This is a genomic window from Hymenobacter terrigena (assembly GCF_054776515.1).
The window spans coordinates 575,700-633,370 of record NZ_BAAHBU010000003.1; the positions used below are offsets into that span (position 1 = coordinate 575,700).

The 57,671-nt window shown below is 61.8% G+C and carries 48 protein-coding genes and 1 tRNA gene (2 of these 49 cut by a window edge); 30 read left to right on the top strand and 19 right to left on the bottom strand.

The window, feature by feature from the left end:
- A protein-coding gene (locus ACYU7Q_RS15545; RefSeq protein ID WP_460610356.1) for an RtcB family protein crosses the window boundary here: on the top strand, positions 1-405 show its 3' end. The gene continues 996 nt to the left of window position 1, outside the view; 405 of the gene's 1,401 nt are visible here — the last part of the coding sequence; the start codon falls outside the window, past its left edge; its stop codon occupies positions 403-405.
- A 149-nt stretch (positions 406-554) separates the two neighbouring features.
- On the opposite strand, the gene ACYU7Q_RS15550 is transcribed toward ACYU7Q_RS15545, so the two are convergent.
- The 4 genes from ACYU7Q_RS15550 to ACYU7Q_RS15565 form a co-directional block, all read right to left on the bottom strand.
- Positions 555-1,601: an LLM class flavin-dependent oxidoreductase gene (locus ACYU7Q_RS15550; protein WP_460610357.1), complete on the bottom strand. Its 1,047-nt coding sequence runs from the start codon at positions 1,599-1,601 to the stop codon at positions 555-557.
- Positions 1,602-2,221: 620 nt separating this feature from the next.
- Positions 2,222-6,430 carry a DUF4394 domain-containing protein gene (locus tag ACYU7Q_RS15555; RefSeq protein ID WP_460610358.1) on the bottom strand — a complete coding sequence of 1,403 codons (4,209 nt, stop codon included), beginning with the start codon at positions 6,428-6,430 and terminating at the stop codon, positions 2,222-2,224.
- Positions 6,431-6,604: 174 nt separating this feature from the next.
- Entirely contained in the window at positions 6,605-7,120 is a 516-nt protein-coding gene (locus ACYU7Q_RS15560; protein ID WP_460610359.1) for an MOSC domain-containing protein, read from the bottom strand.
- 45 nt (positions 7,121-7,165) lie between these two features.
- Positions 7,166-7,630: a hypothetical protein gene (locus tag ACYU7Q_RS15565; protein ID WP_460610360.1), complete on the bottom strand. Its 465-nt coding sequence runs from the start codon at positions 7,628-7,630 to the stop codon at positions 7,166-7,168.
- A 376-nt stretch (positions 7,631-8,006) separates the two neighbouring features.
- Between ACYU7Q_RS15565 and ACYU7Q_RS15570 the strand changes: the two genes are divergently transcribed.
- From ACYU7Q_RS15570 to mutM, 3 genes are all read left to right on the top strand, one after another.
- Entirely contained in the window at positions 8,007-8,972 is a 966-nt protein-coding gene (locus ACYU7Q_RS15570) for a M48 family metalloprotease (protein WP_460610361.1), read from the top strand.
- Between the two features lie 130 nt (positions 8,973-9,102).
- On the top strand, positions 9,103-10,017 hold the full coding sequence (locus ACYU7Q_RS15575) for a PhzF family phenazine biosynthesis protein (protein WP_460610362.1): 915 nt from the start codon (positions 9,103-9,105) through the stop codon (positions 10,015-10,017).
- A gap of 180 nt (positions 10,018-10,197) precedes the next feature.
- The gene (mutM, locus tag ACYU7Q_RS15580) at positions 10,198-11,064 is read left to right on the top strand and encodes an Fpg/Nei family DNA glycosylase (protein ID WP_460610363.1); all 867 of its coding nucleotides are present in this window, start codon (positions 10,198-10,200) and stop codon (positions 11,062-11,064) included.
- Between the two features lie 133 nt (positions 11,065-11,197).
- Here mutM and ACYU7Q_RS15585 read toward each other — a convergent pair whose 3' ends face one another.
- The gene (locus tag ACYU7Q_RS15585) at positions 11,198-12,241 is read right to left on the bottom strand and encodes an SDR family NAD(P)-dependent oxidoreductase (protein WP_460610364.1); all 1,044 of its coding nucleotides are present in this window, start codon (positions 12,239-12,241) and stop codon (positions 11,198-11,200) included.
- Positions 12,242-12,430: 189 nt separating this feature from the next.
- Here ACYU7Q_RS15585 and ACYU7Q_RS15590 point away from each other — a divergent pair, with 189 nt between their 5' ends.
- Both ACYU7Q_RS15590 and ACYU7Q_RS15595 read left to right on the top strand, forming a co-directional pair.
- A complete protein-coding gene (locus ACYU7Q_RS15590) occupies positions 12,431-12,934 on the top strand; it encodes a hypothetical protein (protein WP_460610365.1) in 504 nt (167 codons plus the stop codon).
- A gap of 134 nt (positions 12,935-13,068) precedes the next feature.
- The gene (locus ACYU7Q_RS15595; protein ID WP_460610366.1) at positions 13,069-14,106 is read left to right on the top strand and encodes a bile acid:sodium symporter family protein; all 1,038 of its coding nucleotides are present in this window, start codon (positions 13,069-13,071) and stop codon (positions 14,104-14,106) included.
- Positions 14,107-14,191: 85 nt separating this feature from the next.
- Here the strand turns inward: ACYU7Q_RS15595 and ACYU7Q_RS15600 are convergent, their stop codons facing one another.
- Positions 14,192-14,902 (bottom strand): dienelactone hydrolase family protein, encoded by a 711-nt coding sequence (locus ACYU7Q_RS15600; protein WP_460610367.1) that lies wholly within the window; start codon positions 14,900-14,902, stop codon positions 14,192-14,194.
- A 134-nt stretch (positions 14,903-15,036) separates the two neighbouring features.
- On the opposite strand from ACYU7Q_RS15600, the gene ACYU7Q_RS15605 reads away from it, so the two are divergent.
- From ACYU7Q_RS15605 to ACYU7Q_RS15615, 3 genes are all read left to right on the top strand, one after another.
- The gene (locus ACYU7Q_RS15605) at positions 15,037-16,089 is read left to right on the top strand and encodes an LLM class flavin-dependent oxidoreductase (RefSeq protein WP_460610368.1); all 1,053 of its coding nucleotides are present in this window, start codon (positions 15,037-15,039) and stop codon (positions 16,087-16,089) included.
- Positions 16,090-16,381: 292 nt separating this feature from the next.
- Complete coding sequence (locus tag ACYU7Q_RS15610) at positions 16,382-18,841, top strand: TonB-dependent siderophore receptor (RefSeq protein WP_460610369.1); 2,460 nt, start codon at positions 16,382-16,384, stop codon at positions 18,839-18,841.
- 59 nt (positions 18,842-18,900) lie between these two features.
- Positions 18,901-20,160: a PepSY-associated TM helix domain-containing protein gene (locus tag ACYU7Q_RS15615; RefSeq protein WP_460610370.1), complete on the top strand. Its 1,260-nt coding sequence runs from the start codon at positions 18,901-18,903 to the stop codon at positions 20,158-20,160.
- 102 nt (positions 20,161-20,262) lie between these two features.
- On the opposite strand, the gene ACYU7Q_RS15620 is transcribed toward ACYU7Q_RS15615, so the two are convergent.
- Together ACYU7Q_RS15620 and dnaB are read right to left on the bottom strand one after the other, a co-directional pair.
- The gene (locus ACYU7Q_RS15620) at positions 20,263-21,033 is read right to left on the bottom strand and encodes a sulfite exporter TauE/SafE family protein (protein WP_460610371.1); all 771 of its coding nucleotides are present in this window, start codon (positions 21,031-21,033) and stop codon (positions 20,263-20,265) included.
- A gap of 81 nt (positions 21,034-21,114) precedes the next feature.
- Positions 21,115-22,650 (bottom strand): replicative DNA helicase, encoded by a 1,536-nt coding sequence (gene dnaB / locus ACYU7Q_RS15625; RefSeq protein ID WP_460610565.1) that lies wholly within the window; start codon positions 22,648-22,650, stop codon positions 21,115-21,117.
- Between the two features lie 396 nt (positions 22,651-23,046).
- Between dnaB and ACYU7Q_RS15630 the strand changes: the two genes are divergently transcribed.
- Positions 23,047-24,438 carry a UDP-N-acetylmuramate--L-alanine ligase gene (locus ACYU7Q_RS15630; RefSeq protein ID WP_460610372.1) on the top strand — a complete coding sequence of 464 codons (1,392 nt, stop codon included), beginning with the start codon at positions 23,047-23,049 and terminating at the stop codon, positions 24,436-24,438.
- Between the two features lie 222 nt (positions 24,439-24,660).
- On the opposite strand, the gene ACYU7Q_RS15635 is transcribed toward ACYU7Q_RS15630, so the two are convergent.
- Together ACYU7Q_RS15635 and ACYU7Q_RS15640 are read right to left on the bottom strand one after the other, a co-directional pair.
- Entirely contained in the window at positions 24,661-25,251 is a 591-nt protein-coding gene (locus ACYU7Q_RS15635) for a hypothetical protein (RefSeq protein ID WP_460610373.1), read from the bottom strand.
- Positions 25,252-25,334: 83 nt separating this feature from the next.
- Entirely contained in the window at positions 25,335-26,129 is a 795-nt protein-coding gene (locus ACYU7Q_RS15640; protein ID WP_460610374.1) for a M48 family metallopeptidase, read from the bottom strand.
- A 212-nt stretch (positions 26,130-26,341) separates the two neighbouring features.
- Between ACYU7Q_RS15640 and ACYU7Q_RS15645 the strand changes: the two genes are divergently transcribed.
- The 12 genes from ACYU7Q_RS15645 (at position 26,342) to ACYU7Q_RS15700 (ending at position 37,615) form a co-directional block, all read left to right on the top strand.
- Positions 26,342-26,956, top strand: a complete 615-nt coding sequence (locus tag ACYU7Q_RS15645) for a fumarylacetoacetate hydrolase family protein (RefSeq protein WP_460610375.1) — start codon at positions 26,342-26,344, stop codon at positions 26,954-26,956.
- 169 nt (positions 26,957-27,125) lie between these two features.
- A complete protein-coding gene (locus ACYU7Q_RS15650; protein WP_460610376.1) occupies positions 27,126-29,108 on the top strand; it encodes a M23 family metallopeptidase in 1,983 nt (660 codons plus the stop codon).
- Positions 29,109-29,523: 415 nt separating this feature from the next.
- Positions 29,524-29,973: a peroxiredoxin gene (gene bcp / locus ACYU7Q_RS15655; protein ID WP_460610377.1), complete on the top strand. Its 450-nt coding sequence runs from the start codon at positions 29,524-29,526 to the stop codon at positions 29,971-29,973.
- A 108-nt stretch (positions 29,974-30,081) separates the two neighbouring features.
- Positions 30,082-30,966, top strand: coding sequence for a transketolase (locus ACYU7Q_RS15660; protein WP_460610378.1), 885 nt, complete (start codon positions 30,082-30,084; stop codon positions 30,964-30,966).
- A gap of 16 nt (positions 30,967-30,982) precedes the next feature.
- Entirely contained in the window at positions 30,983-32,392 is a 1,410-nt protein-coding gene (locus ACYU7Q_RS15665; protein ID WP_460610379.1) for a vWA domain-containing protein, read from the top strand.
- A gap of 112 nt (positions 32,393-32,504) precedes the next feature.
- A complete protein-coding gene (locus ACYU7Q_RS15670) occupies positions 32,505-32,867 on the top strand; it encodes an endonuclease domain-containing protein (RefSeq protein ID WP_460610380.1) in 363 nt (120 codons plus the stop codon).
- 105 nt (positions 32,868-32,972) lie between these two features.
- Complete coding sequence (locus ACYU7Q_RS15675; RefSeq protein WP_460610381.1) at positions 32,973-33,929, top strand: transketolase family protein; 957 nt, start codon at positions 32,973-32,975, stop codon at positions 33,927-33,929.
- Between the two features lie 36 nt (positions 33,930-33,965).
- Entirely contained in the window at positions 33,966-34,466 is a 501-nt protein-coding gene (locus tag ACYU7Q_RS15680) for a hypothetical protein (protein ID WP_460610382.1), read from the top strand.
- Between the two features lie 167 nt (positions 34,467-34,633).
- A complete protein-coding gene (locus ACYU7Q_RS15685) occupies positions 34,634-35,182 on the top strand; it encodes an RNA polymerase sigma factor (RefSeq protein ID WP_460610383.1) in 549 nt (182 codons plus the stop codon).
- A 64-nt stretch (positions 35,183-35,246) separates the two neighbouring features.
- Positions 35,247-35,714: a hypothetical protein gene (locus tag ACYU7Q_RS15690; protein WP_460610384.1), complete on the top strand. Its 468-nt coding sequence runs from the start codon at positions 35,247-35,249 to the stop codon at positions 35,712-35,714.
- Between the two features lie 24 nt (positions 35,715-35,738).
- Entirely contained in the window at positions 35,739-36,230 is a 492-nt protein-coding gene (locus ACYU7Q_RS15695; protein WP_460610385.1) for a hypothetical protein, read from the top strand.
- A gap of 149 nt (positions 36,231-36,379) precedes the next feature.
- The gene (locus ACYU7Q_RS15700; RefSeq protein ID WP_460610386.1) at positions 36,380-37,615 is read left to right on the top strand and encodes an aspartate aminotransferase family protein; all 1,236 of its coding nucleotides are present in this window, start codon (positions 36,380-36,382) and stop codon (positions 37,613-37,615) included.
- 105 nt (positions 37,616-37,720) lie between these two features.
- Here the strand turns inward: ACYU7Q_RS15700 and ACYU7Q_RS15705 are convergent, their stop codons facing one another.
- Positions 37,721-38,179, bottom strand: coding sequence for a tellurite resistance TerB family protein (locus ACYU7Q_RS15705; protein ID WP_460610387.1), 459 nt, complete (start codon positions 38,177-38,179; stop codon positions 37,721-37,723).
- Between the two features lie 232 nt (positions 38,180-38,411).
- On the opposite strand from ACYU7Q_RS15705, the gene pfkA reads away from it, so the two are divergent.
- Entirely contained in the window at positions 38,412-39,383 is a 972-nt protein-coding gene (gene pfkA / locus ACYU7Q_RS15710; protein WP_460610388.1) for an ATP-dependent 6-phosphofructokinase, read from the top strand.
- Positions 39,384-39,426: 43 nt separating this feature from the next.
- Here pfkA and miaA read toward each other — a convergent pair whose 3' ends face one another.
- From miaA to ACYU7Q_RS15730, 4 genes are all read right to left on the bottom strand, one after another.
- The gene (gene miaA, locus ACYU7Q_RS15715; RefSeq protein ID WP_460610389.1) at positions 39,427-40,344 is read right to left on the bottom strand and encodes a tRNA (adenosine(37)-N6)-dimethylallyltransferase; all 918 of its coding nucleotides are present in this window, start codon (positions 40,342-40,344) and stop codon (positions 39,427-39,429) included.
- Positions 40,345-40,404: 60 nt separating this feature from the next.
- On the bottom strand, positions 40,405-42,375 hold the full coding sequence (locus ACYU7Q_RS15720) for an OmpA family protein (protein WP_460610390.1): 1,971 nt from the start codon (positions 42,373-42,375) through the stop codon (positions 40,405-40,407).
- Between the two features lie 146 nt (positions 42,376-42,521).
- Positions 42,522-44,201, bottom strand: a complete 1,680-nt coding sequence (locus ACYU7Q_RS15725; protein WP_460610391.1) for an amidase — start codon at positions 44,199-44,201, stop codon at positions 42,522-42,524.
- Between the two features lie 12 nt (positions 44,202-44,213).
- Positions 44,214-45,341: a glycosyltransferase family protein gene (locus ACYU7Q_RS15730; RefSeq protein WP_460610392.1), complete on the bottom strand. Its 1,128-nt coding sequence runs from the start codon at positions 45,339-45,341 to the stop codon at positions 44,214-44,216.
- 131 nt (positions 45,342-45,472) lie between these two features.
- Between ACYU7Q_RS15730 and ACYU7Q_RS15735 the strand changes: the two genes are divergently transcribed.
- The 4 genes from ACYU7Q_RS15735 (at position 45,473) to ACYU7Q_RS15750 (ending at position 52,079) form a co-directional block, all read left to right on the top strand.
- Complete coding sequence (locus ACYU7Q_RS15735) at positions 45,473-49,117, top strand: PAS domain S-box protein (protein ID WP_460610393.1); 3,645 nt, start codon at positions 45,473-45,475, stop codon at positions 49,115-49,117.
- Between the two features lie 29 nt (positions 49,118-49,146).
- Positions 49,147-49,560: a response regulator gene (locus ACYU7Q_RS15740; protein ID WP_460610394.1), complete on the top strand. Its 414-nt coding sequence runs from the start codon at positions 49,147-49,149 to the stop codon at positions 49,558-49,560.
- 116 nt (positions 49,561-49,676) lie between these two features.
- On the top strand, positions 49,677-50,444 hold the full coding sequence (locus ACYU7Q_RS15745; protein ID WP_460610395.1) for an MBL fold metallo-hydrolase: 768 nt from the start codon (positions 49,677-49,679) through the stop codon (positions 50,442-50,444).
- Positions 50,445-50,522: 78 nt separating this feature from the next.
- A complete protein-coding gene (locus tag ACYU7Q_RS15750) occupies positions 50,523-52,079 on the top strand; it encodes an NFACT RNA binding domain-containing protein (RefSeq protein WP_460610396.1) in 1,557 nt (518 codons plus the stop codon).
- 111 nt (positions 52,080-52,190) lie between these two features.
- Here ACYU7Q_RS15750 and ACYU7Q_RS15755 read toward each other — a convergent pair.
- Positions 52,191-52,272 (bottom strand) — tRNA-Leu (locus tag ACYU7Q_RS15755).
- A 198-nt stretch (positions 52,273-52,470) separates the two neighbouring features.
- Here ACYU7Q_RS15755 and ACYU7Q_RS15760 point away from each other — a divergent pair.
- Positions 52,471-52,935 carry a low affinity iron permease family protein gene (locus tag ACYU7Q_RS15760; RefSeq protein WP_460610397.1) on the top strand — a complete coding sequence of 155 codons (465 nt, stop codon included), beginning with the start codon at positions 52,471-52,473 and terminating at the stop codon, positions 52,933-52,935.
- A 74-nt stretch (positions 52,936-53,009) separates the two neighbouring features.
- On the opposite strand, the gene ACYU7Q_RS15765 is transcribed toward ACYU7Q_RS15760, so the two are convergent.
- A complete protein-coding gene (locus ACYU7Q_RS15765; protein ID WP_460610398.1) occupies positions 53,010-53,711 on the bottom strand; it encodes a Dps family protein in 702 nt (233 codons plus the stop codon).
- Positions 53,712-53,828: 117 nt separating this feature from the next.
- Between ACYU7Q_RS15765 and ACYU7Q_RS15770 the strand changes: the two genes are divergently transcribed.
- Together ACYU7Q_RS15770 and ACYU7Q_RS15775 are read left to right on the top strand one after the other, a co-directional pair.
- Complete coding sequence (locus ACYU7Q_RS15770; RefSeq protein ID WP_460610399.1) at positions 53,829-54,557, top strand: VIT1/CCC1 transporter family protein; 729 nt, start codon at positions 53,829-53,831, stop codon at positions 54,555-54,557.
- A gap of 22 nt (positions 54,558-54,579) precedes the next feature.
- A complete protein-coding gene (locus tag ACYU7Q_RS15775; protein WP_460610400.1) occupies positions 54,580-55,410 on the top strand; it encodes a polyphosphate kinase 2 family protein in 831 nt (276 codons plus the stop codon).
- A 196-nt stretch (positions 55,411-55,606) separates the two neighbouring features.
- On the opposite strand, the gene ACYU7Q_RS15780 is transcribed toward ACYU7Q_RS15775, so the two are convergent.
- Together ACYU7Q_RS15780 and ACYU7Q_RS15785 are read right to left on the bottom strand one after the other, a co-directional pair.
- The gene (locus ACYU7Q_RS15780; protein WP_460610401.1) at positions 55,607-57,397 is read right to left on the bottom strand and encodes an ABC transporter ATP-binding protein; all 1,791 of its coding nucleotides are present in this window, start codon (positions 57,395-57,397) and stop codon (positions 55,607-55,609) included.
- A 185-nt stretch (positions 57,398-57,582) separates the two neighbouring features.
- Positions 57,583-57,671 carry the 3' end of a DoxX family protein gene (locus ACYU7Q_RS15785; RefSeq protein ID WP_460610402.1) on the bottom strand. It continues 283 nt past the right edge of the window, so 89 of the gene's 372 nt are visible here — the last part of the coding sequence; its start codon lies beyond the right edge, outside the window — the gene reads right to left on this strand; its stop codon occupies positions 57,583-57,585.

Consider the following 57,671-nt stretch of genomic DNA (forward strand, 5'->3'; position numbering starts at 1 on the left):
GAAAACCACCACAATTTCGCCTGGAAGGAGCGGCTGGCCGACGGCCGCGAGGTCATCACCCACCGCAAGGGGGCCACGCCGGCCGGCGCGGGCGTGCTCGGCATCATCCCCGGCTCCATGACGGCGCCCGGTTTCATTGTACGCGGGCGGGGCGTGGCTGAGTCGCTGGCTTCGGCCTCGCACGGGGCGGGCCGTCTCATGTCGCGCACCCGGGCCAAGGCCGAGCTGGGCGAAGCGCAGGTGCGCAAGTACCTCGCCGACCACGGCATCGAACTCATCGGCGGCGGGCTCGACGAAGCGCCGATGGCCTACAAGGACATCCGCACCGTGATGGCCAGCCAGCGCGAGCTGGTGGACGTGCTGGGCTCCTTCACGCCGAAGATTGTTCGGATGGACGGGGCTTAGAACCATGCAAAAAAGCCGGTCATGCTGAGTTTGCCAAAGCATCTCGCGTGGCTTAGTAATCCACTCATAACTGAAAATCGGCCCTTGCTACCATTAGCAAGGGCCGATTTTTTGCCCTGAACTGCCGTAGCCAAGTGCCTGCTGGCTGGTTAGCTGTGGCCATTCAGCTCCGTCATAATCTCCGCAAACAGTCGGGCGGATTTCAGTCGGTCTGCCGGCGCGTACATGGCGGAAGCGGTGATGAGCTCATCGGCGTGGGTTTCGGCCAGAAACGCTTGTAGCTGCTTCTTCACCGTTTGCTTGCTGCCGACAAAGGAATATTTCAGCATTTGCTGTACGGAAGGATGATGCCACATGCCTTCCAATTCCTCGGTCATTTCCGTGGGCGGCTGCAAGGGCACTCTCGCCCCACCGGTTAGTAGCGCGACGAACATGCGGATGAGGGTGGTGAACAGCTGCCGGGCTTCCTCGTCGGTATCGGCCACGTAGGCGTTGATGGCCACAATGGTGTAGGGCTGCTTGAGAACTTCCGAAGGCGTAAACTCTTCGTGGTAAATCTTCAGCGCCTGGTGTAAGTAGGTGGAGGCGAAGTGGCTGGCGAAGGCATAGGGCAGGCCCAGCTTGGCCGCCAGGTGGGCGCTGTCGGTGCTGGAGCCCAGGATGTAAAGCGGGACTTCGGTGCCCTCGGCAACTGGTGCCCTGACCGTTGCTTGTTTGTTTGCCGACGAAAAATACTCCTGGATTTTGCCAATTTCCTGGGGAAAGGAGCGAGCAGCCAACATGAAATCTGACCGGATGGCCTGCGCGGTTTGCGAATCGGTACCCGGTGCCCGGCCCAGCCCCAAATCGATGCGGCCCGGGTATAAATGCGCCAACGTGCCGAACTGTTCGGCCACTATCAGGGGCGAGTGATTGGGGAGCATGATGCCGCCCGAGCCCACGCGGATGGTCGTCGTGTTTTCGGCCACGTAGCCGATGAGCAGGGAGGTTGCGCTGCTGCCGATGTTGTCGGAGTTGTGGTGCTCGGCCAGCCAGTAGCGGGTGTAGCCATCGGATTCGGCGGCCTTGGCCAGGGCCAGCGAGTCGTGCAGGGTCTGCTGTATTGTGTTGCCTTGTGACACGATGGCAAGGTCTAAAATGGAATAGGCGACCGGTTGCTTAACCGCGTGGCTGGTACCATCGACAGGAATGGGCATTGCTTCTTTATTTGAATTTGAAAACCACAGGCGTTTCGCCTCACCGTCTCCTCGCTTCAATTGCAGGAAGGAGCCAGCGGGATACAAGCTGCATCCAGCCGCAAAAGTTGCGGTAGCCGCTTTTCAGGCTGAGCAATTCGGCCAGTGGCCCCGCGCTTAGTCTTGTTTGGAGTTATCGATTTCCATCGCGCGGTTAACGGACAGGATATCCTCGCGCGAGGGCGGGGTGGTGCGTTGCATGAGCTGGGCCATAATCTGGTCGCGTATCTGGGGGCTGTTCCGGGCGTTGCGGCGGCCTCAACGAACCTCCGGCGGCTTACAAGGACATTCGGCAGGTAATGGCCCACCAGCGCGAACTCGTGGATGCTCTCGGCTCCTTCACCCCTAAAATTGTGCGGATGGACGGCGCTTAATTACTGCCGCCCGGCAATCCAAACCCTTGGTACCGCGCGTACATAACTACGTGTCTCTTACAGGGGACAGTTGTTTTCATAGCTTGGAAAGCCTCTCGCCTTTGGCGGGAGGTTTTTTAATTCGGGGATGAAGGGTATCCCGTAACACAAAGCCCCGGCCAATGCGGCCGGGGCTCTGTGTTTTTTATCCCAGAAAAGACAGCAACCTTACTGCACTACCAGACGCTTGGCTACGAGGCCGGCCGCCGTGCGGGCCTGCACCGAATAGATGCCGGGAGCCAGCCCGGCCAGCGGTAGGTCCAGGGTTTCGGCGGTGCCTGCGGCCAGGGTGCGCGTGAGCACCGTCCGGCCCAGGTTATCAACTACCGATACGGCCGTAGCGGCCGTGCCACGCAGCGCAACGGGCAGCAGCAGCGTGGCCGAGCTGTGGGCTGGGTTGGGGTACACGCTGGCCAGGCGGGCCAGGGCGGCGGGCGCGGTGGCCAGCACGCGGGCCTGCGTGCTGAAGAGCACGGCGTAGCGGCCGGCGGCCGCAGCATTGGCCGCCAGTGTAAGGCTGATGGTGGGCGTAGTAGCCAGGTCGGTGTAAGCACCGGTGAGGGCATCGCGCAGGTAGGCGTGGTAGCCGACGGGCAGGTTGGCGAGGTTATCAACGGCCAGCGTGTACGTGCCGGCGGTGGCCACGCTCAGGTACAGCGGCAGCACTACATCGGCAGCGCCGGCGAGGGCGGGCAGGCCGTTGATGGAAGCCGTCTGACCATTGGCATCGGTGGCGAGAGTCAAGCCATTGGAGGAGGGCAGCGCCACGGCATCGAAAGCAGCATCAAACCCAGAGGTAGCGCCCTGGTCGAAGTAAATGGCCGTTTGGGTAGCGGCGGTGGCGTTGCGCAGGCTCAGCGTGAGTTGAGGGCGAGTGTCGGCGGTGCCGCGCTGAAAGGGCGTGTTGTTATAAGTGGTGAGGCGCTCGGCATTGGTGAAGGCGATGCTGCCCATCTGCCCGGCCGCAATGGTGCGCACGCAAAAGCCCTGCGACGACGGGATAATATTGGTGCCACCATTCGCTCCCACCCCGTTGATGTAGCTGGCGTACGTGCCGGTGTACAGGCCGTTGCTCTTGAACACGTACAGGGCATTTTCCATGTTCGTCAGGCGGCCGGCATTAACCATGGCCTGCCAGTCGAGTGGGGCGGGGTAGGGGTTGCCGCGGAAGTGCCAGCCGGCATCGGTGTACGGGCCGCGGGTGAGGTTGCTGGCCGTATAATTGCCGTTGTTGAGCGTGCCCACGAAGTCCACGTTGGCCGCCGCCGAAATGTTTACCGTGTAGCCCTGGGTGGGGTTGAGCGCATCCGAGAGCGAGTTAGGCGACAGGTAGCCCTTGTCGAAATCAATGGTGCCGGCGCTGCCGCTACTGTTCACGCGCGTCTCGTCGTAGCTAAACACCGTGGGGAAGGGCCGCACCGATTTGCCGATGGTGTTAAAGCTTGGGTTGATGACCGGCGTGTAGCCAGCCGTGGTCAGGTCGGCCACCGTCGAGTTGGCCACCGGCGACGAGTAGTGGCGGTAGCCGGGCCCGGCGTTGATGCTCGGGTCGATGTAGCGCTGTACGGTGGCCGTGCCAACCACTGCACCGCCTGTATTATCAACCAGTGCCGTGCCGGCTGCCGACGACAGCAGCGTCAGCGTGCGGCCGCCGGTGTTCAGGTTGCCGCTTTGCAGGCGCAACACGCCGGCCACGGCCACGGCCTGGGTCAACGTCACGTTTGCGGTGTTCAGCACGCCCAGGTTCAGCACCTGTGCGGGCAGGCCCGTGCCGGTTGCCTGGGCCACGGTGCCGTTGTAGAGGTAGCTAGCCTGCGGGCTAAAACTGCGCGAGCCCGTTACCTGCACCGCGCCCACGGCGCCGCTGGTCGCAATACCGGCTGCGTCGCAGATGGCAATGCCGCCACCGGCTTGCAGGTCGAAATTACCTCCACCGGTAATCGTCTGGCAGTTCTGAATGAGCGAGCCGCCCGCCTGCACGGCCAGCGTGCCGCTCACGGTTAGCATGCCGCTCAGCGTGGCAATGCCGTTGGGAGCCATAATGGTCACGTTGCGGTAGCTGCCCTGCACGGCCTGCGGCGTGCTCACCACCAAATCCTGCGAAGTGCCCTGGCCGCTGAAATTGATAACGTAGGGGTTATTCGCCTGACTGTTGTTAGCGATGCTCACCGAGCCGGTGTTGGTGCCGGTGGCCGTGGGCGAGAACGTGACGCTGAATGTGGCCGTGCCGCCCGGGGCCACGCTGGTCGGGGCCGCGCCGCTCAGGGCATACGGCCCGCTGAAGGTGAAAGCCCCCAGCGTAAGGGCATCCGTGGTGCTGCCGTTGCTGATGGTGAACGTAACCGGTGCCGACGTGCTGCCCTGCTGCGTGCTGGCAAACCCTGTAAAGGTGCCGCCGTTAGCAATGCCGGTCCCGCTCTGGCTCACGGCAATCTGCGGGCTGGGGGCGGCGGCCTGGCCGTTGCCGGTCAGGTTCACGGTGTACGTGGCACCGTTGGTGGCGCTTGAGTTGATAACCAGCGTGCCCGTGCGAGTGCCGGCCGCAGTAGGCGTGAAAGTCACATTCACGATGGCCGTACCGCCAGCGGGCACGCTGGTCGGGGCCGTACCGCTCACGGCGAAGTCGCCAGTGGTGGAAATGCCGCTGATGACCAGCGGGTCGGTGCCACCATTGGTGAGGGTGAAGGAGATGGCCGGGCTGGTCGTGTTCAACGTCTGATTGCCAAAGCTATAGGCCGTGCCGCCGCTGGGGTAGCTGGTGGCGCCCTGGCTCACGGCCAGGGTGGCGGCCGCCGGGCTGGTGGTAAAGGTGACGGTGGCCGGGCCGGTAGTGCCGCTCGGGCAGGTGGTGGTGATGCTGACCGTGTAACTGGTATTAGGCGTCAGGCCCGTGAGGGTTGCCGAAGTAGCCGTAGCAGGCAGGGTTTGCGTGGTGGTCGTCGGCGAGGTCGTCACGGTGTAGCTCGTGGCCGAGCTGTTGCCGGTGAACGACACCGTGGCCGAGCTGCTGGTGATGCTGCCCGCCGTCAGGTTGGTCGGCGCCGCGCAGGTGGGCGTCACCGTAAACGTGGCCGGGGCCGAGGGCGGCGTGTTCGGGAAAGGCGGGTTGGTAACGGTCACGTTGTAAGCACCCACCGTGGCCAGGTCGGCAGCCGTCAACACCGCCGTCAGCTGCGTGGCCGATACGTAGGTGGCCGTCCGGTCCGAACCGTTGAACTGCACCGTGGTCGAGTTCACGAAGCCCGTGCCGTTAATGGTCAGCGTCAGGCCGGGCGTGCCCACTTCGGCCGAGGGAGGCGACAGGCTGGTGATGGTGGGCGTGGGGGCCACGGCAATCGACAGCAGATTGAACGGCGTCAGGGAGTTGGCGGGCACCAAGGTGCGCTTGTTGCTGCCGTAGCCGACTGGGTTGGTGTTGGTGGGGTCGGGCGGGCTGGTTGCACTGGCCGGCAGCGACAAATCGTAGAGGTTGCTGCTCGAATAGCCCGAACCGTTAGGAGCCGTTAGTTCCAGCAAATAGCCCTTGTTGTAAGTTCCGGTCCAGAAAATGTCAATGTTGATGCGGGCCGCCGCGTCAATGCCATAAAACGGGCCGCTGTTCGAGCCCAGTCTGATATCGGCTTGCGTATTGAGCGTGCCATTATTGGGCGGCGACTGCGTCGACAAAATGCCGGACGGTGCCGACAGGTCATTTTTGTTCTCAGCATCGTAAAGAATGGTGCTGGTCGCGCCGGCAAACGAATTGGTGTAAGCCGCACCGCCCACCCTCGGGTTGAGCCCGGCGTTGGGGTCGCCGGCCGCGTAGGCCAGCGGCCCATCAACACCACCGGTGGTTACGACCAGGCCCGTTACCGGGCTAATCCGGTAGTTGGCATCGTTGGAGCTTATCACCCGCACCAGGTCGGCTACTGGATTGAAATTGAAGCCGATGCGCTCCGTAGCGCCGCCCAGAGTCAGGGAAATCGGCGAGGCGCTCATGGCCGTGGCCACCCCGGTTCTGGGGTTAAGGGTATAAAGTTGGGCGTTGTCGGTTGTCAGGGCCGGGTCGTAGCCCAGGGCGTAGAGCTGACCAGTAAGAGGACGAAAGTCAATGCCCACCAGTTTCTGGTTGCCCACCACGCCCGTGATTAAGAATAAGTTGTTGTTGGGGCCTCCGGTTGCCGGGTCGAATGCAGCAAGGCCCTGCGAGCCCGCCGTGGCGCCGGCCGGATAAAGGGGCGAGTAGGCAAAGGTCTGGGTGACCGTGCCGAGTCCATAAATGGTGGTTTGCGCCCGGGCCGCCAGGCCAGTCAGCAGCAGCACCGCACTCAGGGCAAGGCGCAGAAAGCGACTTAGTCGCTGGCCCGAAGCAGACCGCGAAAGTAGGAGTTTGGACATAGGGTAAAAGAAAATGGAGGGGTTAAAACCAACAGGAGCAGGCTGGCCGCGCTGCCGTTGGCGCCACATACGATTTCGGCCCGGTGCCCGGATGAAAACAAGTTGGCAAAGTATGCCTGAGCCGTTCGCCCGATGCCTGCAACGCGCTTAAAAATAAGAAAATATTCATAAAAATCAACTCACCACCCGCACCACGTCGCCCACCCGGATAATGCCGCCCTGCGCGATGTGCGCCGTGAGGCCGCCGTGCCCGCGCATGGCGTTGTAGCCGCCGGGGCCCAGCTCTTCTTCCATGCGCGAGCAGGGGTGGCACTCACCAGTGATGTCAAGAATCACGTCCTCGCCGATGCGAATCTGGCGGTTTTTGAGGGCCAGCAGGTTCAGGCCGCGCACTACCAGGTTGCGGCGCAGGCGGGCCGGGTCCAGCGGCGCATCGAGGCCCAGGTAGCCGGCCACCGCCGCCAGGTGCTCCTGCTGAATAAGCGTGACCTGGCGCTTGCCGCCGGCTTTGGGCCGGGCGTGGTCGCCGAGCATGTGGGAGTCGGTTTTCAGCTCTGCCTCGGGCACCGCCACGAGCGGCTCGCGGCGCACCGGACGCTGGCCAATCCAGTCCAGCGTGCCGGTTTGGGGCAGGGTGGCCAGCAGGCGCGCCACAGTCGATTTATCGTCGCCAAAGAAGGGAAAGGGCATGCGAAAGGGTAGGAGCTTGGGTTAGGAAAAATTACAACTCATCAATTACAACTCATCGGCAGTGCCAAAACCCTCGCGGATTTCGGTGTGCCGAATCTGGCCGCCGAGGTTGCCGGCCCGGGCCAACAGGCCGAAGCTGACCGCGGTGGCCGCCAGTGCCAGCAGAGCCACTAAGCGGGCTTTGGGCGAAGCGCTTTTCAGCAACAGCAACCCAAACAGCGCCAGCGCCGCCGCTGCTTCCAACACCCAAAAACCCAGCTCCGCTGCGGCCTCGTGGTTGTGGATGAGGGCGCGGCTTACGCGGGGTAGGTTTTGGGCAACGGCGGCCGCGCCCTCGCCCGTGAGCTGGGCCGGCAGGCACAGCAGGCCGGCGGCCAGCACGGCCACCAGGCCGGCTTTGGTCAGGTCGAGATTATGCTTCAGGACGCCTACTCCCAGCAGCACGGCGGCAAAAAGGCTCCCCACGATGGGCACATGGTTGACAATAAGGTGCAGATGGGCTTGGTTCATCAATGCGAAATGGGAAACTAGTCGGGCTACGACGGCCGGGGCGCAAAGCTACTCCAGGCCATTGCGCAGCCGGAATCACGCAACCCTTTTTGCCCGGTCCCGACTCTCAGTTAATGAACTGCCAACAGGACAAAATCGTTATTTCAACAGCCAGCCCCCCATGCTCACGGGCGGGCTGTGGGCAATGACAACGCAATAAAAGGAAGCGCTGCCGTTGCTTGATTATTAGCTTGATTAAGATTGCGCTGTAGCCCCGGCCTTACCGTTGCTTCGGCCCCTGGAGGCCGGCTATAAAAGCGGATTATCCGCCTTGAAAGCTGGCATTGCACTTGCCTTTAGGTTTGAATTAACAGTCATTTCCCTTCTCCTTCCCGATATGGCTTTCCTCCCCCGTTTTATCAGCCGCCTGACGGCTCCACTGCTGCTCGTGCTGCCGCTGGCCCTGGCTGCGCCCGCGCAGGCCCAAACTGCTCCCGCGCCCACCGACGTTATCCGCGAAATCACCGACGCCGTGGGCCTCAAAGCCCGCTTCCAGCTGCGGGCCACGCGGGAGGTCGACAACGCCGCCGCCGTGGTCTACGACGGCCAGCGCTACCTGCTCTACAACCCCGATTTTCTGAACGCCGTGAACCGCGCCGGCCACACCGACTGGGCCGGCATCAGCATTCTGGCCCACGAAATGGGCCACCACCTCAACGGCCACACCCTGCGCGCCGGCGGCTCGCAGCCTGCCGACGAGCTGGAGGCCGACGAATTTTCCGGCTTCGTGCTGCGCAAGCTGGGGGCCAGCCTGGCCCAGGCCCAGGCCGCCATGGCCACCGTGGCCGATGATGAGGGCTCCGCCACGCACCCCGGCCGCACGCCGCGCCTCACGGCCATCAGCCAGGGCTGGCAGCGTGCTAACGGTCAGATTGTGGCCAGTGCCCGCACTGCCGCGCCTTCGGCGGCCCCGGCCGCGATTGCCGCCGCGCCCATGGCCCCGCCGACCCGCAAAGCCCCTGCCCGCCAGGTGCGCCAATATCCCTCCGTGCCGACCGATGATGCCGGCGAAATGGTAGCGGTGGGCCAGAACAGCAGCGATGCCGTGCGTCTCGTGGGCCAGCTCACCTTCCGCAACGACCCCAGCCAACGCTACTACCTTACCAATGCCCTGAAAGTGGTGCGCGTGGATGACGACGACAACGCCGAAGTGGTGGGCCGCGTCACCCGCACTACCAGCGAAACCTTCCCTTACGTGCTCACCGACGGCCAGCAGCGCCGCCTGTTCATCACCGCCCGCGGCGATGTGTACGACAAGGCCGGCCAGCGTGTAGCCAAGCTGCACGATACCGATACCATGTAAAGCGGCATGTACAGCAATCAAAAGCCGGCTCGCACGTCCGCGGGCCGGCTTTTTTGTGGGCTGGCAGGGCTGGTTCTGATGGGCTGTCGTTCCTTCGTGGCCGGTTTCCTATCCCACCAGTTCATTGCTTATGTCTTCGCTGCCTTTTCTGCTGATTGATGCTTTCACCACCGAGCCCCTGCGCGGTAACCCCTGCGCCGTGGTGCTCGATGCCGATAACCTCGGCACTGGCCTGCGCCAGCGCCTGGCCCGTGAGTTCAACCAGTCGGAAACGGCTTTCGTGAACCGTGCCGCACCCGGCAGCACCGAATTCACGGTGCGCTTCTTTACGCCGGCCGAAGAAATTCCGCTGGCCGGGCACCCCACCATTGCCACGGTTACGGCGCTGCTGCACGCTGGCCGCGTGGCGCTTCCCGCCTCCGGCGAAGTCCTGACGCTCACGCTGCACCTGTTGCACGGCCCCATTCGGGTGGATGTGCTGTCGGGCGCGACTGGCGCGCCGGCCATGATTTGGATGACGCAGCGCCGGCCCGTTTTTGGGGCCACCCACGCGCCGGAAACCGTACTGCCACTCTTCGGCCTCACCCCCGACGACCTGCTGCCCGGCGCGCCCATCCAGACGGTGAGCACCGGCACGCCGCAACTCATGATATTGCTGCGCGACCACGCTGCCCTGCGCCGGGCCCACGTAGCGGATGCTGCCGCCCTGGGCCGCTACCGGGCCGAAAGCGACTTTTTCAGTCCGCACCTATTTTGCCTGGGCGGCGCGACTGCGGAAGGCCACACGTTCGCCCGCCACTTCGGCACTCCGCCCGATGTGTCGGAAGACCCCGTCACGGGCTCGGCCACGGGCGGCATGGCGGCCTACCTCTGGCACCACGGCTACCTCAATTCGCCCGAGTTCATTGCTGAGCAGGGCCACGACATGGGCCGCGCCGGCACGGTGCAGGTTCGCATCGGCGGTTCGCGCGAGGCGATTGAATCGGTGCAGATTGGCGGCACCGGCGTGGTGGTGCTGGAAGGCGGACTGCGTGGGGATTTGTAGGCGGGGGAGTGCAACTAGGTTGCAGTTTGGACTGTTAAACCGTCATGCAGAACGCAGCGAAGCATCTTGCCCGCAGTTAGTAATCCAATCAGAAGAAAAGGAATTACTGGTAGCAGGCATGATGCTTCGCTGCGCTCTGCATGACGGTCTTTTCAACAGTAAAAACATTTCCCCAACACAGTGCCCGAACTTCCCGAAGTCGAAACCTACCGCCGCTTTATCGACGAATTGGCCGTGGGCCAGACCATTGCCGCCGTGCAGGTGAACGATGCTCACGTGCTGGCCACACCCGAAGACCAACTCCGCGCCGGCCTGGTAGGCCGCACCATCAGCGGCACCTCGCGGCTGGGCAAAAACTGCTTTCTGGAACTCGATAACGGCAAAGTTCTCGTCCTGCATTTCGGCATGACCGGCGACGTGGGGGCCTACCGCGACGAGCCCGATGCCCCGCGCTTTACTCGCGTGGCCCTGCATCTGGACGATTCCGGTCTGCGCCTTGCTTTCATCGACCCGCGCAAATTCGGCCGCATTCGCCTCGCCGATAGCGCCACCGCCCACCAGGCCGCCAAGAAAATCGGCCCCGATGCCCTCGCCATCACCGCCGCCGAATTGCAGCAGAAACTCAGCCGCCGCAAAACGCTGCTGAAACCACTGCTGCTCGACCAGGGCATCACCGCCGGTCTCGGCAACTGGATTGTGGACGAGGTGTTGTTTCAAGCCAAAATCAACCCCGAGCGGCTGGGGTCCTCTTTATCGGAGAAGGAGTTCAAATCCCTGCACGCCGCCATTCAGCTGGTGCTCAATACTGCCATCGACCACGAGGCCAACTACAAATATTTCCCCAAGTCCTTCCTCATCCACGCCCGCGAGTGGGATGATTCGGCCACGCCCGGCTCCGATGCACATACTTTCTGCCCGCGCCACTCTAAGGTAAAAATCGACAAATACTACGTCGGCGGCCGGGCCACCTATACCTGCCCCAAGTGTCAGCCCGCGCCAGCCTCAGTGCATGCCGCCGTTGATATTCGTGATAATAAGGATGCCTGAGCCCAGGGCTAGCTCGACGGGGAAATGCATGGCGCAAGATGCGCCGTAAAAGCGAGTACCCCGAATTTTCAATTCGGCTTACTGGAACGACAGCGTTCAACGGGCCAAATTAAAATTCGGGGTACTCGCGCTATTACAACTCGTTGTTCTTCGCAGCCGCTTTGCGGGTGAGGGCCGTGAGGGGCGAGCGGGTGATGTCCGACTCGCTCTCGAAGCCGGTGCGGCGTACGTTGGCAGCGGCGCTTTCGCCGGTGGCGGGCAGCGCGCGGTTCATCCAGCTCAGGATGTCGGTAGTGGTGCCGGGCAGCAGGCCGTGGAAGGCGGCCAGAAATTTGGCGGGGAGGGAGAGTATCACCTCGCCATCGCCGCGGCGGCAGGCGTTCCAGATTTGGCGGCCGGCCTGCTCGGCGCTGAGCGTGAAGCCGGGCAGCGAATCGGCAATGCTGAACCAGGCAAACTCCTTCTGCTGCTGGCCCTTGAACTCGGCGTGGTCGGGGCTGCCGGTGCGTAGCAGGCCCGGGCATACGGTGGTTACCGAAATGCCGTGCTGACGCAATTCCGCCCGAAAGCCTTCGGACAGGCCCACCAACGCAAATTTGCTGGCGCTGTACGGGGCCATATGGGGCAGCGCCACCTTGCCGCCCAGCGAGGAAATATTCACGATGCGTCCTGCCCCGCGCCGCCGCATGCTGGGCAGCACGGCCTGCATGGCGTGCAGCGGAGCCCAGAAATGCACGGCCATCGAGTCCTCGAAATCGCGCGAGTCCAGGTTATCCAGTGGGCCGGCGGTGATGATGCCGGCGTTGTTGATGAGCACGTCGACCGGCCCGAGGCGGCTTTCGACTTCGGCCACCATGGTGCGCACCTCCATCTCGTTGGTGATGTCGCGGGCCAGGGTGAGCACGTCGGCCTCGGCCGCGCCGGCCATGAGCAGGTCCTGGCGGGCGCGGGCCAGCTCGGCTTCGTCGCGGGCGCAGATGGCCACACGGGCGCCCTCGGCCACGGCTTGGCGGGCCAGCACGAGGCCCAGCCCGCGCGAGCCGCCGGTGATGAGCACCACGCGGCGGCTCAGGTTGTAGGAGCCGCGCCGGTTGCCCCATAGGGTAAGGGCCAGGGTGGCTGCGCCGAGGCTGGCGGCCAGCAGCCAGTTGGATTTGGAGCGTTTGGCGTGTTTCATGCTCAGTAGTATGGCAAATGGCCGCGAAAGGTTGCACCAGTGGTCAGGCAGGCCCGAATTTTCGGGGTGCGCTGGCACGAAAGATGCCTGGCAAGGCGTTCGGCATGCAATGAGCCGGGCTTTTGGCCGATATTTACTCCGTCATAGCGCTATGTTGCAGAGCGCTGTTTTTTGCTTTTTCGCTTTTCTATGAAATTCTTGTTGCTCTCGCCGCTGCTGGCCCTGGCCGTGTTGTCGGCAGCTCCGGCCGCCCACGCGCAGGCCACCGTCAAAACCAAACTGAAGCCCGCCGGCCAGCCCAGCGTGAAAACCAAAACCACCGTGCCAGTTGAGGCCCCCGTGGTATCACCACCCGATGCCGTTGTCGACGCTAAAGCCAACGCCCTCACCACCAATATGCAGCAGAACCTGGGCCTCACTCCCCAGCAAACCGAAAAGGTGCGCGTCATCAATCGCCGGGCCGTGGAACAAGTCGAAACCGGACGTTTGCGCTACAAATCCGACCCCCGCAAGCTGGCCGGGGTGGTAGAAAGCGCCGGCCGCTCGCGCCTCGAGGCCCTCAAGGACGTGCTCAACCCCGCCCAATTCGGTAAATACCAGCGCAAGCGCGAGGAGAAAATGGGAGTGCCCAACGTGCAGGGCGTGCAAGGCAACGCCGCCCCCGGCCTGGGCAGCGGAGTGCCCAGCGAGTAGTAATTAGCAGCACATCAGTAACGCGAACTACCAGGTTCGCCCTACTACTTCTAAAGCGTCAGGCTCTCAGTAGTCTGACGCTTTTTCGTTGCCTCATCCGCATCACAACAGCCGCCCCCGGCGTATCCCTGCCCATGACTCCAGCCCCGCCACCTGCCCCGAACCGTCTTGTTGCCCTCCTCGCCCGCGCCGGGTTCGACTGGTTTCTGCTGGCGCTACTGGGCGTGGTGGCGCTGGCTTACTTCGCGCCCAGCCTGGGCAGCAAGGCCAGCCCCGTGCCCTGGCACGGCATTACCACCGTGGGCGTGGCGCTGGTTTTCTTCTTTTATGGCCTGAAGCTGAGCTTTGAAAAGCTGCGCGAGGGCATGCGTAACTGGCGGCTGCATATGCTGGTGCAGCTCAGCACGTTCGTGCTGTTTCCGGCGCTGGCGCTGCTGGTGCGGCCGTTTTTCGGGGCCGAGGGCGGCGAGATGCTCTGGCAGAGCATCTTCTTTCTGTGCGCGCTGCCCAGCACGGTTTCCACGTCGGTGGTGATGGTGAGCATTGCGGGCGGCAACCTGCCAGCGGCCATTTTCAACGCCAGTATTTCCAGCCTGTTGGGCATCGTGCTCACGCCGCTGCTATGCAGCCTGTTTTTGCACACCGGCACGGGCGGCGGGCAGCTCTGGAGCCTCGGGGTGCAGCTGCTGTGGCAGGTGGTGCTGCCGGTAGGAGCGGGGGTGCTGCTCAATTCGCGCTTCCACGCCTTCGCCGACCGCCACAAGGCCGGCCTGCGCATCTTCGACCAGGTCACCATTCTGCTCATCGTCTTCACCGCCTTCTGCGATTCCTTCGCCGACGGTATTTTCAGCCGCTACCGCCCGGCCGATATCTTCAAGCTGGGAGCGGGCATGGTGGCGCTTTATCTGGTAGCGTTTGCCGTCATCTGGGGGCTGAGCCGCGCCATGAGTTTCCCCCGCGCCGACCAGGTGGTGGCCGTGTTCTGCGGCTCGAAAAAGTCTTTGGTGCACGGCAGTGTCATGGCCAGCCTGTTGTTTCCGGCCAGCGCCGCCACGGGGCTGATTTTGCTGCCGCTGATGCTTTATCATGCCTTGCAGATTATCCTGGCCAGCAGCATGGCGCAGTATCTGGGCCGGCAGGTGCTGACGGAGCCTTCGCGGGTAGCAGCGTAATTATTCTCCAACCTCACGCGGGCCCTCCCCGGCCCCTCTCCAAAAGACAGGGGCCGGGGAGGTCCCGCCCGCTGGCGGGGTTACCTTACGCTCCGAGCTTCTCCGCAAAAAATGCCAGCGTCAGTGCCCAGGCTTCCTTGGCAGCCTCCGGGTGGTAGCTCGGCCGCTCGTCGCAGTTGAAGCCGTGGTCGGCATAGGAAATAACGGTGTTGATGTAAGGCTTTTGGGCTGCGTCGAGCGCCTCAGTCACTTCCTCGATATACTCTTTCTTGATGTGCGTATCGAGCCCGCCCCAGAAGAAAAGGTGTGTGGCGTGCAATGCCGAGGCGCGGTCCTTCAGGATTTGGGTGCCGCCACCGTAATAAGATACGCCCGCCGCCAGCGGCAGCACGGCATTGGCCAGAAACGACACCCGGCCGCCCAGGCAGAACCCGATGCTGCCAATTTTATCGGCCTGCACCAGCGCCTGCGCTGTGAGCCAGGCGTGAGCCGCCTGCAAGTCGGCCGTCAGTCCTTCCACGGTGATGCCCTGGAAGTGCGGCGCGGCGCTGGCAAAGTCGGTATAGGCGACTTCCAGGCCCGGCGCGGCCGTGCGGTGGAACAGTTCGGGGGCTACCACGGCGTAGCCGGCCGCCGCCAGCCGGTCGGCCACGCTGCGGATGTGGTGGTTCACGCCGAAAGCTTCCTGCAATAGAATGATGCCGGGCACGGGGCCGGTATTGCTGGGGAAAGCCGTGTAGGCGCGCATTTCGGTGCCATCGGCTACGGGGAGAGTAACGAAGTTCTGGTCGCTCATATCAATGGAATGGGGGAGTGGTTCGGCCTTTAACAACTGAGCGGGCAATTGTTCATCGCGCCAGCCCGGCCCGCGGGCCGTTCCAAACCGTATGAGACGGGTAGCGGTTAAGCACCTTGTTCCAATCCCCAGCTATGAACGCCACCCCCAGAATTCGCCTCAACGTCCTCGACCAGTCGCCCATTCGGCCCGGCAGCACCCCCCGCGAGGCCCTGCTCGAAACCGTGCAGCTGGCCCAGCTCGCCGACCGCCTCGGTTACACCCGCTTCTGGGTGAGCGAGCACCATAACACCAACACGCTGGCCGGCTCCACGCCCGAAGTCCTCATTGCCCACCTCGGCAGCCAGACGCAGCACCTGCGCCTGGGCTCGGGCGGCGTGATGCTGCCCCACTACTCGGCCCTGAAAGTGGCCGAAAACTTCCGCCTGCTCGAAAACCTGTTTCCCGGCCGCATCGACCTGGGCATGGGCCGCGCCCCCGGCGGCGACCGCCTCACCGCCCACGCCCTCAACCCCAACAATACCTTCAGCGAGCAGGATTTTGTGGAGCAGCTCATGGACCTGCAAGCCTACCTGCGCGACGAAAAAGTGCCCGACACCATCCACGAGCGGGTGATGGCCATTCCCACCACCCCCACCGTGCCGGAGCTGTGGCTGCTGAGCTCCAGCGGCCAGAGCGGCCTGTTTGCCGCGCACCTGGGCATGGCCTTTTCCTTCGCGCAGTTCATCAACGGGGCGGGCGGCCCGGCGGCCGTGCGCCAGTACCGCGAGCGGTTCCGGCCCAGCCGCGAGCTGGCCGCGCCGCTGGCCAACGTGGCCGTGTTCACCTTCTGCGCCGATACCGAAGAGAAGGCCGAAGAGCTGCGCAAAGCCATGGATATTCAACTGATTCGCTTCAACCGGGGCGAATTCCGCACCTTTCCTTCGACGGAGGAAGTGCGCAACCATCAGTTCACCGCCGAAGACCAGGCCCACCTCGCCTTCAACCGCAACCGCGTGGTGAGCGGTACTCCCGCGCAGGTGCACGCCCAGTTCACCCAAATGGCGGCCGACTACGCCGTGGATGAAATCACGGCGGTAACCATCACCGCCGATTTCCAGGACCGCCTGCGCTCCTACGAACTGCTGGCCGAAGTCTTTGAATTACCCGCGCCGGTGACATCAGAGCGGGCGGCCGCCCTGGCATAGCCAGCCTTGATATCGACTTACCGTTGTGAAACACCCGGCTCATTAGCCGGGTGTTTTTTGTTGATACACTTTTGGTTGACAAGATTTTACTGAACACATGCAATGCTGAAAGCAGAGTTCAGGAGTCAGTTATTTAGAATGACTCTAGATATTATTTGGAATGATTCTAAATAGACCGCACCTTTGCATCATATTTTGAATCTGTCTAAATAACCTCATGAGGTACTTCGCCCCGCTTCTGTCGCTTTCTATTGCTCTGCTGCCTGCTACTGGGTTTGCTCAAAATATGCCGATGCGGCATTATAAGCAGCACGGCAGCGATAACAGTGGCACGGTAACGGGCCGCGTGCTGCTGGCCGACGGCCAGCCGGCCGAGCAGGTATCGGTCCGCCTCAAAGGCGGCGAGCGCGGCACTGTAACCGCCGCCGATGGCCGCTTCACGCTACGGGTGCCGGCCGGTTGGCAGGCAATTATGGTGAGCTGCCTGGGCTGCCAGGCCCAGGAAGTGGCCGTGGAGGTGCAGCCCGGCCAAACGGCCACGCTGCCAGTCTTCACGCTGGCCCGGGGCGAGCAGGAGCTGCAGGAAGTGACCGTGACCGGCGCGAAAAGCCTGAACCAGCGCATGCCTACCATCGGCAAGATGCCCATCGCGCCCCTCGACAACCCACAGGCTACGCTCACCATCGAACGGCCGGTGCTGGAGCAGCAGCAGGCCCTGCGCCTAAGCGACGTGCTGGCCAACGTGGCCGGCGTGTACGTGATGGGCACCACCGGCGGCACGCAGGAAGAAATTGCCAGCCGCGGCTTTGCCTACACCAGCGCCAATACCTTCAAAAACGGCGTCCGTTTCAACAACGGCATCATCCCCGAAGTAAGCTCCCTAGAGCGCATGGAGGTGCTGAAGGGCAGCGCGGCCATCCTCTACGGCAACGTGGCGGCCGGCGGCGTGCTCAACCTGGTAACCAAGAAGCCGCAGTTTGAGCGCGGCGGCTCGGTGGGGCTGCGGGTTGGCAGCTTTGGCTTTGTGAAGCCGCAGTTTGACGTGTACGGGGCCGTGGGCCAGAGCAACAAGGTGGCTTTCCGCCTGAACGGCACCTACGAGCGCGGCGACAGCTACCGCGACGGCGTGAGCAGCAACCGCGTGTATGTGAACCCCTCGCTGCTGTTCCGCCTCACGCCCAAAACCGACCTCATCATCGAAGGCGACTACCTGCGCGACAACCGCACGCCGGACTACGGCATTGGGGCCATTGACTATCAGATTCAGGACTCGCGCAGCCGCTTCCTGAACGTGCCTGGGGCCAGCAATGCCACCAACCAGACCAGCGCCACCGCCACGCTCACCTCGCGCCTCAACAGTGCCTGGCAGGTGCGGGCCGTGGGCTCGTTCCAGCGCTACGACAACGCCCTGAAAAGTGCCGCCCGCCCCAGCGGCATCATTGCCACCCCGGGCGCTACCTACGGCAACTGGACGCGTGGCCTGCAGCGCACCGAAACCGCCGAAAACTACTTCCTGGCCCAACTGGACCTGACCGGCAATTTTCGCACCGGCCGCATTGGCCACACGCTGCTGGTGGGCGCCGATGCCGACCAGTATAATAGCAATACGCTGGCCTACACCAACCCGGCTTCGGCCACGCGGCCCACTACCGCCGTTACAGCCTATGATGTTATTAACATCCTGGACCCCAGCAAGGTAATTGCGCAGCCGGCTGAGCGCCTCACCGATTTCAACAGTCTGGTGCGCAACTCGCTGACCTTGGGCAACACGCGCCGCGCCGGTTTCTATGCCCAGGATTTGCTCAGCCTTTCTGATAAGGTGAAGGTGCTGGCCGGCCTGCGCTGGAGCTACCAGGAAACGCCCAGCGACGTGTATACCTACAATACCATCGCCAGTGTGGCGGCCAAAACGGCCAACACCTACGTCGAAAACCGCCGCTACGACAACGCCTTTTCCCCGCGCCTGGGCCTGGTGTACCAACCCATCAAGACGACCTCGCTTTTTGCCTCCTACGCCAACTCCTTTGCGCCCAATACGGGCATTGACTTGCAGGGCAAATCACTGGCTCCCTCACTCATCGACCAATACGAAGTCGGCATCAAAAACGAGCTGTTTAAAGGCGCCCTATCGGCCAACGTGACGGCCTACCGCATCGTGAACAGCAACCAGGCCCAGGCCGTGCTGCCCACCGACCCGCGCTACACCACGGCCGCCACCGCCAGCCCCATGGAACTGGCCGGCCAGGTCACCAGCAAAGGCGTGGAAGTGGATGTACAGAGCCGCCCCATCAACGGCATCTCCCTCATTGCTGGCTACAGCTACAACCAGACGGCCTACACCAAAAGCAACATCTACGAAGACGGCAGCCGCCTGCGCTACAACCCCGCCCACACGGCCAACGCCAGCCTATACTACAGCTTCGGCAACGTATTCGCCAACAGCGCGCTGCGCGGTCTGAACGCCGGTGTGACGGCCTACTACGTAGGCGACCGCCTGGCTGGCCGCAACAACCGCCTGGTCGACCCTACCACCGGCCGCCCTTGGGCCACGGGCGCCGATGCCTTCAAGCTCATCGCCCTGCCCAACTACATGCTCTTCGATGCCTCGCTGGGCTATTCTTACGAGCGGTTCTCGGTGCGCGTGAAACTGGCCAACCTGCTCAACGAGCTGAGCTATAACGTGCACGATGACAACAGCATCAGCCCAATCGCGCCCCGCAACTTCGCTGCCACGCTCACCTACAAGCTGTAGTTATTTCCGTCGGTGCTCCGGCGCCATTGCTTTATAAAACGAATTTTCTGCACACGTTTATGACCCCGGTTAAATCTGCTTTCCGCACTGTTCACCTCTGGCTGGGCCTGGCCACCGGGCTCATTATCGTCTTTGTGTGCCTCACGGGCAGCGTGCTCGCTTTCGAGCAGGAAATTGAGCAGACCTGGCACCGGGAGCGCTACTTTGTGGCCCCTGCCACCACGCCGCGCCTGCCGCTGGCGCAGCTGGCCGAAGCCGTGAAAACCCACAAGCCCAACGCCCAAATCGGCAGCTTTAAGCTCTACGCTGACCCCGCCCGCACCGTGGAAGTAAGCCTGTCCGGCGGCCCCGGTGCCAAAGGTGACGAACACGGCAGGGCTTCGGAAAAAGGCGCTGGCCGGATGTCCGGCGACCAACGCGGCGAAGCGCCCGGCAAAGCAGGCAAAGGGGAAGGTGGCAAGGGCGGCAAAGGCGATGGCGGCGGCCCCCGCATCTTCGTGAATCCTTACACGGCCGCCATCACGGGCGAGCTGAACCCACGCGACAATTTCTTCAAAACCGTGGAGAAGCTGCACCGAGGCCTGGTAGCTGGCAAAACCGGCAAGCTGGTGATGGGCCTGAATGCCACGGTGTTTCTGTTCATCCTCGGCACGGGGCTGGTGCTGTGGTGGCCCACCGCCCGCAAAGCCCTCACGCCGCGCCTAAAGGTGAAGTGGGGCAGTGGCTGGAAGCGCCTAAACCACGATTTTCATATTTCGCTGGGTTTTTACGCTTCCGTGTTCCTGTTCATCATGGCCCTCACGGGCGTGGGCATGTCGTTCGATTGGGTGGGCGAAAGCATCAACAAGCTCACCCACTCGCCCCTGAAACGGCCCGAGCCGCCCACCTCGGCCGCACCGGCGGCGGTGGGCACGGCCCCCTTCGCGGCCGATGCCGTGTTGGCCCTGGCCCGCCAGCAAGCCCCGGATGCCGAATCCTATACCGTGCAAATGCCCAAAGAGCCTACTGGCAGCGTTCGCGTAGCCATTCTGCGCCCCGGAGCTATCACCGAAAACGCGACCGATGAAGTGTATCTCGACCAGTATTCCGGCCGGGTTATCAGCAGCCAAACTTATGCGCAGCGGCCTGCGGGCCAGCGCATTCGCGGCCTGTTTAAGCCGGTCCATACGGGGACCATCTTTGGCTTGCCTACCAAAATTCTGGCTTTCGTTATTGGCCTGCTGGGGGCCACTTTCCCCATTACCGGCACCATCATGTGGCTAAACCGGCGGCGCAAGCAGCGCAAAAAGCAGCCTCAACTGCAAGCCCAAGCCGTTTAGGCCGGGACGCTATAGCACGAGTACCCTGAATTTCTAATTCGGTGGTCCGGTGGACCGTCATCGTTCAGGCGGGCCGAATTAGGAATTCGGGGTACTTGTTTTTCAGGCCAGTGTTTCCCAGCCCAGCTTCAGAATGAACACGCTGACTACCACCAGAAACAGCACCCGCACGAAGCCCGTGCCGCGCTGCATGGCCATCCGCGCTCCCAGCACAGAGCCCAGCACGTTGCACAGGGCCATGGGCAGCGCCACTTGGTACAGCACCTGCCCGGTCGAGACGAAGTAGGCCAGCCCGGCAATGTTGGTGGCCACGTTCACTACTTTGGCCGAAGCCGAGGCCGCCAGAAAATCGTAGCCAAACAGCCCGACGAAGGCAAACAGCAGCAAGCTGCCCGTGCCCGGTCCGAAAAAGCCGTCATAAAACCCGATGCTGGCTCCCAGGACTACGCCCGTCCATAGCTCGCGGCTACCGCGTAGACGCGGCGCGTGCAGGCTGCCAAAGTCCTTGCGCCAGAAAGTGTAGGCGGCCATCAACACCAGCAGGGCCAGCACCAGCGGCTTCACCAGGTCTTTGTTGAGGCCGCTCACGGCGCGGGCCCCCAGCAGCGCGAAGCAGCCTGCCACCACGGCCGCCACCGCCACCGTGCGCCAGCGAATGGGCACACCCGTGAGGCCTTTTAGATAGCGAAACGCCGAGGCCGATGTACCCGCCAAGCTGGCCACTTTGCCAGTGCCCAGTACTGTGGGAATGGGCACGTTGGGCAGCAACAGCAGCAGCGCCGGCAACTGAATCAGCCCGCCACCACCTACCATGGCATCAATGAAACCGGCCAGAAAGGCGAAAAAGCACAGTAGGAGTAGCGCAACCGTCATAGCGTGAAGGTAGCGCCTGTCATTGCTACTGGAGCGTTGTGTTCCATTGGCAATGACAAGCGCTTTCTGTCAGACAAGTCCTTAGAATGGCGGGTCCTCGCCGAAGCTGTTGCTCTTCGGGAACGGCACCGGCGACTCGTTAATCTTGGAGCCTAGGCGGATGGTCGTTGGCGCGAAGGGGCTGGGCTCGTTGTCGAAGTTGCTGGCAGGCAGGCCCATGGGCTGGTAGCCGCTGGGGTCGAAGCCGCCGCCCATGCCGTCGAGGTCGGCAAACTTGGTAAACTTGCCGATAAACTTGAGCTGCACGGTTTCGAGCGAGCCGTTCCGGTGCTTGGCAATGATGACTTCGCCCACGCCCTGCGTCGAGTTGCCTTCGGCATCCTGGTCGAGGCCGTAGTACTCGGGGCGGTAGAGGAAGATTACCATGTCGGCATCCTGCTCGATGGAGCCCGATTCACGCAGGTCACTCAGTTGCGGCTTTTTGTCGCCGCCTCGCGTTTCTACCGAGCGCGAAAGCTGCGACAGGGCCAGCACGGGCACGTTCAACTCCTTAGCAATGCCCTTGAGGGCCCGCGAGATGCTGGCAATTTCCTGCTCGCGGTTGCCGCCGCGGCCGTCGGTGTTGCCGCTCATCAGCTGCAGGTAGTCGACGATAATCATCTGCACGTCCTTCTGCGAGCGCAGGCGGCGGCACTTGGTGCGCAGCTCGCGGATGCTCAGGCCGGGCGTATCATCGATGTAAATCGGCGCGGCCGAGAGGGCCGTGATTTTGTGGTTGAGCTGCTGCCACTCGTGGTCGGCGAGGCTGCCTTTTTTGATTTTCTCGGAATCCAGCTCCGCCTCAGCCGAAATCAGACGGTTGACGAGCTGCAGCGAGGACATTTCCAGCGAGAAAATGGCTACCGCTTTCTTGAAATCGACCGCCGCGTTGCGCATGGCCGATACTACGAAAGCGGTTTTGCCCATGCCGGGGCGTGCTGCAATAATCACCAGGTCAGAGGGTTGCCAGCCGCTCGTGACGCGGTCCAGGGCCGAGAAGCCGGTGGGCACACCCGTCAGGCCGTCCGATTGGTTTTTCTTTTCCTCCAGCTCCTTGATGGCCTTGCCCATCAGGCTCCGCATGTCGTCGAAGTTCTTGCGGATGTTCGATTCCGACACCTCGAACAGGGCCGATTCGGTATCATCCAGCAGCTTAAATACGTCGGTGGTATCCTCGAAGGCATCGCGCTGGATTTCGCTCGAAATCCGAATCAACTCGCGCTTGATGGCGGTTTCGGTGATGATGCGGGCGTGGTATTCGACGTTGGCCGCCGAGTTTACTTTCAGCGTGAGGTTGGCCACGTAGAAGGGGCCGCCGGCGGCTTCGAGCTCGCCCATCTCGCGCAGCTCGTGCACCACGGTGAGCTGGTCAATGGGCTCCGATTTATCAAACAGCCGGATAACGGCCTTGTAGATGCGCTGGTGCGCGTCCTTATAAAAACTCTCGGGCTTGAGCAGGTCAATCACCGAGGTGAGGGCATCTTTTTCCAGCATCAGGGCGCCGAGCACGGCCATTTCGAGCTCGGGGGCCTGGGGCGGCAGCTTGCCGGCCGCACTGGCATTCTGGGGGACCACCATACCGCCCCGATTCGTCCAGGCTGCCTTGGCACGAGCAGCGGATTGTTTCAGGCGGTCGTCCATCTGGTCGGGCATAGGGGAAAGTGGCTAGCTAAGGTAACGAAATAGCGGGGACAACGAGGCCGGCCCGGGAAATAAAACCGAGCCGGCCACGATATACACAAAGTTAACCCCGACGGTTCGGAAAAGATTAGGCCGCGCCCCCGATTCTTTCGGGCCGGGAATGGCGGCGGCGGCCGGACCTTTGTACTTTCGCGCCCTTGCTTTCTGATAGTCAGGGGCTCGTTGGCAGTGGTGGTTTTGTGCGTCGGCACTGGTCGCCCGCGAATATTATTCGCCGCCAGACCCTGACTAACAACAGACAACGAGCAGCTGACAACTAACGACAACCCTGATTTGGAATCCTCCCCCAATCCTATCCAACCGGAAGCCATTCACCTCATCGCGGTGGGCGGCAGCATCATGCACAACCTGGCGCTGGCCCTGCACCGCCGCGGCGCCCGCGTCACGGGCTCCGACGACGAAATCTTTGAGCCCGCCAAAGGCCGTCTTGCTGCCGCCGGCCTGCTGCCCGCCCAGGAGGGTTGGGACGCGGCCCGCATCACGCCCGATTTGTCGGCCGTTATCGTGGGCATGCACGCCCGGCCCGACAACCCCGAGCTGCTCCGCGCCCAGGAGCTGGGCCTGAAAATCTACTCCTTTCCCGAGTACATCTACGAGGCCAGCCGCGACAAGCAGCGCATCGTCATCGGCGGCTCGCACGGCAAAACCAGCATTACGGCCTGCATTCTGCACGTGCTGCGGTTCCATAATCGCAAGTTCGATTACGCCGTGGGCGCGCAGCTGGCGGGCTTCGATTTGATGGTGCAACTGACCGATGATGCGCCCATTATCATCATCGAGGGCGACGAATACCTGTCATCGCCGGTGGACCGGCGGCCCAAGTTTCACCTCTACCAGCACCACATCGGCGTGATTTCGGGCATCAGCTGGGACCATATCAACGTGTTTCCGACCGAGGAAATATACCGCGAGCAGTTCCGCATCTTCGCCGACATGACGCCCAAGGCCGGCGTGCTCATCTACGACCGCGACGATGAGCAGGTGCAGCTCGTGAGCGTGCCCACCAACCCCGATGTGACCTACATCGGCTACGGCCCGCACGAGCACGTCATCCGCGACGGCCGCACGTTCCTCATCACCAAAAAGGATGAGGAGGTGCCCGTGCAGGTGTTTGGTGAGCACAACCTGCGCAACATCTCGGCGGCCAAAGAGGTGTGCAAGCAGCTGGGCATTAAAGGGAAGGATTTCTTCCGGGCGGTGGCTACGTTCCCCGGCGCGGCGCGGCGGCTGGAGCTGGTGCGCGAAGGCGCTACCTCGGTGGTCTACAAGGATTTTGCGCACGCGCCCAGCAAGCTCAAAGCCACGGCCACGGCCCTAAAAAAGCAGTTTCCGCAGCGCCGCTTGGTAGCTTGCCTGGAGCTGCATACGTTTAGCAGCCTTAATCCGGCCTTCTTGCCGCAGTACGCGCACTGCTTCGATGCGCCGGATGTGGCGGTGGTCTACTTCAACCCGCACGTATTGGAGCACAAGCGCCTGCCGCCGCTGGCCGCCGCCACCGTAGCCGAGGCTTTCCAGCGGCCTGACATCAAAGTCATTACCGATAGCGCCGAACTGGCCGCGTTTTTAAGAAGCCAGCCCTGGACCAATGCCAACCTGCTGCTCATGTCTTCCGGCACGTTTGACGGGCTGGATTTGAATGGCTTGGCGGCTGAAATCACGGAATAAGCCGGAGTTGCCATTCCGACGCGGGAGGAATCTGGGCCAAGTCGGTTAAACAACTGGATTACTCAGATTCGTCCTGCGTCGGAATGACAAGATTGCATAAAAAAGCCCGCTATTCAGCGGGCTTTTTTGGTGTTGGGGGCGTAGCAGGCCGTTTTTTATCGGTGGTGATGAGCAGTGCCAGCGCCGTGAGCGCGGCACGAAGCAGCCATTTGTTGCGCGTGTTCATTTTGCAGGAGCCGAGGAGGCAGGAACCGAGGAGACAGGAGCCGAGGAGAAGAGGGTGTTGTTGGTGTCCACTTTCAGGTCGCAGGTGCTGCCGCCTACTTTCTCGCCGCAGGTGGAGCCCACGATGCGGCCGTTTTCAAAATTGAAGAAGCACATGGGGCACCCCTGGCCGGTGATGGTGTAGCGCTCGGCGGTGGGGCGCAGGTAGTAGGTGTTGTCGCCGCCAGCAGTGAGGGGTAGGGCCATGGCCCGGAACATGCCGTTGCGCAGGCCCATGCCAATGAGGTAATACGTTACGGGCTCATCGGGGCCGGCGGGGGCTTTGCGCACCTGAATTTTGTCGATAACGGTGCCGTCGGCGAACTGTTTGATGAAAGCCTTGGCCAGCTCGCTGCGCGGGGTGGTGTATTCCGTGGAGCTGTCGGTGAAATGCACAATTTGCCGGCTTTCCGGCTTGGCAATTACTTCGCCCTTGATGCGGTTGGGGCTACCAAACTCGGCCGGCTTCGTGCTTTCGCACGACATGGCCAGCAGCATCACCAGAATGCTCAACAGGCCCAGCCCAAGCAAACGCGGAATAAGATTCATAAAAATGAGGAATGAAGAATGCGGAATGAAGAATTATTCGAATGGTAATTCTTCATTCCGCATTGCTAATTAAGTGCAGCGTTCTAGCGGGGTTTGTAGTACTTACGGGCTTCGGGCAGTTCGCGCTGAATATCCGCGATGCGGGTGCCGTTGGAGGGGTGGGTGGAGAGGAATTCGGGCGGCGAGGCGGCCCCCGAGCGGGCTTCCATGCGCTGCCAGAACGCTACGGCTCCGTCCGGATTGTAGCCGGCCATGGCCATAAAAATCAGGCCCAGGTGGTCGGCTTCCGATTCCTGGTTGCGGCCGTATTTCAGCAGGCCCACTTGCGAGCCTACCCCAAAGGCCTGTAAGGCAATTTGCTGCGTGGCCGGCGCATTGTTGGCCAGCGCCACCGACAGCGCCTGGCCGCCCAGCTGCTGGAGCAGGCCCTGGCTCATGCGCTCGGAGCCGTGCTTGGCCACGGCGTGGGCTATTTCGTGGCCCAACACCACGGCCAGGCCATTATCGTCCTGCGTGATGGGCAGGATGCCGGTGTACACGGCCACTTTGCCGCCGGGCATGCACCAGGCATTCTCCTGCTTGTCGTTAATCACGTTGAATTCCCACTGGTAGCCGGCCAGCTGGTCGGACGCGTTTTGCTGGCGGAAGTAGGTTTCCACGGCCTGCTGAATGCGCTGGCCCACGCGCCGCGTCTGGGCAATCTGCTCGGGGTTGGTGGAGAGCGGGCCTTTGGCGATAACGTCGCGGTACTGCGTCGCGGCCAGGGAGTTCACTTCGCTGTCGCTGACGAGGTTGAGCTGGCTGCGGCCCGTGATGGGCACCGTGGCACAGGAGGCCAGCAGGGCCAGGCCGGCTACGAGAGAGAGTTTTCTAAGCATGGGAGCGAGAAAGAAAGATGGGTGGCAGCCCGGAATGAGGCCCGGTGTTTTGGGCCACATCGCGGGCTGCCGTTGCGGACTATACGGCAGCAGGGCGGGGTAAAGTTTTGGCCGCGCCGGGTTGGCGAGCCGTAAAAACGTGCCGGCTGATTGCCGTAAGCCAACGGGGAGCCGTAGTTTTGACATATCTACGACCCGCCTTTCCCGTCGCCATGAAAATCATCTGCATCGGCCGCAACTACGCCGACCACATTGCCGAGCTGCACAACGAGGTGCCCTCCGCACCCGTCATCTTCATGAAGCCCGAAACGGCGCTGCTGCAGCGCGGCCAGCCGTTTTTCATCCCCGAATTCTCGCAGGACATTCACCACGAATTGGAGCTGGTGCTGCGCGTGAGCAAGAACGGCCGCCACATCGACGAGTCGTTTGCCCACACGTATTTCGACGCCATTGGCCTGGGCATCGACTTCACGGCCCGCGACCTGCAAGCCGAGCTCAAAAAGAAGGGCCTGCCCTGGGAGCTGGCCAAGGCCTTCGACGGCTCGGCCCCGATTTCGCCCACCTTCAAGCCCGTGGCGGAGTTTGCCAACCTGGCCAACATCAACTTCCACCTCGAAGTGAACGGCGAAACCCGCCAGACCGGCAATTCCGGCCTGATGCTGCACCCCTTCGCCAAAATCATCGCCTTCGTCTCGAAATACATCTCCCTGAAAATGGGCGACCTGATTTTCACCGGCACGCCCGCCGGCGTGGGCCCGGTGAAAATGGGCGACCAGCTGGAAGGGTTTCTGGAAGGGGAGAAGCTGTTGGAGCTGGGGATTCGTTAAAAATAAGGAACGATGTAGGGACCCATTCCTGCGTCCCGGCGTTGAACGCTAATCGTGCAGACGGCGCAACCGCCGAGACGCAAGGATGCGTCTTTACATCCATTTATGAAAAACAAGCTGAATTAGCTGAATTAAAAGAAGCGTTATTGTGCAAAAGGGAAAGCTAACTGTGCGGTTGATAGTAAGTGTGTTTTTGGTGCTGCTGGCGTGGCGGGTAGGGGGGCAGGAGGCCGATTCTTCCGACCACGACCACAGCCTGACCGAGCTGCTGAATGCCGGGCGGCCCACCGTGGCCCCGGGGTATTTTATGTTCCCGATTGCGCCGGGCAAGCCCGGTTTCCTGGCCGGGAGCATGGGTGAGCTGCGGCCCAACCACTTCCACGGCGGCCTCGACATTAAGACCGGCGGCGGGGTGAACCAGCCCGTGTACGCCGCCGCCGATGGCTACGTGTCGCGCCTGAAGCAGTCGTCGTTTGGCTACGGCAACGTGCTCTACATCACGCACCCGAACGGCCTGACCACGGTGTATGGCCATTTGAATGAGTTCAAGGGCGCGTTTGCCACGGAACTGCTGCGCCGGCAGTACGACAAGCAGAGCTACGAGCTGGAATGCTTCTTCGAGAAGGACCGGTTTCCGGTGAAGAAGGGCGAGCTGGTGGCGCTGAGCGGCAACACCGGCGGCTCGGCCGGGCCGCACCTGCACTGGGAAGTGCGCGATGCCCAGGACCGGCAGTACAACCCGCTGCAATGGGGCGGCTTCCCCGAGATTCAGGACCACGTGGCGCCCACTTTGCAGGCCTTCGCGCTGGAGCCGCTGGGCATTGAGGCGCGGGTGAAGAACGTGTTTGCCAAGGCCGTGTTTGTGCCCAAGGTGCAGCCGGGGCCGGGCGTATCCACCACCTGGGCCGATACCATCAGCTGCTTCGGCACGGTGGGCTTGCTGGTGCAGGGCTTCGATAGGTTTGACAATGCCTGGAACAAGAACGGCATCCAGCGCGTGGTGGTGAAGGTGAACGGGCAGCCGTTTTATCAGCACAACATCGACGCGATTCCCTTCCCCACGGGTACCCGGCAGGTGGGGAATTTCGTCGATTTCCTGTACCAGAACACCCAGGGCCGCACCCTGCAAAAGCTGTGGGTGGACGAGGGCAACGACCTGCTGATGTACTCCACCACCAGCCCCGGCAAGGGCCGCCTGACCGTGGAGGCCGGCAAAACCTACAACGTCGACATCACCCTGGCCGACTCCTACAACAACCAGACGCCCTTGCACCTGGTGCTGCGCGGCCAGCAGCCCGAATACTTCAAGACCCGCTCGGGCACGGTGAAGAAGCCGGCCCTGCGCTTCGAGGTGACGCGCAACCTGCTCAAAGCCGTATCGGCCGACCCCAGCGCCGACTCCGTGGGGGCCAATCTGGTGCTGCTGCGCGGCAACCGCCGCCTCGAAATCCGCCCGAGCTACACGCAGAACAGCGAAAACGTGTACCTCTACGACCTGCGCGCCGGCCTGCCCGATTCCATTCGCTTCGGCAGCATCACCAAGAAATTCGACCGCCAGGTAATGATTCCGGCGGGCAAGGAAACCACCTACGCCACGGCCAAGCTCAACGTCATGTTCGGTAAGGAAACGCTGTTCGGCAACATCTACCTGGCCACCGCCTACAAGCCCGAGCCTACCGGCAGCGGCTTCTGGACGGTGGGCTCGCCGCTGCTGCCGCTCTACCACACGGCCGTGCTCACCCTCAAGCCCGCCGCCCCGCCGGCTGACCCGCGCCGCACCGCCATCTACGCGGCCACGGCCAGCGGCGGCAAGGCCTACCTGGGCGGTGTGTGGGACGACCAGGGCCAGATTACCGCCAACATCCGCCAGTTTGCCTCCTACCGCATTCTGCGCGATACCACCGCGCCGCGTGGCAACTTGGTTGGACGAGCCGGCGGGCAGCTGGTTTTCAGTGTGGGCGACGATATGTCGGGCTTGGCCAGCTACCGCCTGCTTATCGGCGGCAAATTCCGGCTGCTGCGCTTCGAGCACAAAAAGGCGACCCTCTTCACCGTGTCCACCGACACGCTGGGCCCGCGCCTGCACGGCCCCGCCGAGCTGCGCCTGACCGACCAGGCGGGGAATGAACGGGTAATTCCGCTGAGCTTGTAGTTATTGCTAGATGGTAAAGACGATGATAAATCGGGTTTTTATCTTCATGTCCTATGGAATTGTCAGGGGTGCAGGCATGCGGGCAAGAACGCAGTTGTTTTTCTCGTTTTTCGTCTATCTCTGCTCCGTAATAATTCTTTTTTTGCTATTTAAGCTCCTTGCCGTTTCTCGAGAAACCGGAGCTGCTTCCCTGCTGCTGTCCTTGGTATTGTATTTTTTTATTTGCCGAATTGTCAACTCCTACACCGATAGTAATTGGCAAATGCTCAACCATGGAAGGCCGGTAGAGGTGCGGTATTTATGGGCTCGCAGGGGTGGTGTCTGGGTCTTGATGTTAGCTGTGCTAATCGGCATGGCTTTTTCAGGTTACCAATGGGCTAAATACTTGCCGTAATTCTTCACAAACACTCTTCTTATGTCCCTCGAACCCGGCCAACCCGCCCCCGATTTCACCGCCCAGGACCAGGACGGCAACACCGTCAGCCTGCATGAGCTGCGCGGCCAGAAAGTCGCCCTCTACTTTTATCCCAAGGACGACACCCCCGGCTGCACCGCCCAGGCCTGCAACCTGCGCGACCACCAGGAGGAGCTCCACGCCCACAACATCAAGGTCATCGGCGTGAGCATCGACGGAGAGGCGGCTCACAAGAAATTCGCCCTCAAGTACGACCTGCCCTTCCCGCTGCTCGTCGATACCGATAAGACCATTGTGCAGGCCTACGGCGTGTGGCAGGAAAAGAAAAACTACGGCAAGACCTACATGGGCACCGTCCGCACCACTTTCCTGATTGACGAAAACGGCCTGATTGAAAAAATCATCAAGAAAGTCGATACCAAGGAGCACGCCGCCCAATTGCTAAAATAAAGGGCTGAAAATGCCTTTTCCAGCGAATAGGACATAGTCAATCGATTGTGTTGATTGGCTATTTTGCTTCGCTTACCTTTACCCACCGAACCCAACTATTCCCGACCCATGACCGACACCACCGCCAAGACCGTCGAAAAACCCGAAAAGACGAACGAAGAGCTCAAGGAAATTGCCACCCAGGTGCGCCGCGACATCGTGCGCATGGTGCACGCCGTGAACTCGGGCCACCCCGGCGGCTCGCTCGGCTGCACCGATTTGTTTGTGGCTCTCTTCTTCAAGGTGATGAAGCACCACCCCGAGCCCTTCGACATGGACGGCAAGGACCAGGACATTTTCTTCCTGTCCAACGGCCACATTTCGGCCACCTGGTACTCGGTGCTGGCCCGCTCGGGCTACTTCCCCGTTAGCGAGCTCAGCACGTTCCGCAAGCTCAACTCGCGCCTGCAGGGCCACCCCACCACCCACGAAGGCCTGCCGGGCATCCGCGTGGCTTCGGGCTCCTTGGGCCAGGGCCTGAGCGTGGCCTGCGGCGCGGCCCAGGCCAAAAAGATGAACGGCGACAAGCAGCGCGTGTTCGTGCTCATGGGCGACGGCGAGCTCGAAGAAGGCCAGAACTGGGAGGCCGCCCTCTACGCCAGCCACCACAAAATCGACAACCTCGTGGCCATCGTGGACCGCAACGGCCAGCAGATTGACGGCTCGACCGACGAAATCGGTGGCCTCGGCGACGTGGCTGCGAAGTTCAAAGCCTTCGGCTGGCACGTCATCGAAGGCGACGGCAACCATTTCGAATCCCTCATCCCCAGCCTTGAAAACTGCGTGGCTGCCACCGGCAAAGCCAAGCCCGTGATGTTCGTGATGGACACGAAAATGGGCTTCGGCGTCGATTTCATGATGGACGGCCACAAGTGGCACGGCGTGGCACCAAACGATGCCCAGCTGGCTACCGCCCTCGACGAGCTGAAAACCGGGACCGAAGGCGACTATTAGGTCGCGGCTGTTGCTCATGCTGCCGCGCTTGCTCCGGGCCTTGTGTTTCCTGTTGCTGGTGGCCCCACTGGGGCTGTCAGTACAGGAAGCGCGCGCCCAAAACGCCCCGCCCGAAAAACCCAAAGTCACCCGCATCCTATTCCTGCTCGATGCGTCGGGCTCGATGATGGCGCCCTGGGAAGGCCAGGCCCGCTGGGAAGTGGCCAAGCGCATGCTCAGCAAAATGGTCGATTCGCTCAACGCCTACCCCAACCTGGAGCTGGGCCTGCGCGTGTACGGCCACCAGTACCCGAACTCGGAGAAAAACTGCCAGGACTCGAAGCTGGAAGTGGCCTTTGCGCCCCGCAATGCCGCTGCTATCAAGAAGAAGCTGACTACGCTTAAGGCCCAGGGCAACACGCCCATCACTTATTCGCTGGAGCAGTCGGCCAATGATTTTCCCACCGACAAATCCTCCCGCAACGTTCTGCTGTTGATAACCGACGGCCTCGAATCGTGCAACCGCGACCCCTGCGCGGCCTCCCTGGCCTTGCAGCGCAAGCACGTTTTCCTCAAGCCCTTCGTCATCGGCATCGGGGCCGAGCGCGATTTTGGCCGGCAACTCGAATGCCTGGGGCAGTACTACAACGCCGCCGAGGTGAAAACCTTTCGCACGGTGATGAACGACGTCATCGCCAAAACCCTGAGCAAAACCACTGTCTCGGTGAACCTCACCGACGCCAACGGCCGCCCCGTGGAAACGAACGTCAACATGACCTTCGTCAACAACGTGACCGGGCAGCCGGAGTACAACTACGTGCACTACCGCGACGCTCAGGGCAAGGCCGATGTGCTCGACATTGACGCCCTCCAGAGCTACGACCTCGTGATAAACACCGTGCCGCCCGTGCGCCAGGCCAACATTCCCATCATCCCTGGCAAAGCCAACGTCCTCACCTACAAAACCCCGCAAGGCACTCTCTGGCTGCAAAACCCGCCGCTCTCGCCCAACCCGTATGGCACCATCCGGGCCGTAGTGCGCAACCCGGCGGGGGCCACCGTCACGGCCGGCACCTTCGGCACCCGCCAGAAACTACTAGCCGGCAACTACGAAGTGGAGGCCCTAACGCTACCGCGCACCGTGCGCCGCCTCACCATCAAACAGGGCCAGGAATACACCTTCACCTACGACGCGCCCGGCACCCTCAATATCACGTCGGATTTGAAAGGCTACGGCAGCATCTATCAATTAAATGATGATGAATCGCAGACCTGGATTTACGACTTGCCGCAGGGCGGGAGCAGCAAAATAAACCTGCCCATGCAGCCCGGTGCTTACCGGCTGGTGTTCCGCACCGCCACCAGCAACGGCAGCAAGTACACGGACGTGCGCAATTTCAGTATTCGGAGCGGGCAGACGACTTCGGTAGCCATTTTCGGAAAATGATGTAAAAACGACAAACTCCCCTCCTTACCAAGGAGGGGACGTTTTTGCGAAGCAAAAACTGGGGTGGTTGTGGCGTATGAGAGTCGTTGAACGGAATCTAAAAACACAACCCATGACTACCCTCAACAACCTCCCTCACAAAAAAGACGAACGCCGCACCCTCCGCAATAACCTAACCCCGGCCGAAGCCAAGCTTTGGAGCGCCCTAAAAAGCAGCCAGCTTGCCAACCGTAAATTTCGTCGCCAGCACAGCATTGGCGAATTTATCCTCGATTTTTATTGCCCGCAGGAAAAGCTTGCGGTTGAATTAGACGGCGCAGGTCATTTCACGGCTTCCGGCAATTTGCACGATGCGGCGCGTACTGATTATTTGAATGCAGCAGGCATTCGGGTAATCAGGTTTGAGAATAAGCTGATTTGGTCAGCGCTGGAAAGCGTGTTGCAGAGCATTGAAAGTAGTTTTAGTACGCGCTGACAATTGCCGTTCAACGCCACAACCACCCCCGTTTCAGCTTCGCTGAAACATCCCCTCCTTGGTAAGGAGGGGAGTTTGTCCTAACGAAACCTCCTTAATATTCCCATGAAAGACTTCCCCTACACCGAATCCAAAGACACCCGCAGCGGCTTCGGCGCTGGCCTGGCCGAGCTGGGTGCCAGCAACCCCAACGTCGTGGCCCTCTGCGCCGACCTCACCGGCTCGCTCAAGATGGACGCCTTCAAAAAGGCCTTCCCCGACCGGTTTTTCCAGGTCGGCATTGCCGAGGCCAACATGATGGGCGTGGCTGCCGGCATGACCATTGGCGGCAAAATCCCTTTCACGGGCACGTTTGCCAACTTCAGCACCGGCCGCGTGTATGACCAGATTCGCCAGAGCATTGCCTACTCCGGCAAAAACGTGAAAATCTGCGCCTCGCACGCCGGCCTCACGCTGGGCGAAGACGGTGCCACTCACCAGATTCTGGAAGACCTCGGCATGATGAAAATGCTGCCCGGCATGACCGTCATCAACCCCTGCGACTACAACCAGACCAAAGCCGCCACCATCGCCATCGCCGACCACGAAGGCCCCGTGTACCTGCGCTTCGGCCGCCCCGTGGTACCCAACTTCACGGCCCCCGACCAGAAATTTGAAATCGGCAAAGCCTGGCTGATGAACGAAGGCACCGACGTGAGCATCTTCGCCACCGGCCACCTCGTGTGGAAGGCCGTGCTGGCCGGCAAACTCCTGGCCGAAAAAGGCATCAACGCTGAAATCATCAATATCCACACCATCAAGCCGCTTGATGCCGAGGCCATCCTAGCCTCGGCCCGCAAAACCGGCTGCGTGGTAACCGCCGAAGAGCACCAGATGAACGGCGGCCTCGGCGATAGCATCGCCCAGCTGCTGGCCCGCGAAGAGCCCCTGCCCCTGGAAATGGTGGCCGTGCACGACAGCTTCGGCGAAAGCGGTACCCCCGACCAACTGATGGAGAAATACGGCCTCACCGATAAAGCCATTGTGGCAGCCGTGGAAGCAGTGATGAAGCGGAAGAAGTAAGTCGTTCCTACGGCACAGAAAAGCCTCGTAGCGAATATGCTGCGAGGCTTTTCTGTGCCCTGTCGGCAGTTAAATAATTGTGCAACGGTTGCGTTTTATTTTGCTTCAATTATTTTTGGTCTGACCCCGGATATTTTAAAACAGCTGCTTCTTGAGATGAAAAAAAGAACCCTAATCGTAGGATTTAGCTGCGCGGTATTATCAGCGCTTGCACTCGACGCAGCGGCGCAGGCGGCGCCAAAAACCACGCTCAAATACGGGAAATACGGCTGCACTTCCACGAAATACACAGGGGGCTTTTATGAGTTCATTCCCCACGGCTCGTTCACGATAAACCCGGATGGTACTTATTTCTATTCCGGTTTTAAAAACCCCAGCAAAGGGAAGTTCAGCGTTGATAAAGACGGTAATCTGCTGTTCACCGGCGGCTATCTCGACAAAGGCAAAGCGGAAAAAATAGACCGACCTAATAAGTTCTTTCTGGTGTTTCCCACCATTCCCGACAATCGGTGGACGTGTACATGCGTCGAAAAATAGGCGTTTGAATAAGCTATTGAAAAGCCTGACCTGAAGACGAGTTGAAATCACCGTCACCTCTGATTTTCGGTACTTGCTGCGCTCTTTTCGCGGGCAGGCATTAAACGTGTTGCCGTCTTTGCCATCCAACCCTTGCCTTCGCCGCTCCGGCAAGATTCCTTTCGCGTTTGGAAGACCACGACATCCTCCTCAAGTTCCAGGAACCCGCCAGCCGCAATCTGGCGTTCAACCAGCTTGTGCGCAAGTATCAGAGCAAGGTGTACTGGCACGTGCGCAAGATGGTGGTGGACCACGACGACGCCGACGACCTCACCCAGGACGTATTCGTGAAGGTGTGGAAGCACCTCTCAACCTTCCGCCAGGATTCCCAGCTCTTCACTTGGATTTACCGCATTGCCACCAACGAGTGCCTGAATTTTCTGAGCAGCAAGCGGCGCAAGTTCCTGCTGCCGCTCAATGACGTGGGGGCCGAGCTAGCCGCCAAAATCGAAGCCGACCCCGCCATTGCCGGCGATGCCATCGAGCTGAAGCTCCAGCAGGCCATCCTGCGCCTGCCCGACAAGCAGCGCCTCGTCTTCAACCTGCGTTACTACGACGAAATGCCCTACGAGCAGATGGCCGAGGTAACCGGCACCAGCGTAGGGGCCTTGAAGGCCAGCTACCACCACGCCGTGAAAAAAGTGGAAGAATACGTGACCCGCACCACCGAAGACTAACCCCGCCCCACACAATTTTTGCTGGCGGAATTAAACGCTGCCCTTGGTTTTTCATCCAACCATCATGAAAACTGCTTTTAAGCTAGACGCGCACCCCCGGCGGCCCCGTCCGCTGCTGAGCGAGCCGCCCGCTGGCTACTTCGATAAACTGCCGACCCAGATAATGGCCCGGCTGCCCCAGGCCGATGCCCGCGAAATCGCGTTGGGCCGGCGCTGGCTCAGCTTTTTGTCTCCCGCTTTGCGCACCGGGCTGGCCTCGGTGGCCGTGCTGGGCGGGTTTGCCGCCTCGTTCTATATGAGCGGCAGCGCGCCGCTGGTGCCCGCCACGGCCTCCACCGCCTCCCTCGATGCCGTGCCGCGCACCGAACTGGTGGGCTACCTGCTCACGAGCGGGGCCCGCGTCGAAAACTCCGACCTGGCCGTGCTCACTGCTGCCCATCCGGCCATCACCAAAGGCTTCCTGCACGCCTCGGAAGAGGAGGTGAACGACGCGCTGGACGCGCAACCTTCTGACGATTCTACGTACCTCTAATTTCTGTATTCCTACCTCGTTATCATGTCCGTTTTATCATCCATGTTTCGTTTGTTGAGCCTCGTGGCGGTGCTGCTGGCGCTGGCTCCGGCCGCCCATGCCCAGGACGGGCTGGGCGGCCAAGGCCGCAAAGGCCAGCGCCTCGGCCAGCTCGAAAACGCTAAAATTGCCTTCATCACCAACCGCGTTTCGCTCACTCAGGACCAGGCTCAGAAGTTCTGGCCGCTCTACAATGAATTCTCGGACCGCCGCCGCGAAATCAACCGCAACGGCCGTCTGCTGCGCCGCGACATCACCGAAGGCATGACCGACCAGCAGCTGCGCGACAACTTCACGCAGTCGTTCAACTCCCGCCAGCAGGAACTGAACCTGGAAAAGGAATACTTCGATAAGTTTCAAAAAGTCATTTCCCTGCGCCAGGTGGCCCAACTGTTCCAGGCCGAGCGCGACTTCACCAAGGAAGTTATCAAGCGCGTGGCCGGAGCGGGCGCCCAGCCCGCCATTAATACCAATTGAGGCGTTTTTTCTGAGCTATGCCGAGAGGCCGCTGCCCCGCAGCGGCCTCTTTATTTTTGCGAAATAATCGAATGGGTTGCCTAATGTGTTTGCAATACCACAAAGCGGCCGCATCCTCGTCCCCAAAATCCGACTAATCCGAAAAATCCGTGGTCCTTACACCCCGCCAATTATTCCTGCGCCACCAGGCCCAAACCTCTGATTTTCCGCTGCTGCTGGAAATTGAGCGCGCCGAAGGCGTGTACATGTACGGCCCCGACGGTCGCCGCTACCTCGACCTGATTTCGGGCATTGGCGTGAGCAACGTAGGCCACCGCCACCCGCGCGTGCTGGCCGGCATTCAGGCCCAGCTCGACAAATACCTGCACCTGATGGTGTACGGCGAGTTGGTGCAGGCCGTACCTGCTCAACTGGCCGAGGCCATCCACCAAACCCTGCCCGCGCACCTGGATTCGGTGTATTTCACCAACTCCGGCACCGAAGCCATCGAAGGTGCCCTGAAGCTGGCCAAGCGCCATACAGGCCGCACCGAGCTCATTTCCTGCCTCAACGCCTATCACGGCTCCACGCACGGCGCGCTGTCCATTACGGGCTCCGAGGGCTTCAAAAACAGCTTTCGCCCGCTGCTGCCCGACGTGCGCCACATCCGCCACAACGAGTTGGCCGACCTCGCCTTCATCACCGAGCGCACAGCCGCCGTGGTCATCGAAACCGTGCAGGGCGAGGCCGGCGTGCGCGTGCCCAGCCCCGGCTACCTGCCGGCCCTGCGTGCCCGCTGCTCCGAAGTCGGCGCGCTGCTCATTCTCGACGAAATCCAGTGCGGCTACGGGCGCACCGGCACCATGTGGGCTTTCGAGCAGTTCGGCATCGAGCCCGATATTCTGGTGTGCGCCAAGGGCATGGGCGGCGGCATGCCCATCGGAGCTTTCATTTCGAGTACCGAAATCATGTCGGGCTTCAAAACCAACCCCATTCTGGGGCATTGCACCACCTTCGGCGGGCATCCGGTGAGCTGCGCGGCGGCCCTGGCCACGCTGCAAGTGATGCAGGATGAGAAGCTGGCCGAAGGCGTGGCTGCCAAAGCGGCACGGTTCCGGGGGCAGCTGCGGCACCCGGCCATTCGGGCGGTGCGCGGTCGGGGCTTGCTCATGGCCGTGGAATTCGATTCCTTCGCCGTGCTCAAGCCCATCATCGACTACGCCCTGGAGCACGAAGGCATCCTCACCGACTGGTTCCTGTTCTGCGACAACTCCTTGCGCCTGGCCCCGCCGCTCACCATCAGCGAAGCCGAGATTGACGAAGCCTGCGCCGCGCTGCTGCGCGCCATCGAGCATATTGCCGGTAGGGGTGGGGGCGTACCCGGTAGGGCTGGCCAGGTCGACTAACGAACCTGCCGTCGGCTCGGTGCATCAACAGAACCGGCCCTTTGGCAGCCCGAAATGGGTTGCCAAAGGGCCGGTTCTGTTTCGAGCTGGCCGATGGAAAATCTATTATACTACCACGTTGGGGCGGGGCAACTCGTTGTAGTTCAGAAACGAGGTACTTTCTTCCTTGATGCGCTCCTTGGGCAGGCCATCCTTCACGCCCTGCGAAATCTTGCGCACCAGCACGCCCACAATGGCTTTGCGGAAGCCCAGCTTCTCAGCCATCATGATGCAGAAATCCATCTCGGTTTCGTCCACAATACCGTCGGCCAGCATCATATCGACGAGGTCAAAAATCTGGTCGAAGCGCTCCGAATCGGTGGTGGGCAGGTCGTTGTTGCTGCCTTTCGAGCCCGACACCAGCGCCTGCACTTCGGAGGAGCTAATGCCGTTCTTTTTGCCCACGGCGAGGATGAAATTCATTTCCCGGGCGTCGATATGGCCGTCGGCTTTAGCCAGCGCCGCGAGATTCAACAGGTGGCTTTTGATTTTTTTAGCCTGCTCATTTTCGAAAAAACCGAACATAAACGTGGGAATTAATTAGTGAGAGATGAATTTTGAATCGAAATCCCGATTTCTGGGGTAAGATACACGAAAAACCGACTGTTTGTTGCCATATTATTGCCTCGGCACTAAAAAGAGCAAACGTTTTCCTATCAGCAATTCTAACTTCTGGGTTGAGGGTTTGCATTCATTTCGCCAACTTTGCGCGGTTTGGGTGCCATTTGCGCGCCCTGTTGCATTTATGACAGGTCAGATGAAGAGAATTGCGGTTTTTACGAGTGGGGGCGATTCGCCGGGCATGAATGCCGCTATCCGGGCGGTGGTACGCACGGCTACCTACCACGGCATTGAGGTTTATGGCATTATGCGGGGCTACAGCGGCATGATTAAAGGCGAGTTTGTGCGCCTTGACTCGGCTTCGGTGTCCAACACGGTGCAGAAGGGTGGCACCATTCTGAAATCGGCTCGCAGCCAGAAGTTTATGACCAAGGAAGGCCGGCAACAAGCCTTCGACCAGTTGGTTAACAACGGCATTGAAGGCCTCGTGGCCATTGGTGGCAACGGCACGTTCACCGGGGCCATGATTTTTGAGGAAGAATTCGGCATCCCGACGGTGGGCGCGCCGGGCACGATTGACAACGACTTATACGGCACGGACTACACCATCGGCTACGATACGGCCGTGAACACGGCGCTGGAGTGCATCGACAAAATCCGGGACACGGCCGACTCGCACGACCGCTGCTTCTTTGTAGAGGTGATGGGCCGCGACTCCGGCTACATCGCCATTCCGTGCGCCATCGGGGGCGGGGCCGAAATCGTGATGATTCCGGAAACGCAAATGAGTGCCGATGTGGTAATCGACACGCTGCAGGCGGGCTGGCAGCGCTCCAAAACCTCGTTCATCGTCATTGTGGCCGAGGGCGAGGAAGAGGGCAACGCCACCAACACGGCCGCCCGCGTGAAGGAGGCCATCCCGCAGCTCGATACCCGCGTCACGGTTATCGGCCACATTCAGCGCGGCGGCTCGCCCACGGCGGCCGACCGCCTGCTGGGTTCCCAAATCGGCATTGCCGCCGTGGAAGGCCTCATGAACGGCATGCGCAACGTAATGGCCGGCATTGTAGATAAGAAACTGGTATACACGCCATTCACGGATACCATCAACAAGAAGAAGCTTATCAACCAGAGCTTTATGCGGATGGTGGAGATTCTGAGCGTGTAGGTTTATCCTGTCATTGCGAGCGCAGCGGAGCAATGACAGCTGGTTACAACTGCACCCACTGATATGCCGCGTCCCGCCGCAGCCAGGTCATTTGGCGCTTGGCGTAGCGGCGGGTGTTGCGCTGGAGCAGGCGCACGGCTTCGGCCCAGTCGTATTCGCCGTCCAGAAAGCCGAAAATTTCCTGGTAGCCCACGGTTTGCAGGGCGTGGTGGTGGCGGTAGGGCAGGAGGCCGCGCACTTCTTCCAGCAGCCCAGCTTCGAGCATGTGCTCCACGCGTAGGTTGATGCGCTGGTAAAGCTCTTCCCGCTCGCGGGTGAGGGCCACTTTCACGTTGCGAAAAAGCGGATTTTCGGCCGGCGGGCCGGCGGTGTGGAAGCTGGAAAACGGCCGGCCCGTGGCGCGGGTGATTTCGAGGGCGCGCACCACACGCTGCGGGTTTTGCTGGTCGATGCGGGCGTGGGCCACGGGGTCGGTTTCGGCCAGCTCGGCCACGAGGTGGGGAAGGCCGTGAGCGGCCAGCTCGGCGTGAAGCTGGGCCCGGACTTCGGGCGGCACGCTGGGCAGCTCGTCCAGCCCGTCGGTTACGGCTTGCACGTAGAGGCCCGAGCCGCCGGTGAGGATAACCAGCGGGTGCTTCTGGAATAAATCGGTGAGAACGGCCAGGCAATCGGTGGCGAAGCGGCCGGCGCTGTAATCTTCGGTGATGCTGTGGCTGTCAATGAAATGGTGCGGCACGCCTTGCATTTCGGCGGGCGTGGGTTTGGCCGTGCCGATGCTGAGCTCGCGGAAAAACTGGCGCGAGTCTGCCGAGACAATTTCGGTGTGAAACTGCTGCGCCAGCTGCACACACAAGGCCGTTTTGCCCACGGCCGTGGGGCCAGCAATGGTGAGCAGCACGGGGCGCGGGTCGGCGGCGGTGGGGGCCAGCTGGGCGAGGATTTCGGGGGGAAGTGCGGACACGGCGGAAATAATGCGCTGCTAAAAGCGGCAACGCGGGCCGCAAAGTTCGCGCCGCCCGCGCTATTGCAGCCCCACGATGCGAAACTCGACGCGGCGGTTGAGGCGGCGGGTGGCTTCCTGGGCGTTGCTGGCAATGGGCTCGGCTCCACCTAAGCCGAGGCCGGTGATGCGGCTACCGGCCACGCCGTGGTCGGCGAGGTAGGCTTTCACGGCGGCCACGCGCTGCTGGCTGAGCACCACGTTTTTTTCGGGCGGGCCCACGTTGTCGGTGTGGCCGCGCAGCTCGATGATGAGGCTGGGATTGTCAATCATGAGGCGCACCAGCTTGTTGAGAGCAGCGGCCGACGAGGGCAACATAACGGCTTTGCCCTGCTCAAACTGCACATTGGCGAGCTGTTCGGTAGCTCCCACGGCCAGCGGGCGGAGCAGAATATCACGCACCAGCGGGCCGGGCGCGGCAGTCCAGGCGCTATCGGTGGAGAAATACCCGGGGTGCTGGGCGTGGTACTGATAGGTGCTGCCCGGCTTAGCGGTATAGGTGAAGGTGCCCCGCACCGACAGCAGCACGGCGGTGCCTACTTCGTCGTGGTCGAGGCGTAGCTGCGCCTGCGGCAGGGGCAGCGAGGTGGCAGCGTCGAGCACGCGGCCTGCCCAGGTGGCGGTGGTGGGCGTGGGTGGCGGGGCGGGCGGCGCCGGTGGTACCACCCCAAACAAGTTGCAGCCGGCCAAATCGGTGTAGGTGCCGCCGCGCACGCGGGTGGCTTGGTGGCGCGCCAAATCGACCTGATAGAGCGCGTGCGGCCCGGCCAGGTACAGGCGGCGGCGGCCGGAGGCGTCGTTCTGCATCAGCAGGTCGCTGTAGCCGCCGCGCACGGGCAGGCCGTCGAGGACAATGCGCTCGGGAGCGGGCTGCTTGGTGTTGAGGTTTACCTTGAGCAGCGAGCCGTCGGTGCTGTACACCATATACATCGTGCTGGCATCGTCGAGGCAAAAATTGCCGTGCGTGCCCGCGCTGGCAAACCCGATGAGCGGATAATACGGCGCTTTGCGGATGGGGTCGGTGGCCCACACCACGCTCACGCGGCCCTCGTGGGGGCTCACGCGCACCAGCTGGTTGGCATCGGAAGTCATGAAATACAGGTCGCCGTGGTCGTCGGTAGCGGCGGATATCCAGACGTTTTCGGGGCCCTGGGCGGGGAGTTGCCATTCGGTGTAAGCGCCGCGCCGGGTGGCGGGGTCGTAGCGGTACACGCGCTCGGGGGCGTTGGTGGGAGCTTTCGTGACGGAATACAGGCAGTTATCGAACCCCTTGGCCAGGGCGTAGGACTGGAAGGGCAGCACCCGGCGGTGGGCGCGGGGCTTGGCCGTGGGGTCGGAAGTTGAAAACTCGTGGATGGTACGGCAGTCGTCTTCCCACTGCCCGTCGTGGTAGCGCAGGGCGGCGATGCCGTACATTTTGCCGTCGCAAATCTGGTCGGCGTAGCGGCGGCTGGGCCAGGGCGCGGTGGTGAAGGCGAACGACTCAACCAGTTGCCGGCCTTCGGCCAGATAACGCCCGTCCTGGTCGGTGCCGGCCCGGTATTCTACCCGAAACTCATAGCCGCCGCGCCAGAGCTGCCGGCCCAGTACGTGGGTGCGTGGGGCCGGGGCCGGCGGGGCGTAAGTGTATTCGTAATCAATCTCATCGGTAGGGCCGGCGCTGTGCTGGTCGAGGCGCAGCACTTGCACGCGGGGCAGCCGCTGGATGCGCTGGTACACCGAATCGGGCCGGCCCGTACCGAGCAAGCGCAGGTCGCGTCGGTCGTCAGGCAGGGGCTGCTGGCTCACTTTCACCGTCGCATCAATGGCGGGGGCGCCGGCCGTGAACGCGGCTACCGGCCCGCCCGATGCCCGGGGCGGCACCCAGCCCGGCGCATACGCCAGCTGGTAGCGGGCTTGCGCATTGGTGTACGGAATGGCGGCGGGCGGCGCGGGTTGCGCACTCAGTCCCAGCCGGCAAACCAACAGTACCAGCGTCAGAAAAATCTTCATAGGCCGGAGCAACGGAAAACCAAGGTAAGCAGCTACAAAACAATATTTTCGGCGCGTAGTGCCACCCGTCGGGCCGGCAAGATAACGACCACGGCCGCCTTCCGGGTAGAAAGCGGCCGTGGGGGCGTCGCAAACAAGGCAGTGGTTTACGGCATTGGGGGGTGTTTTTCGTCGAAGTCGGTGGCGTCCTGGTAAGCCTTGGCGAGGGCGAGCAGGGTGCCTTCTTCGTAGAGCTGGCCCATGAAGGTGATGGTAGTGGGCAGGCCGGCAGCCGTGAAGCCATTGGGCAGGGCCACGGCCGGGTGGCCGGTGAGGTTGGTGAGCACGAGGTTGGCGCTGAACGAGGGCGCGATGTAGGCATCGAAGCCCTTCAGCTTTTCGTCCATTTGCTCAATCAGCAGGCTGCGTACGCGCTGGGCCTGCAGGTACTCCACGGCCGGAATGAAGCGGGCCGAGCGGAAGCTGTTGGGCCAGGCCGAACGGTTTTGGAGCACCATCTGGCCGTCGCGGCCCGAGCGGGTGAGGTCGTCGAACGCCGCCGCGCCCTCGGCCGTGAGCACGAAGCGCAACGCGCCGGGCGAGATGGTCGGCAGCTCCAACGGCACCAGTTCTACGCCCAGCTTGCGCAGCACATCCAGCGTAGCCTGGTCGTTGGTCTTGGTGGGATAATTCTGGTCGAAAGCCGCCTTGAGGTAGCCCACGCGCAGCTTTTTGATGTTGGTGCTGAAGGCAAACTTGAACGTGTTTGGGGCCAGCAGGGTGGCGGGGTCGCGGGCATCGGGGCCCGCGGCGCACAGGGCGGCCAGCACCAGGGCGCAGTCCTCGGCCGAGCGGGCCAGGGGGCCGGCTTTGTCCATGGTCCAGCTCAGGGCCATGGCCCCGGCGCGGCTCACGCGGCCGTAGGTAGGGCGCAGGCCGGTCACGCCGCAGGCCGTGCTGGGGCTCACGATGGAGCCCAGCGTTTCGGTGCCAATGGCAAACGGCAGCAGTCCCGCCGCCACTGCCGAGGCCGACCCCGCCGAAGAGCCGCTGGAGCCCTTGGTTACGTCCCACGGCGTGCGGGTTTTCTCGCCAAACCAGACGTCGCCCTGGGCCAGCTCGCCCAATGTGAGCTTGGCACACAGCACGGCTCCGGCGGCGCGCAAGCGCTCCACCACGGCGGCATCTTCGTCCAGTATTTGGTCTTTATAAGGCACCGAGCCCCAGGTGGTTTTGTAGCCCTTGGCACTGAATAAGTCCTTCACCCCGAATGGGATGCCGTGCAATGCGCCCCGGTAGTGGCCGGCCTGAATTTCCTTGTCAGCCTGCCGGGCTTGTTGCAGGGCTAAGTCCTCGGTGAGGGTGATGACGCAGTGCAGGCGCGGGTCGTATTGCTTGAGGCGGACCAGAAAAAAGCGCGTCAGGTCTTCGGAGGTAATGGTTTTGGTGCGCAGCAGCTCGCCCAACTGCCGCACGGTGTAAAAGGCCAGGTCGTCGCGCCGCGTGGGCAGCTTCACGCCGTTGAGGTTATAGAGCCAGTTGGCATTGGTTACCGGCGGCGTGGGCTGCGCCTGCCGCATGCGCAGCGGGCGCGGGTCGAATACCACGGACGGGGCCACGCTGTTGGGCAGCGCAATCTTGTGCAGCGCCTCGTAGCTGTCGCGGTAGCCGCTCAGGTTGCGGCGCGTCGAATCGAGCTGGGCATCGGTGAAATTCAGCCCGAAAACCTGCTGGGCGGCGCGCAGGATGGGCACCGTAATTTCATCGGGCGCGGTGGGCCGGGCCACAAACGCGCCGGCCACAAAGCAGGCTCCGCCCAGAAGTAATGAGGGAAGTAGTTTTTTCATGAGAAGTCAGAATTAAGGCAATAATCCCGCAAACAGCTTCAGCAGCACTCGCTCTTCGTGCTGCCAACTGAGCTGGGGCGCGGCGCGGCGGCAGTTTTCGGCCAAATGCTGGTAGCGGGCGGGGGCGTCGCGCAACAGGCGGTTGAGGGCGGCGGCTAGGGTGGCAGGCTGCAAGTCGGTCACCAGCTCGGCCACATCGAACTGGTCGTTGAGGGCGCGGTACTCGGGGAAGTCGATGAGCACCTGCGGGATGCCGGCGTGCACGTAATCGAAGAATTTATTGGCCAGCGAATAGTAGTAGCTCAGGCCGATGTTTTCCAGCAGCATAATGCCCACAGCCGCGTGCCGCGTCACTTCGCGCAGCGCCTCGGGCAGCACAAATCCCCGGAATTCAACCTTGCCCGAAGCCAGCAGCCCCAGCCGCTCCGCCCGCTCGCGCAGTGCCGCCGAGAGGTCGCCCTCGCCACAAATCACCAGCCGGCCCGCCACCTGCGGCATGGCATCAATCAAGCTTTCCAGGCCGCGTCCCACATTCAGCGCGCCCTGGTAGAGGATGTAGCCGGTGGGCGGAGCAGCGGCGGGCGCGGGCGGCAGCACCTCGTCGGTGCGCAGGCGGCTCACATTGCGCACCACGGCGAAGGGCCGGCCGTAGCGCTGCCCGAACACCTGCGCCAGGGCCGGGCCTACGGTGTAGGCCAGCCGGGCGCGCGGCACGATGAAGCCCTCCACCCACCGCCAGATGCGCTGCACCGTCGGCCGGGCCACTACCTCGGGCACTTCCGTAAATAATTCGTGGGCGTCGTACACAAAGGGCTGACCGCCGAGCTTAGCACGCAGCCACACGGGCAGGGCGGTGTCGAGGTCGCAGGCGCACCAGGCGGCAGCGCGCTGGCCCAGCAAGTAGATGAACAGCCGCAGGTTGTATTCAAGGTAAAAAAGCTTGCCCTTCTGAAACCAGCCGCGCAGCCGGTGCTGTTGGTAGGGCTGCGCCGTGAGGCGGGGCGAGGTGGGTCGCTGCCAGCCCACCAGCTGCACCCGGTAGCCGGCGGCGGCCAGGCTGCCGCAGATGCGCTGCATCCGCTGGTCGAAGCACAAATCGGTGGTGACGGTGAAAAGCAGCGGCGGGGACGGAAGCGGCAATGGCGGGTGGGGCGAGGACTGGCCGGGCGAGGACGGCCGGAGGTAATTATATTTTGTCCAAATTTACACCGCCGCCTCGCAGCGCGGTGGCTATCTTAGCCGGAAATATCAACCGGTAGTTCGTGTCGTTTATGACTTCTTTTTCGGCTACTTCCACTGCCCGCCCCGTGGCGCCGCCCTTGGCAGCGCTGCTCGACCAACTTGGCCAGGTGTATATGCTGGCCGATTTGAAGGGCGTCATCGTTGAAGTCAACGAGGCCCTGCTGGCCCTCACGGGCTATACCCGCGATAAAGTGCTGGGCCAGCACTGCTACCAGTTGTTTGCGCCGCCCGCCGAGCGCGAGTCGAGACGACGGGAGTTTGCAGATGCTATTGAACATCAGGATTTACCAGCTAGTTATGAACGGTCGATAATTACGCGTACGGGCCAATTGCGCTACGTGACCTGGCAGGCTGGCTTCACGCGTGATGCCGCCGGGGGCATGACCGGCCTGTGGCTGGCCGGCCAGGAAGTAGCCAGCCACAGCGTGGTAAGCCCGGCCCTGGCCGGCGACAGCACCCACTTGCAGGACTTTCTCGACAACGCCCAGGACCTGGTGCAGCACCTCGGGGCCGACAACGGCTTCCTGTTTGTGAACAAGGCCTGGAAGGAAAAGCTGGGCTACACCGACGCCGAGCTGGCCACCCGCACCCTCGCCGACGTGGTGCACCCCTACTACAAGGCCAAGCTGCTCTACCAGCTCCGCAACCTGTACGACGGCGAGCCAGTGAATAAGGTTGAAACCGTGTTTCTGACCAGCCAGGGCAAGCCCGTGCACCTCATCGGGAGCATGAACGTGGTGCGCGAGGAAGGCCAGCCGGTGAGCAGCCGCGCCATTCTGCACGACATCACGGACCGGATTAAGGCCGAGCGTCTCCAGAAAGTCTACTACAGCATCGCCAACCTGGCCATTTCAGCCAAAGACTTGCCCAGCCTCTACGGGGCCATTCACCGCGAGCTGAGCAAGATTATTGAAACCAGTAACCTGTTCATCGCCCTCTGCGACGATGCCCGCACGCAACTGCAGTTCGTGTACCACGTCGACCAGCACCCGCAGGCCCGCCCGCAGGGCACGCGGCCGTTTTCGGCGGGCGTGTCGGAGTACATCATTGCCGGCGGGCAGCCGCGCTACCTCACCCACACCGACTACCAGCAGCTGGTGCGCAGCGGAGCCGTCACGGCTTTCGGGCAGGCCCCGGAGGTGATGCTGGCCTCGCCGCTGAGCATTGGCGACCGCATTATCGGGGTGCTGGCCGTGCAGGACTACAGCCGTGCCGACGCGTACACGCCCGGCGACCTCGACGTGCTTCACTTCATCTCGAACCAGGTGGCCCTGGCCATTGAGCGCAAGCGCAACGAGGAACAGATTGGCAAGCAAACGGCCCGCCTGAATGCCATCTTCGAGAGTGGCTCGCACGTGATGTGGACGGTGGATACCCGCGCCAACCTCATGAACTTCAACCGCAACTACGCGGCCCAGTTCCTGCGGCGCAACGGCACCTACCCGGTACGGGGCCTCAACCTCTGGAAAGCCGACCTGGAAAATATGCCCGCCAGCGAGCGCGACATCTTCGTGGAGCACTACAACGCGGCGGCCAAAGGCCAGGCTCAGCGCTTCGAGATGCGCCTGGGCGACGCCCGCGGCCACGACGTGTGGACCGACATTTACCTGAACCCGATTTACTTGGGCGATGGCTCGTTTGAAGAGATTTCGGCCATTGCCCACGACATTACCGAGCAAAAGCGTGCCCAGCTGGCCCTGGAAGGGCAGGAGGAGAAGTTTCGCTCCATCTTCGAGTCGTTTCAGGACATCTACTACCGAACCGACGAGGAGGGCGTGCTCACCATCGTCAGCCCTTCGGTGCGCGATGTGCTGGGCTACGAGCCCGAAGAAGTGCTGGGCAAGCCCGTAATAGATTTTTACGTGGAGCCCACCGACCGGCCCCGCGCCAACGAGGAAGTGGAGCGCAGCGGCGGCCTGCGCAACTTCGAAACCCAGCTCTGGCACAAAGACGGCTACCCCGTAAGCGTGCTCGTGAATGCGCGCATTGTGGGCGGCGGCGATGTTGGCACGCAAGGTATTGCCCGCGACGTGACCGAAATCAAGCAGATGCAGGACGACCTGCGCCTGGCCAAGGACGAGGCCGAAGCCGCTCTGGAGGCCAAAACCCAGTTTCTGGCCAACATGAGCCACGAGCTGCGCACGCCCATGAACGGCATCATTGGCATGATTGACCTGCTCGACCAGACCGTGGAAACCGACGAGCAGCTCGACTACGTGGACACGTTGCGCAAAAGCTCCGATGCCCTGCTCACCATCCTCAACGACATCCTGGATTTGTCGAAAATCCAGGCCGGCAAGCTCCAGATTCACGAAGCGCCCATCGAGCTGCAGGCCGTGATGGAGCGCATCCGCGCCCTGTTCATCTACCGGGCCGAACAGAAGCACATCCGCTTCACCTACCACATCACGCCGCACACCCCGCGCTACGTGGTGACTGACGAGGTGCGCCTGCTCCAAATCCTGAGCAATCTGGTGGCCAATGCCATCAAGTTCACCAACGAAGGCACGGTGGGCATTGTGGTGAGCAGCGTGAGCACCGACGGCGAGCTGCACACCCTGCGCTTCGCGGTGCAGGACTCGGGCATCGGCATTTCGAGCGACAACGCCAGCCTGCTCTTTACCAATTTCACCCAGCTCGACACCACGCCCAGCAAGGCCTACGGCGGCACGGGCCTGGGCCTGAGCATCAGCCGGCAGCTGGCCGAGCTGCTGGGCGGCGAAATCGGCGTGCTGTCGGACGAGGGCGAGGGCTCGGTGTTCTGGTTCACTATCAGCGCCCGCGAAGCCCAGCACATCGACCCACCCACGGCGGCCCCGGTGCGGGAGGCCGCGTTTCAGCCCTTCGAGGCGGCCCCGAGGGTGCTGCTCGTCGATGACAACGCCATCAACCAGAAGGTGGGCCAGCGCCTGCTCACCAAGCTGGGCTGCGATGTGACCATTGCCGGCGGCGGCCCCGAGGCCATTGCCCTGGTCACCGCGCCGGGGGCCGTCTACAACATTATTTTCATGGACATTCAGATGCCGGACATGGACGGGGTGGCTGCCACCGCCGAAATCCGGCGCTTGCTGGGGAATGCCTGCCCGCCCGTGGTGGCCATGACGGCCTACTCCATGCAGGAAGACGCCGGCCGCTTCATGAGCCAGGGCCTCGACGACTATGTGGGCAAGCCCGTAAAAAGCCGCCATCTCTACGAAGTGTTGCACCGCTGGCTGCGGCCGCGTTCTAACTCCGCCATGCCCGCAGCAGCGACCAGCGGTGCCAGTGGCGCGGCCCCGGCCCCGCTAGTGCCTGTTTCGTCCAAGCCCCAGGAACCCACGCTCGATGTGAATATCATGCACCAGCTGATAGAGCTGGGCGGAGCCGAATTCACGTCCGACCTCTACCAGGAGTTCGAGCAGGAAGCCGGCGATTTGCTGCGCGATGCCGCCCCCGCGGTGGCTGAAGGCAACTTCCGCGAACTGTTGCCCATGCTGCACCAGCTCAAGGGCACGGCCTCCACGCTCGGCGGAGTGGCCCTGGCCGCGCAGGCCCGTCACCTTGAGCGTCAGTTCAAAGAAGGCCGGCTGGACGAAGGGGCCGTGGGTTTTCAACTTCTGGAACATTACTTTGCGCAGTTCGTTGCCGAATACCCCGGCGCAGTTGAGCGAGCCGCTGACCCGTCGGCCGCCTGAACGCGGCCAATTTCCTACTGCTCTACCCTATGAACCCAACTCAAACCACTTCGCCAATGTCCGCCGACCCTTCAACCAAAACCATCCTGATTGCCGAGGACAGCTCGGTAATTCTCAATCTCACTCGCAAAATCCTGGAATTGCAGAAGTATAAAATCGTGCTGGCTAAAAACGGCGGCGAAGTGCTGAAACAATTGGAAAGCAACCCGGTGGATTGCGTGCTGATGGACATCAACATTCCCGTGAAAGACGGCATGCAGTGCACCCGTGAAATCCGCGCCCACGCCGACCCCAAAATCAACAAGCTGCCCATCATCGCCATCACCGGCAACGCCAACAACTACTCGATGGACCAGTTCCGCGAGGCCGGCGTGACCGACTATCTGCCCAAGCCGCTCGATTTCGACGCCCTGGTGCGCGTAGTGAAGCAGTACGTGGGGTAAGGGAGTTAAGAGTTATGAGTTAAAAGTTAGGAGTTGGCACAGCGAAGCTTTGCGGTTCGTGCCCGCTTAGAGCAATCAGCTAAACTCATAACTCTTCATTCATAACTCTTAACTGAATGACCGTAACGTTCTTAGGTACGGGCACGTCCTCTGGCGTGCCGATGATTGGCTGCACCTGCGTGGTGTGCCGCTCGCTCGACCACCGCGACCACCGCCTGCGCGTGTCCGTGCACCTGGAAGTGGACGGCCGCAGCTTCGTGGTCGATTCCGGCCCCGATTTCCGCCAGCAGATGCTGCGCGCCCGCGTCACCCACCTCGACGCCCTGCTCTTCACCCACGAGCACAAAGACCACACCGCCGGCCTCGACGACATCCGGGCCTTCAACTTCCGGCAGCAAATCGACATGCCGGTTTTTGCCGAGCCCCGTGTGCTGCAGCAACTGCGGCAGGAGTTCGCCTACATTTTTGCTGAGCACAAATACCCCGGCGTGCCCCGCGTGGTGCTGCACCCCATCGAGCGCGACGACGCACCGTTCGACGTGCTGGGCGTGCCCGTGCTGCCCCTCCGGGCCATGCACCACCGCCTGCCGGTGCTGGGCTTCCGCATCGGTGGCTTCTGCTACCTCACCGATGCCAACCACCTCGGCCCCGAAACCCGCGCCCAGCTCCGCGATGCCGACGTTATCGTGCTCAATGCCCTGCGCCGCGAGGAACACATCTCGCACTTCACCCTGGCCCAGGCCGTGGCCGTGCTCGAAGAAGCTGCCCCCAAACGCGCCTACCTCACCCACATCAGCCACCAGCTGGGCCTGCACCGCGAAGTAGAAGCCGAGCTGCCGCCCTGGATTCGGCTGGCGTATGACGGGCTGAAGGTGGAGGTGTAGCGCGGATTCTGAGAGTCCGCGAGTGTAATTCTAGCTTAGCTGTTCAATTCGCGGACTCTCAGAATCCGCGCCACTTTCATGCACACCAACTACTACTTCCTGCGCCAGCTGGCTCCCGCGCTCACCGAGCGGCTGCGGGGCTACCGCGTGGCCGTGTGCTTCACGCAGGAAAAGGACGAGTTGGTCGTCGGCCTCACCAACGGTACGGCAGAATTCTGGCTGAAAGCGCAGCTGGGGGCCAATTTCCCGGCGCTGGCCCTGCCCGAAACCTTCCAGCGCGCCCGCGCCAATTCCGTCGATTTGTTCCCGAATATGCTGGGCCAGCAGGTCGAAACCGTGGTCGCCTGGCCCCAGGACCGGGTGCTGCAAGTCAATTTCCGCAGCGGTGCCCGGCTCGTGTTCAAGCTCTATGGCCCGCGCCCAAACGCCATTTTCCGCGCCGCACCCGATGGCAAGGCCCAGCTTTTCCACCAAAAGCTGTTGGCCGATGCTGACCTACGGCCGCAGTCAACTACTACTACACCTCCAACCGCTGGGAAACTCCCGCCGCCGCTGGCTGACCTGCCCTTGCGCTACCTGCGCGAAAACGGCTACGATGAAGCCCCGTCCGAAACCAGAACCCGCCTGGTGAACCAAGTGCTGGGCAAGCTCGAAAAGCCGGCGCACTACTACATCGTCCAACTCGACGGCCGCACGCGGCTCAGCCTGCTGCCGATAGGGGAGGTCCTGGAAACCTTCGCTGGCGACGACCCCGTGGGCGCCCTGCGCCGTTTCGTGCCCATGGCCCTGGGCCGCCGCGCCTTGGAGATGGAAACCAAGCAGCTGCGCCAGCTGCTGGAGCGCCGTGCCGACGAAGCCGGCACCGCCGCCGCCCACGCCCGCCAGCGCCTCCACGCCCTGGCCCACGAAGCTGGCTACCGCCACACCGCCGACCTCATCATGGCGCACCTGCACGAAATTCCGGCCGGGGCCACCCAAATCGAGGTGCTGGATTTCTACACCAACCAGCCCAAAACCATCAAGCTGAAGCGCACCGAAAAGCCCCAGCTCACCGCCGAAAACCTCTACCGCAAGGGCAAAAACCAGCAAATCGAAGAACGCCAGCTCGCTGAGCGCATCGCCCGCCGCGAAGCCGAAGCCCTCACCGCGCTGGAGCGCCTCGAAGAGATGGACACCCAGCCCGCCTTGGCCGAGCTGCGCGGCCTGCGCACCTGGCGCAAGCAGCACGGCCTCGACCCCACGCCTACGGCTGCGAAAGCAGCCACTGAGCTTCCCTTCAAGGTATTTGAGGACCGGGGCTTCACCATTCTGGTGGGCCGCAACGCGGTGAATAATGACCTGCTTACCCAGAAGTACGCCCACAAGGATGACCTCTGGCTGCACGCCAAGGACGTGACGGGCTCACACGTCGTCATTCGGCACAAGTCGGGGCAGCCCGTGCCTGAGCCCGTGGTGGAGCATGCCGCCATGCTGGCCGGCTGGTACTCGCGCCGCCAGCACGATACGCTGTGCCCGGTCACGGTCACGCCCAAGAAATTTGTGCGCAAGCCCAAGGGCGCGCTGCCCGGCCAAGTGGTAGTGGAGCGCGAGCGGGTGGTGCTGGTAAAGCCCGGTAACCCGTTTGACACGCAGTAGGGGGATAGTAAATGAACGTCATGCAGAGCGCAGCGAAGCATGACGTTCTTTCTTGTTTGGTAGGAACGAAAAAGCCCGCTGCAAGCAATTGCAGCGGGCTTTCGATTTGCGTGCGCGCGGGGAGATTCGAACTCCCACACCCGAAGGCACCACCCCCTCAAGATGGCGTGTCTACCAGTTTCACCACGTGCGCAAATAGAGCAACTAAACCGGGTATTCGGCCGAAGCCGGCGTCGCTGAGGTGGCGAAGCGGGTGCAAAGATAGCCGAAGGATTTGGGCCGTACAATCTTTTGGTACCCTTTTTCATCAGGCATCCACCATTGAACTGGTTATCTTGTGGTTTCGTAATAGCACAAGGTTGCTTTTCGTCCTTTTTTTAGAAAAAACGCCATGAATACCTCACCACTGCCCACTAAAAACTCCTTTTTCGGCCGCATGGCCGAGAGTATTACCAAGTTTTCGGGCTCTACGGCGGCCTTTGTGAGTGCGGCGGGCATTGTGATTGTGTGGGGCATCACGGGGCCGATGTTTCATTATTCTGAAACCTGGCAACTGGTCATCAACACGGGCACCACCATCATTACGTTTCTGATGGTGTTTCTCATTCAGCGGGCGCAGAATAAGGATTCGCTGGTGCTGCACCTCAAGCTGAACGAGCTGATTGCGGCTCATCAGGGGGCCAGCAACCGCCTCATCAACGCACAGGATTTTTCGGAAGAAGAAATCAAGACCCTGCACGATTTCTATTGCCTGCTGGCTGAGTTGGCCAAAAAGGACAACGACCTGGGTAAAACCCATTCAATAGAAGAAGCCGAAGACAACCACAACGAAAAGCTGGCCGCGCGCGTCGATTAACGCTTGGAATCAAAAGCAAAAAAGGCTGCCGCAAATGATGCGGCAGCCTTTTTTGTTGGTTCAACCTAAACGGACTACTCCGCCCGGGTGAGGGGCGACTCGACTACGTGCTCCGAGACGAACCACACCTGCATTTCGTTGGTGCGGATGAGCTGGCTCACAATGAGGTCGTTAGTGCCATCGTCGCCGCTTTCGTCGGCTTTGTCGGCATATTCGTGGCAACTTTTAAGTAGGCGCTGGTGGCCATCGAGCAGGCGCGACACCTGCACGGGGGCTTCTTCGCGGTCGCGGGGCACGCGGGGAATGCTGCTGAGCTCGGCCACGTCGTGGGCCATGGCCACGGCTACGCCACCCAGAATCTGGATGCGCTCGGCAATGGCATCAACCAGCACCGCCTGCTCTTCATAGTGCTTGTCGAACAGCAGGTGCAATTGGTAGAAAGTGGGGCCTACTACCTGCCAATGGTGTTTTTTGTACATGTCGCGCAGCGTAATGGTGTCGGCCAAGAGCTGGTTGAGCATGGTCACGCTGCTCTGGCGGGTCTGCTCATCGAGGCCGATGGGCAGGCGCTGGCTCACGGTGCCGTAGCGCTGGGTGGGCGAGGGGGCGTGGTTTTGCTGGTTGAGAATGGGTTGAATGTCGACGGCGGCATTGGTGCCGGCCCCTTTGCCGGTGCTGGCGGCAGCGGCTTTGGCGGGGCCTTTTTGGGCGGCCGGGGCGGCAGCTTTTTTGGGTGCGGCGGTTTTAGGTGCGGCAGTTTTGGCGGGAGCAGCCATAAGGATAAAAACGAGTGAGGTGAGGGAGGCGGCCGAAACATTTCGGCAGCGAAAATTCTGTTTTTGCGTACGTAAAGCACCCTGCCGGGTTCAGGCTGCATTCTTAATTTTTGCTTTATGACCGAGCCGACGACGACCACCCAACTGCCCCACGATGTGCATCCCGAGCACCACCTCACCAGCTCGGCCATGTTGCAGGATGTGGTGATTGGCCTCTCCGATGGCCTGACCGTGCCCTTTGCGCTGGCGGCTGGGCTGAGCGGGGCAGTGTCCTCGTCTGGCCTGGTCATCACGGCGGGGCTGGCCGAAATTGTGGCCGGTAGCATTGCCATGGGCCTGGGCGGCTACCTGGCCGGCCGCACCGAGGTGGAGCACTACGCCTCGGAGCTGGGCCGCGAGCACCGCGAGGTGCAGGAAGTGCCGGAAAAGGAGCGCGCCGAGGTAGACGAGCTGCTGGCCGACATGGGCCTTTCGGAAGCCACCCGCCGTCAGGCCGTTGCCGAGCTCACCGCCGACCCCGAACAGTGGGTGAAGTTTATGATGAAGTATGAACTGGGCCTGGAGGAACCCGACCCCAAACAGGCCCCTAAAAGTGCGTTCACTATCAGCATGGCCTATGCCGTGGGCGGGCTGATTCCGCTCAGCGCCTATGTCGTGACCCATACCCCCAGCCAGGGGCTGGTGTGGTCGGCGGCCATTACGCTGGTGTGTTTGCTGGTGTTTGGCTATTTCAAAAGCCGCATGACCGGGCAGCCGCCCGTGGCCGGGGCCGTGAAAATGGCCGTGGTGGGGGCGCTGGCCGCCGCCGCGGCCTTCGGCATTGCCCGGCTGGTGGGCGGGGCGTAAAAATCATTATCCAATATTTCCCATGAAATTCAAGCTCCCGGAAACCCCTGCCGTTGTCGTCAATAGCCAGTCTTTTCGCCTGGCCGACGTGGACCCGGCCGATATTACGCCCTTCAAGCACCAGCCCGACGACAAGCAGGAGGCCAGCCCGCGCCTGCTCCAGCTGCGCCAGCGCCTAAGCCAGCTGCAGGAACTGCTCTACGCCGAGCATTCGCGCAGCCTGCTCATCGTGCTGCAAGCCATGGATACGGGCGGCAAGGACGGGGCCATCCAGAACCTGCTCACGGGCGTAAACCCGGCCGGCGTGCAGGTAGCCACCTTCAAAGCGCCCACGTCGGAGGAGCTGAAGCACGATTTTCTTTGGCGTATTCACGCCCAGACCCCCAAAAAAGGCCACATTGGCGTGTTCAACCGCTCGCACTACGAGGATGTGCTCATCACCCGCGTGCACGGCCTGATTGACAAAAAAACCTGCGAGCAGCACTACCAGGACATTAACAATTTCGAGCAGCTGCTGCTGAACAATGGCACGCGCATCCTCAAATTCTTCCTGCACATCTCCAAGGAAGAGCAGGCCCAGCGCCTGCAAGCCCGCCTCGACGACCCCACCAAAAACTGGAAATTCGACCCCAACGACCTCAAAGAGCGCGCCTATTGGGACGACTACCAGGCCGCTTACCAGGAGGCCCTGCGCCGGTGCTCGACGGCCGATGCGCCGTGGTTCGTCATCCCCGCCAACCACAAGTGGGGCCGCGACCTGGCCATTACCGAAATTGTGGTGGCCGCTCTGGAGGACATGAACCCCCAGCCGCCCACTGTCGATTTCGACCCGAAAGCGCAGGTGATTAAGTAAGGTGTGCTTGTCATTGCGAGGCCTGCGGCCGTGGCAATCTGTCCTCTCTCAGCGACCAGCCCTGAGATGTGACAAACCTTTTTAACAACAGAAAGCCCCGCTACTGCGAAGTATCGGGGCTTTCTGGTATAAGCGCATGTCTGGTTTTGACAGGACGGATTGCTTCGTCGTGCCTCCTCGCAATGATGGACCGGGGCTAAACGGCTACGGCGCTGGTTGCGTCTTCCTCCTTGCGCTCGCCAATCTGCTGGCGCCACATGGCGTAATAGAGGCCTTTCTGGGCCAAAAGCTCGGCGTGGCCGCCCTGCTCGGCGATGTGGCCGCGCTCCAATACGAAGATGCGGTCGGCGTGCAGGATGGTGCTTAGGCGGTGGGCAATGAGGATGGTCATGTGCTGGCGCGAGCCCGACAGTTCCCGCACCGTCTTGCCGATTTCTTCTTCGGTGAGCGAATCGAGGGCCGAGGTGGCTTCATCGAACACCATGAGCGTGGGCTTGCGCAGCAGGGCGCGGGCAATGCTGAGGCGCTGCTTTTCGCCGCCGCTCACCTTCACGCCGCCCTCGCCGATGACGGTGTCGAGGCCGAGCGGGGCGCGGGCCAGCAGCGTATCGGCGGCGGCTTGGCGCAGGGCCAGCAGGCATTCCTCGTCGGTGGCGTTGGGGGCCACAAAGCGCAGGTTTTCGCGGATGGTGCCGGCGAACAGCTGGGTGTCCTGCGTCACGAAGCCGATTTGCTCACGTAACTCGTCGAGGTCGATTTCATTGCCGGGGATGCCGTTGTAGCGAATCTCGCCCGCCAGGGGCGGGTAGAGGCCCACCAGCAGCTTCACCAGCGTGGTTTTGCCCGAGCCCGACGGGCCCACAAAAGCAATGGTTTCGCCGAGCTTCACCCCGAAGGAAATATTGGTGAGTGCCTTACCCTTGGCCGTGAGGTGCTGGAAGCTGACGTGGTCGAAGGCCAGGTTGTCGATGTGCGCCACCGACTTGGGGTGGGCCGGCTTCACGTCCTTGGGCGTGTCGAGAATCGTCTGGAAATTGCCCAGCGAAATCTCGGTTTCGCGGTAGATGCCGATGATGGCGCCCAGTTCCTGCAGCGGCCCGAAGATGGAGAAGGAGTAGATGAAGAAGGAAAAGAACTCACCCAAAGTGATGAGATGCTGTACACGCAGATACAGCAGTAGTAGGATAATGACGTTGCGCAGCAAATTCACGAAGGTGCCCTGCACGAAGCTTAGTGAGCGCAGGTAGCGCACCTTGCGCAGCTCCAGCTTCAGAATTTTGCCGGTAATGCCGTTCAGGCGTTCAGTTTCCTGCTGGGCCAAGCCCAGGCTTTTAATCAACTCGATGTTGCGCAGGCTCTCGGTGGTGGAACCGGCCAGGGCCGTGGTTTCCTGTACAATTGTTTTCTGAATAACCTTGATTCGCTTGCTTAGATAGAAGCTCAGGATGCCCAGCAACGGAATGGTGAGAAAGTAGCCCAGCGCAATGGGCCAGTACACCGTGATGGCATACCACATGACGAATACAATGCCTACCAGCGCCGTGAACAGTACATTCACGAAGGCCTGAATCAACTTCTCCACGTCGATGCGCACTTTCTGGAGCTTGCCCAAAGTTTCGCCCGAGCGCTGGTCCTCGAACACCTGATAGGGCAGCTCCAGCGAGTGGCGCAGGCCGTCGGAATACATCTTCGCCCCCAGCCGCTGGGTGATGACGTTGACGTAGTAGTCCTGGAAGTTTTTGGCGATGCGCGATATCATCGCAACGCCCAGCATAATGCCCACCAGTGGTATTGCTTCCCAGAAGAACGGCCAGAAAGAAACCCGCCGCACCCCGGCAATGTCCGGGTATTTGGCGGTAAAATGGTCGACTAACTGGCGGAAGAAATACGGGTCGAGCAGCGAGAACACCTGGTTGACGGCGGCCAGCCCGAGTGCCAGCACCAGCAGCGGCCAGTAGTTGCGCAGGTAGCTATAAAGGATTTTCATGGGGAGGGAACACACAAGTAGCCCGGCCGGGCCGGCCAGAAGGCAAGCAACCCGGCCGGGCGGCAATGGTTTAGGTTTGGGGTAAGGCCAGCTTGTCATTCCGACTCAGCAGGAATCTGAGGAAGCTGCTTTAACAGTTCTACTCAGATTCGTCCTGCGTCGGAATGACAGGCCCGCATCAGGCTTTAGACCGTCCGGGCAGTGGTGCTACTGCGCAGCATCAGCACCACCGCCAGCAGCACCAGCAATACAATAGCTGGCACGCCCTTGGCCA

Coding starts and splice junctions, on each gene's coding strand:
- ACYU7Q_RS15550 (WP_460610357.1), bottom strand. CDS start 1,601: ATGCCCATTCCTGTCGATGGTACCAGCCACGCGGTTAAGCAACCGGTC.
- ACYU7Q_RS15555 (WP_460610358.1), bottom strand. CDS start 6,430: ATGTCCAAACTCCTACTTTCGCGGTCTGCTTCGGGCCAGCGACTAAGT.
- ACYU7Q_RS15560 (WP_460610359.1), bottom strand. CDS start 7,120: ATGCCCTTTCCCTTCTTTGGCGACGATAAATCGACTGTGGCGCGCCTG.
- ACYU7Q_RS15565 (WP_460610360.1), bottom strand. CDS start 7,630: ATGAACCAAGCCCATCTGCACCTTATTGTCAACCATGTGCCCATCGTG.
- ACYU7Q_RS15570 (WP_460610361.1), top strand. CDS start 8,007: ATGGCTTTCCTCCCCCGTTTTATCAGCCGCCTGACGGCTCCACTGCTG.
- ACYU7Q_RS15575 (WP_460610362.1), top strand. CDS start 9,103: ATGTCTTCGCTGCCTTTTCTGCTGATTGATGCTTTCACCACCGAGCCC.
- ACYU7Q_RS15585 (WP_460610364.1), bottom strand. CDS start 12,241: ATGAAACACGCCAAACGCTCCAAATCCAACTGGCTGCTGGCCGCCAGC.
- ACYU7Q_RS15590 (WP_460610365.1), top strand. CDS start 12,431: ATGAAATTCTTGTTGCTCTCGCCGCTGCTGGCCCTGGCCGTGTTGTCG.
- ACYU7Q_RS15595 (WP_460610366.1), top strand. CDS start 13,069: ATGACTCCAGCCCCGCCACCTGCCCCGAACCGTCTTGTTGCCCTCCTC.
- ACYU7Q_RS15600 (WP_460610367.1), bottom strand. CDS start 14,902: ATGAGCGACCAGAACTTCGTTACTCTCCCCGTAGCCGATGGCACCGAA.
- ACYU7Q_RS15605 (WP_460610368.1), top strand. CDS start 15,037: ATGAACGCCACCCCCAGAATTCGCCTCAACGTCCTCGACCAGTCGCCC.
- ACYU7Q_RS15610 (WP_460610369.1), top strand. CDS start 16,382: ATGCGGCATTATAAGCAGCACGGCAGCGATAACAGTGGCACGGTAACG.
- ACYU7Q_RS15615 (WP_460610370.1), top strand. CDS start 18,901: ATGACCCCGGTTAAATCTGCTTTCCGCACTGTTCACCTCTGGCTGGGC.
- ACYU7Q_RS15620 (WP_460610371.1), bottom strand. CDS start 21,033: ATGACGGTTGCGCTACTCCTACTGTGCTTTTTCGCCTTTCTGGCCGGT.
- dnaB (WP_460610565.1), bottom strand. CDS start 22,650: ATGGTGGTCCCCCAGAATGCCAGTGCGGCCGGCAAGCTGCCGCCCCAG.
- ACYU7Q_RS15635 (WP_460610373.1), bottom strand. CDS start 25,251: ATGAATCTTATTCCGCGTTTGCTTGGGCTGGGCCTGTTGAGCATTCTG.
- ACYU7Q_RS15640 (WP_460610374.1), bottom strand. CDS start 26,129: ATGCTTAGAAAACTCTCTCTCGTAGCCGGCCTGGCCCTGCTGGCCTCC.
- ACYU7Q_RS15645 (WP_460610375.1), top strand. CDS start 26,342: ATGAAAATCATCTGCATCGGCCGCAACTACGCCGACCACATTGCCGAG.
- bcp (WP_460610377.1), top strand. CDS start 29,524: ATGTCCCTCGAACCCGGCCAACCCGCCCCCGATTTCACCGCCCAGGAC.
- ACYU7Q_RS15660 (WP_460610378.1), top strand. CDS start 30,082: ATGACCGACACCACCGCCAAGACCGTCGAAAAACCCGAAAAGACGAAC.
- ACYU7Q_RS15665 (WP_460610379.1), top strand. CDS start 30,983: ATGCTGCCGCGCTTGCTCCGGGCCTTGTGTTTCCTGTTGCTGGTGGCC.
- ACYU7Q_RS15670 (WP_460610380.1), top strand. CDS start 32,505: ATGACTACCCTCAACAACCTCCCTCACAAAAAAGACGAACGCCGCACC.
- ACYU7Q_RS15675 (WP_460610381.1), top strand. CDS start 32,973: ATGAAAGACTTCCCCTACACCGAATCCAAAGACACCCGCAGCGGCTTC.
- ACYU7Q_RS15680 (WP_460610382.1), top strand. CDS start 33,966: ATGCTGCGAGGCTTTTCTGTGCCCTGTCGGCAGTTAAATAATTGTGCA.
- ACYU7Q_RS15690 (WP_460610384.1), top strand. CDS start 35,247: ATGAAAACTGCTTTTAAGCTAGACGCGCACCCCCGGCGGCCCCGTCCG.
- ACYU7Q_RS15695 (WP_460610385.1), top strand. CDS start 35,739: ATGTCCGTTTTATCATCCATGTTTCGTTTGTTGAGCCTCGTGGCGGTG.
- ACYU7Q_RS15705 (WP_460610387.1), bottom strand. CDS start 38,179: ATGTTCGGTTTTTTCGAAAATGAGCAGGCTAAAAAAATCAAAAGCCAC.
- pfkA (WP_460610388.1), top strand. CDS start 38,412: ATGAAGAGAATTGCGGTTTTTACGAGTGGGGGCGATTCGCCGGGCATG.
- ACYU7Q_RS15720 (WP_460610390.1), bottom strand. CDS start 42,375: ATGAAGATTTTTCTGACGCTGGTACTGTTGGTTTGCCGGCTGGGACTG.
- ACYU7Q_RS15725 (WP_460610391.1), bottom strand. CDS start 44,201: ATGAAAAAACTACTTCCCTCATTACTTCTGGGCGGAGCCTGCTTTGTG.
- ACYU7Q_RS15735 (WP_460610393.1), top strand. CDS start 45,473: ATGACTTCTTTTTCGGCTACTTCCACTGCCCGCCCCGTGGCGCCGCCC.
- ACYU7Q_RS15740 (WP_460610394.1), top strand. CDS start 49,147: ATGAACCCAACTCAAACCACTTCGCCAATGTCCGCCGACCCTTCAACC.
- ACYU7Q_RS15745 (WP_460610395.1), top strand. CDS start 49,677: ATGACCGTAACGTTCTTAGGTACGGGCACGTCCTCTGGCGTGCCGATG.
- ACYU7Q_RS15750 (WP_460610396.1), top strand. CDS start 50,523: ATGCACACCAACTACTACTTCCTGCGCCAGCTGGCTCCCGCGCTCACC.
- ACYU7Q_RS15760 (WP_460610397.1), top strand. CDS start 52,471: ATGAATACCTCACCACTGCCCACTAAAAACTCCTTTTTCGGCCGCATG.
- ACYU7Q_RS15765 (WP_460610398.1), bottom strand. CDS start 53,711: ATGGCTGCTCCCGCCAAAACTGCCGCACCTAAAACCGCCGCACCCAAA.
- ACYU7Q_RS15770 (WP_460610399.1), top strand. CDS start 53,829: ATGACCGAGCCGACGACGACCACCCAACTGCCCCACGATGTGCATCCC.
- ACYU7Q_RS15775 (WP_460610400.1), top strand. CDS start 54,580: ATGAAATTCAAGCTCCCGGAAACCCCTGCCGTTGTCGTCAATAGCCAG.
- ACYU7Q_RS15780 (WP_460610401.1), bottom strand. CDS start 57,397: ATGAAAATCCTTTATAGCTACCTGCGCAACTACTGGCCGCTGCTGGTG.